Annotated in this window: 53 protein-coding genes and 1 pseudogene (1 of these 54 running past the window's edge); 13 read left to right on the plus strand and 41 right to left on the minus strand. The window is 72.6% G+C overall.

All coding sequences use genetic code 11. The features are described 5' to 3' along the window. The first annotated feature begins 14 nt into the window (after positions 1–14). Together ACGWYJ_RS20130 and ACGWYJ_RS20135 are read left to right on the plus strand one after the other, a co-directional pair. The gene (locus tag ACGWYJ_RS20130; RefSeq protein ID WP_285699868.1) at positions 15–842 is read left to right on the plus strand and encodes a carbohydrate ABC transporter permease; all 828 of its coding nucleotides are present in this window, start codon (positions 15–17) and stop codon (positions 840–842) included. Then, entirely contained in the window at positions 839–4,489 is a 3,651-nt protein-coding gene (locus tag ACGWYJ_RS20135) for a glycosyl hydrolase (RefSeq protein ID WP_395107659.1), read from the plus strand. The genes ACGWYJ_RS20130 and ACGWYJ_RS20135 overlap by 4 nt, the downstream gene beginning before the upstream one ends. On the opposite strand, the gene ACGWYJ_RS20140 is transcribed toward ACGWYJ_RS20135, so the two are convergent. The 5 genes from ACGWYJ_RS20140 to ACGWYJ_RS20160 form a co-directional block, all read right to left on the minus strand. Beyond that, positions 4,482–5,324 (minus strand): sulfotransferase family protein, encoded by an 843-nt coding sequence (locus ACGWYJ_RS20140; protein ID WP_395107660.1) that lies wholly within the window; start codon positions 5,322–5,324, stop codon positions 4,482–4,484. The genes ACGWYJ_RS20135 and ACGWYJ_RS20140 overlap by 8 nt on opposite strands. 105 nt (positions 5,325–5,429) lie before the next feature. Beyond that, positions 5,430–6,329: a polysaccharide pyruvyl transferase family protein gene (locus ACGWYJ_RS20145; protein ID WP_395107662.1), complete on the minus strand. Its 900-nt coding sequence runs from the start codon at positions 6,327–6,329 to the stop codon at positions 5,430–5,432. Between the two features lie 75 nt (positions 6,330–6,404). Continuing rightward, positions 6,405–8,081 carry a sigma-54-dependent Fis family transcriptional regulator gene (locus tag ACGWYJ_RS20150; protein ID WP_395107663.1) on the minus strand — a complete coding sequence of 559 codons (1,677 nt, stop codon included), beginning with the start codon at positions 8,079–8,081 and terminating at the stop codon, positions 6,405–6,407. 109 nt (positions 8,082–8,190) lie between these two features. Further along, on the minus strand, positions 8,191–9,960 hold the full coding sequence (locus tag ACGWYJ_RS20155) for a CocE/NonD family hydrolase (protein ID WP_395107665.1): 1,770 nt from the start codon (positions 9,958–9,960) through the stop codon (positions 8,191–8,193). An 18-nt stretch (positions 9,961–9,978) separates the two neighbouring features. Beyond that, positions 9,979–11,049, minus strand: coding sequence for an LLM class flavin-dependent oxidoreductase (locus tag ACGWYJ_RS20160; RefSeq protein ID WP_395107666.1), 1,071 nt, complete (start codon positions 11,047–11,049; stop codon positions 9,979–9,981). A 185-nt stretch (positions 11,050–11,234) separates the two neighbouring features. Here ACGWYJ_RS20160 and ACGWYJ_RS20165 point away from each other — a divergent pair, with 185 nt between their 5' ends. Continuing rightward, positions 11,235–11,606 (plus strand): hypothetical protein, encoded by a 372-nt coding sequence (locus ACGWYJ_RS20165; protein ID WP_395107667.1) that lies wholly within the window; start codon positions 11,235–11,237, stop codon positions 11,604–11,606. On the opposite strand, the gene ACGWYJ_RS20170 is transcribed toward ACGWYJ_RS20165, so the two are convergent. Then, positions 11,584–12,234, minus strand: a complete 651-nt coding sequence (locus ACGWYJ_RS20170) for a TetR family transcriptional regulator (RefSeq protein WP_395107669.1) — start codon at positions 12,232–12,234, stop codon at positions 11,584–11,586. The two genes, ACGWYJ_RS20165 and ACGWYJ_RS20170, sit on opposite strands and share 23 nt — an antisense overlap. A 115-nt stretch (positions 12,235–12,349) precedes the next feature. Here ACGWYJ_RS20170 and ACGWYJ_RS20175 point away from each other — a divergent pair. Next, positions 12,350–13,603: pseudogene (locus ACGWYJ_RS20175) on the plus strand (MFS transporter); the annotation flags it as partial. Positions 13,604–13,816: 213 nt separating this feature from the next. Here the strand turns inward: ACGWYJ_RS20175 and ACGWYJ_RS20180 are convergent. The 12 genes from ACGWYJ_RS20180 to ACGWYJ_RS20235 form a co-directional block, all read right to left on the minus strand. Continuing rightward, positions 13,817–14,923 carry a winged helix DNA-binding domain-containing protein gene (locus tag ACGWYJ_RS20180; RefSeq protein ID WP_395107770.1) on the minus strand — a complete coding sequence of 369 codons (1,107 nt, stop codon included), beginning with the start codon at positions 14,921–14,923 and terminating at the stop codon, positions 13,817–13,819. Positions 14,924–14,969: 46 nt separating this feature from the next. Beyond that, a complete protein-coding gene (locus ACGWYJ_RS20185; RefSeq protein WP_395107670.1) occupies positions 14,970–15,890 on the minus strand; it encodes a DUF5996 family protein in 921 nt (306 codons plus the stop codon). Between the two features lie 66 nt (positions 15,891–15,956). Beyond that, positions 15,957–16,601: a hypothetical protein gene (locus ACGWYJ_RS20190; RefSeq protein ID WP_395107672.1), complete on the minus strand. Its 645-nt coding sequence runs from the start codon at positions 16,599–16,601 to the stop codon at positions 15,957–15,959. Positions 16,602–16,705: 104 nt separating this feature from the next. Continuing rightward, the gene (locus ACGWYJ_RS20195) at positions 16,706–17,812 is read right to left on the minus strand and encodes a sodium:calcium antiporter (protein WP_395107673.1); all 1,107 of its coding nucleotides are present in this window, start codon (positions 17,810–17,812) and stop codon (positions 16,706–16,708) included. Beyond that, a complete protein-coding gene (pqqE, locus tag ACGWYJ_RS20200; protein WP_395107676.1) occupies positions 17,809–18,885 on the minus strand; it encodes a pyrroloquinoline quinone biosynthesis protein PqqE in 1,077 nt (358 codons plus the stop codon). The genes ACGWYJ_RS20195 and pqqE overlap by 4 nt, the downstream gene beginning before the upstream one ends. Continuing rightward, a complete protein-coding gene (pqqD, locus tag ACGWYJ_RS20205; RefSeq protein WP_395107678.1) occupies positions 18,878–19,171 on the minus strand; it encodes a pyrroloquinoline quinone biosynthesis peptide chaperone PqqD in 294 nt (97 codons plus the stop codon). Before pqqD ends, pqqE begins: the two co-directional genes overlap by 8 nt. Beyond that, positions 19,164–19,856, minus strand: coding sequence for a pyrroloquinoline-quinone synthase PqqC (gene pqqC / locus ACGWYJ_RS20210; RefSeq protein WP_395107679.1), 693 nt, complete (start codon positions 19,854–19,856; stop codon positions 19,164–19,166). The genes pqqD and pqqC overlap by 8 nt, the downstream gene beginning before the upstream one ends. 8 nt (positions 19,857–19,864) lie before the next feature. Next, the gene (gene pqqB, locus ACGWYJ_RS20215; RefSeq protein ID WP_395107772.1) at positions 19,865–20,800 is read right to left on the minus strand and encodes a pyrroloquinoline quinone biosynthesis protein PqqB; all 936 of its coding nucleotides are present in this window, start codon (positions 20,798–20,800) and stop codon (positions 19,865–19,867) included. 45 nt (positions 20,801–20,845) lie between these two features. Continuing rightward, complete coding sequence (gene pqqA / locus ACGWYJ_RS20220) at positions 20,846–20,983, minus strand: pyrroloquinoline quinone precursor peptide PqqA (protein ID WP_395107681.1); 138 nt, start codon at positions 20,981–20,983, stop codon at positions 20,846–20,848. 59 nt (positions 20,984–21,042) lie between these two features. After that, positions 21,043–22,728 carry a PQQ-dependent dehydrogenase, methanol/ethanol family gene (locus ACGWYJ_RS20225; RefSeq protein ID WP_395107683.1) on the minus strand — a complete coding sequence of 562 codons (1,686 nt, stop codon included), beginning with the start codon at positions 22,726–22,728 and terminating at the stop codon, positions 21,043–21,045. A 13-nt stretch (positions 22,729–22,741) separates the two neighbouring features. Beyond that, positions 22,742–23,206, minus strand: coding sequence for an MSMEG_3727 family PQQ-associated protein (locus ACGWYJ_RS20230; protein ID WP_395107685.1), 465 nt, complete (start codon positions 23,204–23,206; stop codon positions 22,742–22,744). Between the two features lie 103 nt (positions 23,207–23,309). After that, positions 23,310–24,479: a glutathione-independent formaldehyde dehydrogenase gene (locus ACGWYJ_RS20235; protein WP_395107686.1), complete on the minus strand. Its 1,170-nt coding sequence runs from the start codon at positions 24,477–24,479 to the stop codon at positions 23,310–23,312. A 173-nt stretch (positions 24,480–24,652) separates the two neighbouring features. Here ACGWYJ_RS20235 and ACGWYJ_RS20240 point away from each other — a divergent pair, with 173 nt between their 5' ends. Beyond that, positions 24,653–26,098, plus strand: coding sequence for a LytTR family transcriptional regulator DNA-binding domain-containing protein (locus ACGWYJ_RS20240; RefSeq protein ID WP_395107687.1), 1,446 nt, complete (start codon positions 24,653–24,655; stop codon positions 26,096–26,098). A gap of 10 nt (positions 26,099–26,108) precedes the next feature. Here ACGWYJ_RS20240 and ACGWYJ_RS20245 read toward each other — a convergent pair whose 3' ends face one another. The 3 genes from ACGWYJ_RS20245 to ACGWYJ_RS20255 all read right to left on the minus strand — a co-directional run bounded on the left by ACGWYJ_RS20245 (position 26,109) and on the right by ACGWYJ_RS20255 (position 28,801). Continuing rightward, a complete protein-coding gene (locus ACGWYJ_RS20245; protein ID WP_395107688.1) occupies positions 26,109–27,047 on the minus strand; it encodes an alpha/beta hydrolase family protein in 939 nt (312 codons plus the stop codon). Continuing rightward, positions 27,044–27,664 (minus strand): carboxymuconolactone decarboxylase family protein, encoded by a 621-nt coding sequence (locus tag ACGWYJ_RS20250; RefSeq protein WP_395107690.1) that lies wholly within the window; start codon positions 27,662–27,664, stop codon positions 27,044–27,046. The genes ACGWYJ_RS20245 and ACGWYJ_RS20250 overlap by 4 nt, the downstream gene beginning before the upstream one ends. 138 nt (positions 27,665–27,802) lie before the next feature. Then, positions 27,803–28,801, minus strand: a complete 999-nt coding sequence (locus ACGWYJ_RS20255) for a helix-turn-helix transcriptional regulator (protein WP_395107693.1) — start codon at positions 28,799–28,801, stop codon at positions 27,803–27,805. Positions 28,802–28,899: 98 nt separating this feature from the next. Between ACGWYJ_RS20255 and ACGWYJ_RS20260 the strand changes: the two genes are divergently transcribed. Further along, positions 28,900–29,433, plus strand: a complete 534-nt coding sequence (locus ACGWYJ_RS20260) for a DinB family protein (RefSeq protein WP_395107694.1) — start codon at positions 28,900–28,902, stop codon at positions 29,431–29,433. Between the two features lie 19 nt (positions 29,434–29,452). Here the strand turns inward: ACGWYJ_RS20260 and ACGWYJ_RS20265 are convergent, their stop codons facing one another. Further along, a complete protein-coding gene (locus tag ACGWYJ_RS20265; protein WP_395107695.1) occupies positions 29,453–30,280 on the minus strand; it encodes a mycofactocin-coupled SDR family oxidoreductase in 828 nt (275 codons plus the stop codon). Positions 30,281–30,383: 103 nt separating this feature from the next. After that, a complete protein-coding gene (locus tag ACGWYJ_RS20270; protein ID WP_395107696.1) occupies positions 30,384–31,457 on the minus strand; it encodes an SLC13 family permease in 1,074 nt (357 codons plus the stop codon). Between the two features lie 178 nt (positions 31,458–31,635). Here ACGWYJ_RS20270 and ACGWYJ_RS20275 point away from each other — a divergent pair, with 178 nt between their 5' ends. After that, positions 31,636–32,709, plus strand: coding sequence for a tartrate dehydrogenase (locus ACGWYJ_RS20275; RefSeq protein ID WP_395107697.1), 1,074 nt, complete (start codon positions 31,636–31,638; stop codon positions 32,707–32,709). A 12-nt stretch (positions 32,710–32,721) separates the two neighbouring features. On the opposite strand, the gene ACGWYJ_RS20280 is transcribed toward ACGWYJ_RS20275, so the two are convergent. Further along, positions 32,722–33,438, minus strand: a complete 717-nt coding sequence (locus ACGWYJ_RS20280) for an FkbM family methyltransferase (RefSeq protein ID WP_395107698.1) — start codon at positions 33,436–33,438, stop codon at positions 32,722–32,724. A 318-nt stretch (positions 33,439–33,756) separates the two neighbouring features. Here ACGWYJ_RS20280 and ACGWYJ_RS20285 point away from each other — a divergent pair, with 318 nt between their 5' ends. Further along, the gene (locus ACGWYJ_RS20285; protein ID WP_395107700.1) at positions 33,757–34,644 is read left to right on the plus strand and encodes a phytanoyl-CoA dioxygenase family protein; all 888 of its coding nucleotides are present in this window, start codon (positions 33,757–33,759) and stop codon (positions 34,642–34,644) included. An 87-nt stretch (positions 34,645–34,731) separates the two neighbouring features. Here the strand turns inward: ACGWYJ_RS20285 and ACGWYJ_RS20290 are convergent, their stop codons facing one another. Together ACGWYJ_RS20290 and ACGWYJ_RS20295 are read right to left on the minus strand one after the other, a co-directional pair. Next, positions 34,732–35,382, minus strand: coding sequence for an HNH endonuclease family protein (locus tag ACGWYJ_RS20290; protein WP_395107701.1), 651 nt, complete (start codon positions 35,380–35,382; stop codon positions 34,732–34,734). A 186-nt stretch (positions 35,383–35,568) separates the two neighbouring features. After that, positions 35,569–36,321: a hypothetical protein gene (locus tag ACGWYJ_RS20295; RefSeq protein WP_395107702.1), complete on the minus strand. Its 753-nt coding sequence runs from the start codon at positions 36,319–36,321 to the stop codon at positions 35,569–35,571. 84 nt (positions 36,322–36,405) lie between these two features. Here ACGWYJ_RS20295 and ACGWYJ_RS20300 point away from each other — a divergent pair, with 84 nt between their 5' ends. Then, positions 36,406–36,702: a hypothetical protein gene (locus tag ACGWYJ_RS20300; protein ID WP_395107705.1), complete on the plus strand. Its 297-nt coding sequence runs from the start codon at positions 36,406–36,408 to the stop codon at positions 36,700–36,702. A 2-nt stretch (positions 36,703–36,704) separates the two neighbouring features. Here the strand turns inward: ACGWYJ_RS20300 and ACGWYJ_RS20305 are convergent, their stop codons facing one another. After that, positions 36,705–37,088, minus strand: coding sequence for a winged helix-turn-helix transcriptional regulator (locus tag ACGWYJ_RS20305; RefSeq protein WP_395107706.1), 384 nt, complete (start codon positions 37,086–37,088; stop codon positions 36,705–36,707). A gap of 95 nt (positions 37,089–37,183) precedes the next feature. On the opposite strand from ACGWYJ_RS20305, the gene ACGWYJ_RS20310 reads away from it, so the two are divergent. After that, positions 37,184–38,080 (plus strand): LLM class flavin-dependent oxidoreductase, encoded by an 897-nt coding sequence (locus ACGWYJ_RS20310; protein ID WP_395107707.1) that lies wholly within the window; start codon positions 37,184–37,186, stop codon positions 38,078–38,080. 2 nt (positions 38,081–38,082) lie between these two features. After that, positions 38,083–40,323, plus strand: coding sequence for an LLM class flavin-dependent oxidoreductase (locus ACGWYJ_RS20315; protein WP_395107708.1), 2,241 nt, complete (start codon positions 38,083–38,085; stop codon positions 40,321–40,323). Between the two features lie 45 nt (positions 40,324–40,368). Here ACGWYJ_RS20315 and ACGWYJ_RS20320 read toward each other — a convergent pair whose 3' ends face one another. From ACGWYJ_RS20320 to ACGWYJ_RS20370, 11 genes are all read right to left on the minus strand, one after another. Continuing rightward, entirely contained in the window at positions 40,369–40,599 is a 231-nt protein-coding gene (locus ACGWYJ_RS20320) for a hypothetical protein (protein WP_395107710.1), read from the minus strand. Positions 40,600–40,613: 14 nt separating this feature from the next. Continuing rightward, positions 40,614–41,657 (minus strand): hypothetical protein, encoded by a 1,044-nt coding sequence (locus ACGWYJ_RS20325; protein WP_395107711.1) that lies wholly within the window; start codon positions 41,655–41,657, stop codon positions 40,614–40,616. An 82-nt stretch (positions 41,658–41,739) separates the two neighbouring features. Then, a complete protein-coding gene (locus tag ACGWYJ_RS20330; protein WP_395107713.1) occupies positions 41,740–42,672 on the minus strand; it encodes a phosphotriesterase in 933 nt (310 codons plus the stop codon). Then, positions 42,669–43,628 carry a hypothetical protein gene (locus ACGWYJ_RS20335; protein WP_395107714.1) on the minus strand — a complete coding sequence of 320 codons (960 nt, stop codon included), beginning with the start codon at positions 43,626–43,628 and terminating at the stop codon, positions 42,669–42,671. Before ACGWYJ_RS20335 ends, ACGWYJ_RS20330 begins: the two co-directional genes overlap by 4 nt. 24 nt (positions 43,629–43,652) lie before the next feature. Then, positions 43,653–44,603 (minus strand): NAD(P)-dependent oxidoreductase, encoded by a 951-nt coding sequence (locus ACGWYJ_RS20340; RefSeq protein ID WP_395107715.1) that lies wholly within the window; start codon positions 44,601–44,603, stop codon positions 43,653–43,655. Beyond that, the gene (xylB, locus tag ACGWYJ_RS20345; protein WP_395107716.1) at positions 44,600–46,090 is read right to left on the minus strand and encodes a xylulokinase; all 1,491 of its coding nucleotides are present in this window, start codon (positions 46,088–46,090) and stop codon (positions 44,600–44,602) included. Before xylB ends, ACGWYJ_RS20340 begins: the two co-directional genes overlap by 4 nt. Continuing rightward, positions 46,087–47,160: an ABC transporter permease gene (locus tag ACGWYJ_RS20350; protein WP_395107717.1), complete on the minus strand. Its 1,074-nt coding sequence runs from the start codon at positions 47,158–47,160 to the stop codon at positions 46,087–46,089. The genes xylB and ACGWYJ_RS20350 overlap by 4 nt, the downstream gene beginning before the upstream one ends. Further along, entirely contained in the window at positions 47,157–48,755 is a 1,599-nt protein-coding gene (locus ACGWYJ_RS20355) for a sugar ABC transporter ATP-binding protein (RefSeq protein ID WP_395107718.1), read from the minus strand. The genes ACGWYJ_RS20350 and ACGWYJ_RS20355 overlap by 4 nt, the downstream gene beginning before the upstream one ends. Next, the gene (locus ACGWYJ_RS20360) at positions 48,752–49,789 is read right to left on the minus strand and encodes an ABC transporter substrate-binding protein (RefSeq protein WP_395107719.1); all 1,038 of its coding nucleotides are present in this window, start codon (positions 49,787–49,789) and stop codon (positions 48,752–48,754) included. Before ACGWYJ_RS20360 ends, ACGWYJ_RS20355 begins: the two co-directional genes overlap by 4 nt. A 48-nt stretch (positions 49,790–49,837) precedes the next feature. Continuing rightward, a complete protein-coding gene (locus tag ACGWYJ_RS20365) occupies positions 49,838–50,416 on the minus strand; it encodes a glucose-6-phosphate isomerase family protein (RefSeq protein WP_395107720.1) in 579 nt (192 codons plus the stop codon). A gap of 139 nt (positions 50,417–50,555) precedes the next feature. Further along, positions 50,556–51,344, minus strand: coding sequence for a GntR family transcriptional regulator (locus ACGWYJ_RS20370; protein WP_395107721.1), 789 nt, complete (start codon positions 51,342–51,344; stop codon positions 50,556–50,558). Between the two features lie 173 nt (positions 51,345–51,517). Between ACGWYJ_RS20370 and ACGWYJ_RS20375 the strand changes: the two genes are divergently transcribed. Beyond that, on the plus strand, positions 51,518–51,832 hold the full coding sequence (locus ACGWYJ_RS20375) for a PGPGW domain-containing protein (protein WP_395107722.1): 315 nt from the start codon (positions 51,518–51,520) through the stop codon (positions 51,830–51,832). A 21-nt stretch (positions 51,833–51,853) separates the two neighbouring features. Here the strand turns inward: ACGWYJ_RS20375 and ACGWYJ_RS20380 are convergent, their stop codons facing one another. Then, a complete protein-coding gene (locus tag ACGWYJ_RS20380) occupies positions 51,854–52,660 on the minus strand; it encodes a transporter substrate-binding domain-containing protein (RefSeq protein ID WP_395107723.1) in 807 nt (268 codons plus the stop codon). Positions 52,661–52,753: 93 nt separating this feature from the next. Then, entirely contained in the window at positions 52,754–53,626 is an 873-nt protein-coding gene (locus ACGWYJ_RS20385; RefSeq protein WP_395107724.1) for a lytic polysaccharide monooxygenase, read from the minus strand. Positions 53,627–53,744: 118 nt separating this feature from the next. Here ACGWYJ_RS20385 and ACGWYJ_RS20390 point away from each other — a divergent pair, with 118 nt between their 5' ends. Then, positions 53,745–54,101, plus strand: a complete 357-nt coding sequence (locus tag ACGWYJ_RS20390) for an MmcQ/YjbR family DNA-binding protein (RefSeq protein WP_395107725.1) — start codon at positions 53,745–53,747, stop codon at positions 54,099–54,101. Positions 54,102–54,294: 193 nt separating this feature from the next. On the opposite strand, the gene ACGWYJ_RS20395 is transcribed toward ACGWYJ_RS20390, so the two are convergent. After that, positions 54,295–55,070 carry the 3' portion of a glycosyltransferase gene (locus ACGWYJ_RS20395; protein WP_395107726.1) on the minus strand. The gene runs 358 nt beyond the window's last position, so the window shows 776 of its 1,134 coding nt (coding positions 359–1,134); the start codon falls outside the window, past its right edge; its stop codon occupies positions 54,295–54,297.

Consider the following 55,070-nt stretch of genomic DNA (forward strand, 5'->3'; position numbering starts at 1 on the left):
GAAGGAGGGGCGGTATGAGCTTCCGGTACGGGCTTCGGACGTTCGGGCTGGAGCTGGTGATGATCGCGGTGGCCGTCGCCTTCCTGTTCCCGGTGTACGCGCTGGTCACGCTGTCGTTCAAGAACCCTCGGCAGGTGGCCGAGTCGCCGCTGGCGCCGCCGACCAGCCCCGTGCTGGAGAACTACTCGCGGGCCTGGACACGCGCCGAGCTGGGCCCGGCGCTCTTCAACAGCACCGTGGTCACCGTGGCGAGCCTGATCGCGCTGATCGCCATCGGGTCGTTCGCGGCCTACTTCCTGGCCCGCCGCGCGACCCGGCTGGGGTACGGGCTGTACGTGCTGTTCCTGCTGGGCATCGTGCTGCCGTTCCAGCTCGGGATGATCCCGCTGTTCAAGATGGTGGACGCGGCGGGGCTGCTCGGCACCTTCCAGGGAATGATCATCTTCTATACCGGGATCCAGCTACCCTTCACGATCTTCCTGTACACGGGGTTCATCCGGGCGCTGCCCTCCGACTACGCCAACGCCGCGCTGATCGACGGCGCCGGGCACTTCCAGGCGTTCACCCGGGTGGTGTTCCCGCTGCTGCGGCCCATCACCGGCACCGTGCTGATCCTCAACGCGGTGTTCGTCTGGAACGACTTCTTCACGCCGCTGCTGTACCTGGGCGGCTCGACGCGGGAGACGGTGCCGGTGCGGGTGTACGCCTTCGTCGGCCAGTACGTGTCCGACAACGGGCTGGTCTTCGCCGGCCTGGTCCTGGCCGCCCTGCCGATCCTGGTGGTGTTCCTGCTGCTCCAGCGGTACGTCATCAAGGGCTTCGCCAGCGGGCTGAAGGGATGATCCCGCCGCGGCTGCGGGAGGTGCTGGAGACGCCGCCCCGCGCGTACTCGCCCGCGCCGATCTGGTGGTGGAGCGGCGAGCGGCTGGACCGCCGCCGCCTGCGGGACCAGCTCGAACGGTTCGCCGACGGCGGCGTCCACAACCTGGTGATCATGAACCTGGCCCCGTCCGGCCCCATGTTCGGGTCGGACGCCGACGAGCCCGCCTTCTTCTCCGACGCCTGGTGGGAGCTGCTGGACGGGGTGTGCGAGGACGCCGCCGGGCTCGGCGTGTCCCTGTGGTTCTACGACCAGCTCGGCTTCTCCGGCGCCGACCTCCAGGCCAGGCTCGTCCGGGACGTTCCGGAGTTCGCCGGGCGCTGGCTGGAGCGGGACGGCTCGACCGTCACGCGCGGCTTCGACTACCTGTCGGCGGAGGCGTGCGCGGCCCTGCTCGACCGCGTCCACGGCGAGTTCGAGCGGCGGCTGGGGCACCGGCTCGGCACCGTGATCGTCGGTTCCTTCCAGGACGAGCTGCCCGCGCTCCCGACCTGGACCGAGGGGTTCGCCGAGGAGTTCGCGCGGCGCCGCGGCTACGACCTGGTCCCCCACCTGGCGTCGCTGTGGAAGGACGACGAGGCGCGGGCGGTCCGCCGCGACTACCACCTGACCCGGGCCGAGCTGGCGGAGGAGGCGTTCTTCCGCCCGCTGGCCGAGTGGCACGCGCGGCACGGGCTGCTGCACGGCTGCGACCAGCAGGATCCGGCGCGCGCCGGGCGTCCGGTGGACGGGGTGCGGCTGTACGCCGACTACGCGCGGACGCACCGCTGGTTCGGCGCGCCCGGCTCGGACCACCATGGCGACGCGAAGATCCACTCGTCCCTGGCCCACCTCTACGGCAGGGACCGCGTCTGGATCGAGGCGTTCCACTCCAGCGGGTGGGGAGGGACGCTGGAGGAGACCTTCGACTGGCTGTTGCCGTGGCTGCGCGCAGGGGCCACCCTCTACAACCCGCACGCGGTCTACTACTCGACCAAGGCGGGCTGGTGGGAGTGGGCGCCACCGTCAACGGACTGGCGGCAGCCGTACTGGGCGCATCACCGCGTCTTCGCCGAAGCGGTCACCCGGCTGTGCGCGGCCCTGTCCCTGGGCCGCCACGTGTGCGACGTGGCCGTGCTGTTCCCGACCGCGACCGCGCAGGCCGGTACCCGGCTCGACGGTGTGGACGGGGCCGCCGCCCTGGCGCAGGAGACCTACCGGGCGCTGGTGGGCGACATGGCCTGGTTCGCCATGGTGCCCGGCGTCCTCGACCGGCTCGGGGTGGACGCCGACATCCTCGACGACGACTCCGTTCGGCGGGCCGTGGTGGCGGAGGGACGGCTGACCGTCGCGGACGAGTCGTACGGCACCGTCCTGCTGCCGGCCTGCACCGTCCTCGAAGGGGAGACGGCCCGGCGGCTGATCTCCCTGGCCGAGCGGGGCGGCCGGGTCATCGCGGTCGGCCCGTGCCCGCTCCACGGCGTCGGCGACCCGGAGGCGGGCGAGGCCGTGGCGAGGCTCGCGGAACTGGTGGAATCCGTCCCGGACGTGGACTCCCTCGGCCCTCTGCTGCGAGCCTCGCGCCGGGTGGAGGCGCCCGTGCCCGCGCTGGTCCGCGAGGTGGACGGCGCGACGGTGGTGTTCCTGAGCGCGGCCGAGTCCATGGCCAGCCGCGTGTCGGTCGGCCGCCCGGACGAGCGCGGCGCCGACCTGGGCTGGCTGGATGTGACCTACGACTTCGACCCGGACCGCTACCACCGCGACATGCGGGTCCGCGTCCACGGCGTCACGGGCCCGGCCTTGCTGGCGAGCCCCTTCGGCGGGCCGCCGCGCCCACTGCCGACGACCCCTGGACCGTCCTCGGCCGAGGTGGTCGTCCCGTTCGACGACGGTCCCGCCGCGCTCCTGATCTTCCCGGGCGGAGGGTCCGCGGAGCCGGAAGCGCTCCCGTCCCCGCCCCGGACGGCCCAGCTCGACCTGGGCTCCACCTGGGACATGGAGCTGGTCCCGACCCTCGACAACACCTGGGGCGACTTCGCCCGGCCGCTGGGCGCCATGCCGGTCCTGAAACGCTGGCAAGTCGAGCACAGGGCAGGGGACGGCCCGTGGCGGCCCGCTCTGGCGACCTTCGGGCCGCATGGGGTCTGGCGCCGGGACGACGATCCGCGGTGGCGGTCTGTGGTGTACTCCGACAGCCGGGGCATCCACAAGGACCCGGTTCACCGCGCCACGCTCGGTCCCAAGGGCCACGTGCCCGAGGAGTTCCTGGATTTCGGCGAGGTCGGGGCCGGGCGGCGCGTCGTCCTCCGCACGAGGACGACCGTGCCCGCGCGGGGCGGTTTCCTGGTCGTCGGTGCCGCCGCCGCGAAGGAGATCCTCGTCGACGGAGATCCCGTGCCTGTCGACGACCACGGCTATCTGGCCGTGACCAGGGCGGTCCTCCCCGCGGGTGAGCACGTCCTGGAGGTGCGGCTGGTGCCGGACGCCGACGTGCGGCTGCGCGGCCATCTGTCGGTCGTGACCGACCCCGCCCGGTGCCTTCGTCCCGAATGGATCACCGTTGGGGGCGGCCCCCGGCCCGGCGCGCGGGTGGCCTTCACCACCGAGCTGCGCGGCCCCGGTCCGCTCCAGGTGACCTCGGCGGCGCCGTGCCGGATCCTGGTGGACGGGGTGGAGATCGGCCGTCAGGGCGGTTTCGACCCCTACGCCGAGAAGGAGGCTCCCCGCGTCGGCCGCTACGAGGTGTCAGGGAGCCGGCTCACCGTCGTCCTCACCGAGAACGCGACCCCGCCCGCGGTCCTGGTGGACGGCGCGGCGGTCTCCGACGTCACCTGGCGGGCGGCCCGCGACGACGTCCCGGTGCCGGTCGTTCCGCGACGGGCGCAGCACGGCGACCCGGCGGCCCTGCACCTCCACCGGCGCCCGCACCCCTTGCCCGGCGCGCGCCGGCTGGAGGGCGACGATGGCGAAGGCGTCGTTCTCCCCGTGCCTTTCGCCGTTCCCGACGCCCGGCCCCGCACGGAATCGTTCCGCTTCTCCGTGCCGCCCGGCGCGACGCGGATGCGGTTCACCGCGCGCGGCGAGGTCACGGGCGTCTACCTGGACGGCCTCCCCCTCGGCACCACCGGCCCCGACATCGAGCTTCCCGGCGGCCACCGGTCGGCACGACGGACCGCGGAGCTGCACGTCAGGACCCGTCCCGAGGATCAGGCGGGCGCGGCGCTGGCGGGTCCGGTCGAGTTCACCATCGGGCCGGGGACGATCGGACTCGGCGACTGGGAGGAGCAGGGCCTCGCCGGTTACAGCGGCGGCGTCCGCTACAAGCGCGCCCTGGACCTGGCGGAGACCCCGGCGAGGGCCGAGCTCGACCTGGGCCGGGTCCGCGGCACCGCCGAGGTGACGGTGAACGGGAACCCGGCGGGCGTCCGGATCTGCTCGCCCTATGTCGTCGACCTGGGCACGTCGCTCCGCGCGGGCCGGAACGAGATCGAGATCGTCGTCTACGGCACCCTCGCGCCCTACCTGGACGAGACCAGCCCGACCCCTTTCGTCTTCGCGGGCCAGCGGACCACCGGGCTGCTCGGCCCGGTGACCCTCAGGATCCCCGAGGCCAAGCCTCTGATCAGCTGATATAGCCCCAGATCTTGCTGATGTCGCGCAGGGGCTCGGGAACGTCCTCGTCCTTGGGAAGGGGACGCGCCTTCTGGACCCGGCCCGACTTGATGTTGGTGCTCCAGTCGCCGAACACCGGCTTGAGCGGGCCGTGGTCCTTGCCGCCGTAGTCGAGCATCTCCGGCTCCCAGGGGACGTCGAGAAACTCGCACAGCCGGCGGGTCTCCTTCTCCGGCTCGGCGGTCAGGTCCTCGTACCGGATCGTGAGCCCGTCCAGGGCGCGGCGCGCCTCTTCCACACCGGAGGTGTAGTCGAGGACCTCCTGGACCACCTCGTCGTACCGGGCGCCGTCCCGCCTGGCCATGACCGACTCCACGACGGCGGCGGGGTGGCGCAGCAGGAACACGAACCGCGCCCGCGGCCAGGCCGACGCGATCCGGTGCCAGATCAGCGCGTTGGCCGGGGTCTTGTCCACGATGATCCGCTTGCCGCTCCTCACCAGCTCGTGGTGCAGGACCCGGTCCCACAGGAGGTGCTCGATCTCGTTGATCTCCAGGCCGAGCGCCTCCATGATCGCGTCGGTGTAGTCCTTGCTGGGCCTGACCTTCAGCGTGCGCAGGTGCAGCTCGTGCGGCGCCCGGATCTGGGAGTGGCTGTTGAGCAGGACCCGCAGCAGGGTCGATCCGGACCGCTGGGACGACAGCACGAACACCGGGGACTCCACCAGCCGCGCGGCCGACAGGTCCGGCAGCGGGGCCCTGACCGGGGGCTTCACCCCCGGTGGCCGGAACGCCTCAACCAGATGCGCGCCCCTGCGCCGGAGCGCCCTCTTCACCTCTGTGCCGCGCTGCATCTCCCGCATCCTTAGAACGCCTCGTGTGGTCACGAGACCCTACGCAAGAACCAAGATCGGGACCGCTTTGTTGACGCGATTATCAGTGAAGTTTCGGTCAGAACGTCAGCGGAGGCGGTCGAGCGCCCTGGCGAGCTCTTCGAGCAACGACGGTTCCCGGGGCGCCTTCCCGGACGGAGCGTTCCCGCCCTCCGGGGATAGGCACCAGTCCCACCAGCGGTTCAGCTCGGCCCGGTCGAGGTACGGCGGCGCGTCGTCCCGTCCCGTGGTGACGATCGCGGGCCAGTCCCACGCCCGCGCCTGCGCGGTGACCTTCGCCCCGCCGCCGATCGGGTCGACCGCCAGCGCCGGAAGGCCGTTCTTCAGGGCCAGGACCAGACCGTGCAGGCGGGTCGTGACCACCAGGTCGAGTCGCCGGAGGACGGCCTCCAGTTCCACGGGCTCGGTGGCGTGCCGCCAGTCCCGCGAATCCAGCCGGGTGTCCAGCGGCACCCGCGCGCACTCACGGGACGTCAGCCAGCCGGCCAGCTCCCGCTCGATCCGGTCGTGCCGTCCACGGGCGCCGTACTCCCCCTGCCCCGGGCTCAGCACGACGCCCACGACCGGCGGGAGGCTCGCGGCCGGGACGTAGGCGGCCAGGTCCCGGCGCGGCGGACGTCCCGGGGCGTCGCGCGGCAGGATCACGTCGAAGCCCCGGGCGGCGGGCTCGTCGGGATCGACGACCGAGACGCCCACGGCGATGCGGCGGCACCGCGCGTACCGCTCGTGCAGGTACCGCACCTGCTCGCCGTGCACGGGGCCGCAGGCGAACACCAGATGCGTGTAGCCGGAGGGTTCGGCCCGTTCCAGCGTGAGGCCATCGGGACGCAGCACCGGGCTCCACGCCACGTCGCATTCCGCGCCGGACGCCCGCAACGTCCGGTACACCGCCTCCATGGCCAGGACGTCTCCCGCCGTCGCCTCGCCGTGGACGAAGCTCGGCCACCCTGTCAGCAGAACCCGCATCCCGACGCGGTACCCCGCGCCGGAGACCTCGAACTCAGGAGGCGGCGGAGCCCGGTCAGCGCGCTCACGGTGTCCTCACCCCTGCGGCGGCTTGATGCCGAAGCGTTTGAGCTTGCGGTAGATGGTCGCCCGCGAGATGCCGAGGTCGCGGGCGGCGGCCTCGCGGTCCCAGGACGCGTCGCGGAGCGCGGTCAGCAGGGCGTGCCGTTCCGCCCGTTCCAGCTTGGTCAGCCGCCGGGCGCGTCCGGGGGGCGCGTGGTCGCCGGGAAGGTCCTCCACGGTGATGTCGCAGGACAGCGAGCGCGTCAGGGCCGTGGCCACCACCTGCCGGAGCTGGCGGAGGTTGCCCGGCCACCGGCTCTCGGACAGGGCGGCGAGCGCGTCGGGCGTGCAGCGCGGACGGGGCGGTCCGGGACGCAGCTCGGCGATGATCTCGTTGACCAGCGCGGGCAGGTCGCTCATCCGCTCGCGCAGCGGCGGCACGTCCAGGACGACGGGGAACCGCTCGAAGAGGGCGCGCAGGCCGTCGCCGGGCTCCCGTTCCGAGGCGGTGGCGACGAAGCGGGCCCGCGCGGACTCCAGCCGCGCCGCCACGGGCGCCGCGCGTTCCGGTGGCAGCGCGTCGAGGTGCCGCAGGACGACCGTGCCCTCGTCCAGCGCCGGGGGGAGCGGGTCCACGGCGGCATCGACGACCGTGAGCGGCCCGGTTTCGTGCAGGCGGCGGGACAGGACGGTCTTCCCCGTGCCGCGTTCGCCTCTGAGCAGCACGGGCAGCCGTGTGGCGCGTGCCCGTTCCACCTGGTCGAGCAGGCGCTGCCACGGCGACGGCGGGTGGGCCGCGGTCACGGGGGTCAGGCTCACCACGGCCGCGGAGCCGGACAGCGGGCGGCAGCGCGCGGACACCACCAGGCCGGAGCCGAGCCGCAGCCTGGACGTGCGTTCCCGTCCCGAGGCGGAGACCTCGCGGGCCCACCGCTTCAGCGGCTCGTAGTCCGCGCCGTCCAGCAGGGTGAGGGCGGCCGGGTTGGCGATGAACAGCTCCTCGCCGAGCCCGGCGACCGGCTGCGGCGACCGCTTCGACGCTCGCGCGACCATCTCCAGCAACGCCCGCTCGCCGGGCGAGGCACCGGCCCGCAGCCGCGCCTCGATCTCCCGGGCCAGCTCCGTGACGAGCGGCAGGAGCAGCCCGTTCGTGGACTCGTACCGGCAGTTGATGTTGAGCAGGCCGACCAGCCGCCCCGTCGCCGGGTCGCGCACCGGCGCGCCCGCGGTGGTCGCCTCGCTCTCGTACGCGCGGAAGTGCTCGCTGCCCGCGACGATGAACGGCCGCCGCTGCTCGACCGCGGTGCCGAGCCCGTTGGTGCCGACCACGTCCTCGGCGAACCAGGCCCCAGGGAACACCCCACGCGCCTCCAACTGCGGCACCAGCGACGGATCCCCCACCACGTGCCGGACCAGCCGGCACTCGCCGTCGGCCAGGAACGCCCACACCCGCGACCCGGCGATCTCCGCTTCGAGGCGGTCCATCACGGGACGCGCCGCCCGCACCAGCCGGTCGGGCGGGACGGCGGCCTCGTCCCGGGGCAGGTCGGTCGCCGCCGCGTCCACCCCGCTGAGCAGCGACCGCCGCCACGACAGGACGATCTCGCGCCGGACACCGCAGTCCTCCGGCGGCAGCAGGTCCGGATCCCCCGCAGCCAGGAACCGCTCCTTGATCGCCAGCGTCCGCCGCCACGCCTCGCGACCGCGCATGGGAACCATGGTTTCCGGAGGCACCGGCCCACCTCCCGAGCGGAGATCTCCCGTCCCCCTCAGCATCCTTGGCCGCGCCCCCGGCGTCAGCGTTCCTTCCGCCAGGCGGTCAGCCGCCGGCGGTGCGGGCGACGCCGGCCGCTCGCGGGATCACCGGGAGGGTGATATGGGACGGGCGGGCGCCGTCGTGGAACACGGTCTGGTGCTGGACGACGAAGTCCTCCTCGGTGGCGGTCGCGGACGGCGCGCCGTTGCCCGGGTTGCGGTCGAACTGCGGAAAGCTCGCACCGGCGATGTCCACGCGCAGGCGATGCCCGGCCTTGAACACCTGGCTGGTGGCGATCAGGTCGATGGTGTACTCGTGCGCCTCTCCGGGCGTGATGGGGCTCGGGCGCCCCGTGCCGTCGCGGTAGCGGGCGCGCACGATCCCGTCGGCGACGATCAGCGCGCGCCCGTCCGGCCACACGTCCACGAGCTTCGCGGTGAAGTCGGTGTCGGCGGCGGACGTGGCCGCGTACAGCGTCACCGTCACCGGCCCCGTGACCTCCAGGTCCTCGGTCAGCTCGGCGCTGGTGAACGACAGCACGTCCGGGCGTGCCTCGACCGCGCGCTGGTCGCGCGGCCCCGCCGCCCACTCCACGCCGCCGGGGCCGCCGGCGAGGAACGTGGCGCCGCCGACGGTCGGCGTGGGGTCGGCCGGGTCGTAGGTGAAGCGGGACGGCTCGGACTCCTCGGGCCTCTCCGGAGACAGGGCGCCGCCGGCGTGCAGGTACCAGGGTGTCCATTCGGTACGGGCGAGGGGCCATTCGTCCTCGTCCCGCCAGACGTTGTCGCCCATCACGAACAGCCTCACCCGCGGGCCTCGCGGCTCCTGCGGGTCGTCCCGGACGGTGCGGCGCAGGAAGTCGAGCTGCGCCTGCTCCAGCCGGGCGCCCTGGTCCGAGGCGGCCGATCCGAAATGCAGCTCCCCGACGGTCCCGCTGCGGTCGGCGTGCGTCCAGGGGCCGACGATGAGCCGCTGCCCACGCCGGGCCTGTTCGGTCGCCGCGTCCCGGGTCAACGTCATGAAGTTGTCCAGCGTCCCGCCGAGGAACAGGTCGAACCAGCCGCCGACGTGCAGGACCGGGGCGGCGACCCGGTGCCGGGTGGCCTTGTAGCTCAGCCCGGACCAGTAGTCCCCGGCCTGCTCGTGCTCCACCCAGTCGCGCCAGCTCGGCAGGACCCCGCTGACCGCCGGGGTGTCCCGCAGCGGCAGGTGCCGGTATCCGGACGCCGGATCGGCCATGAGCCGCATCAGCGCCGCCATCTCACCGGAGACGTCCTGCCCGGCGGCGGCGCGGTAGCCCAGCGTCTGCGCGGTCTTGAGCATGTGCCAGCCGAGGAGCTGGCCGAGCGCGAACGCCCCCTGCCGGTAGGCCAGCCCCCAGTGGTAGTCCGCCGGGGTCACGATCGTCACGAGGCCGCGCAGCGCCTCGGTCACCGCGGGCGTCGCCGAGGCCGCCGCGGCGAGCTGGACCATGCCCAGGTAGGATGGCCCGAACATGCCCACCGCGCCGGTGGACCACGGCTGGCGCGCGCACCATTCGATCGTGTCCGCCCCGTCCTCGGCCTCGTCCGCGAACGGCGAGAACTCGCCGTCGGACGTGCCGGTGCCACGGCAGTGCTGCGCCACCACGGCGAACCCGGCGTCGACGGCGGGCAGGATCGGCACCGGACGCAGCATCGGCTCGCCGTAGGGGGTGCGGATCAGCAGCACCGGGAACGGGCCGCCCTCGGCGGGACGGTAGATGTCGGCGCGCAGCAGCGTCCCGTCCCGCATCTCGATCGGCGCGTTGTGCTCCACCCGCAGCGGGACGGCGGGCACGTTCAGCTTGGCCACCTGTGCCTCCTCCCGGTCTCAGGGACGCAGCTCGCGCGCCGCCGGCAGGACTTCCCGGGCGAACAGCTCCAGGCTCTTCTCCGCCTGGTCGTACGGCATGCCGCCGAAGCTGGGCAGCACGACGAGCTGGAAGTCGCCCAGCGCGTCCCGGATCTCACGAAGCCGCGCCATGATCTGGTCGGGCGTCCCGACCAGCGCGCACTCGGCGTAGTCGGCGGCGGACTTCTCCAGCCCCGCCTCCCGCATGACCTTGGCCGTCTCGGCGTAACGCTGATAGCCCTCGATGTCGGCGAAGTGCTCCCCCGCCATCTCGTAGTGCCGGACGTTGGAGAAGAAGAACGTGCCGATGTACTCCCTGGCCCGCTCCTTGGCGACGGCGGCGTCCTCGTGGCAGTACATGTTGACGTTGACCGAGATCGGCGGAGGCTCGGTGCCCTGCGCGGCCCGGAACCGCTCCCGGTAGGAGTCGAACACCGGCATCAGGTCGGGGATCGGCCGCGTCACGATCGTCATCAGCGCGGCCCCGAGGTCGACGCACGACGTGATCGAGTCGGGCGACCCGGCCACGCAGTACACCCGTCCCTTGAACGACTCGCGCGGGCTCGGCCGCAGCCGGGCGCGGGGCTGCGGATAGTACGGGCCGTCGCCCTCGATGTACCCGGTCTCCAGCGCCTCAAGGATCATCGCGGCGGCCTCGTCGAACCGCCCGCGCGCCTCCGACATGGGGATCCGGAACGGGGCGTACTCGGTGCGGGACAGCCCGCGTCCCATCCCGAACAGCGCCCGCCCGCCGGACACGATGTCCAGCATGATCATCTTCTCGGCCACGCGCAGCGGGTCGTTCCACGGCAGGATCACCGCGCCCGTCCCCAGCCTCAGCCGTTCCGTCCGCCCCGCCACATGCGCCAGCAGCAGCACGTTGTCCGGGCACATCGCGTAGTCGTCGAAGTGGTGCTCGACGGCCCACAGGCTGTCGTACCCCAGCCGGTCCGCCAGCTCGGCGAGCCCCAGCTCGCCCTGGAACATCTCCTCGTCGGTCAGCTTCTCGTGCAGGTTGCCGAATCCCAGATTGACACCGACGTGCAACACGGGGCCGCTCCCTCACCTCCCGGGCCACGACCCGGGGCGAAATCCGCTTCTCGCCCGGATGCTAGGAGCGCCACCCCCCGCACGCCGTCTCAATCCTGAGACGACGCCGAAGCGGCCCGGCGGGCTTGCCCTTGACGCGTGCGTCAGGGGTTAGCGTCGCACCCCCGATCTTGAGGAGGGACGACATGACCCGCACCAGCCGTGAAGTGCGGCTCGTCGCACTGCCCGACGGCCTGCCCCGTCCAGAGCACTTCGCCATCGTGGAGACCCCGCTGCCCGTCCCAGGGCCCGGGCAAGTCCTCCTGCGCAACCGCCACTTCCAGGTGTTTCCCTCGTTGCGGACGCTCATCGGAGGGGGCGTCCCGGGCGCGCCCCTGCCGCCCCTGCATCCCGGTGACACCCTGTTCGGCGCCGCGATCGGCGAGGTGCGTCCAGGACCGCATCACCGCGCTGGACCGGGAGATCGCCCACCTGGTCACCCTGAGGAACCGCCTGGCGGCCGCGATCACCCCCCGAAACCAGGCCGGTTGACCATCAGCTGTCGCCGGGGCGGGTGAGGAACCGGGCCAGTTGTTCGGTGTAGCGCTCGACCACCTCGGGTGAGGTGGCGTCCGCGCCGAAGAGGCCGCGGGCCAGTTGCGGGTAGACCGCCAGGGCGTTGGCGGCGCTCATGGCGATGAGCACGAGGGCGGCCGGGTCGAGGCGGTCGTCCAGTTCGCCGCTCCGCTGGCGCTCGCGTATGGCCTCCACCTCGTGCTGGAGGCGCGCGTTACGTTCGCGGGCCTCCTCCTCGTCGTCGTCCTGTCCGGTGTCGGCGAGACCGGCCCAGGCGAGGAGGCGCCCGCCGCCGCGCGGATCGACGCTCGCCCGTACGTAGCGCTTGGTCATCTCGGCGAAGGGCAGGTCGTCGGGGAACGCCTCGGCCTCGTACGCCCGCCACCGCCGCCCGAGCTCGCGGTACAGGCCCTCCTTGCCGTCGAAGTAGTACGCGATGAGCTGCACGTTCACGCCCGCCCTGCGGGCGATCTCGGCCACCCTGGCGCCGGCGAAGCCCTTGGCGGAGAACTCCTCGATCGCCGCGTCGAGGATGCGCGCCTTGGTCCGCTCGGGGTCGCGCCGGCGCTCGTGCGGCGCCGGTGCCCGACGCCTGCCGGCCCCCTTGCCCGCTCGACGCTCCGTGGTCATGAACGCATTCTGCCACACGTCCATCGAACTTAATCACGCGAACGTTTGACAAAGACACATCTTCAAGTGACACTCCTCGATGGACATATGACTCCGTCCCGATGGAGGCGACGAGATGACCAGGGACGTGCAGACGCGACCACCGGCCGGGCATCGCTGGGCGTCGCTGATCCTGCTGCTGACCGCGGTGTTCATGGACATGGTCGACAACCAGATCGTGACCATCGCGCTCCCGACCATCCAGCGCGACCTGCACGCCTCGCCCTCGGCGTTGCAGTGGACGGCCACCGGTTACACGCTGGCGTTCGCCCTGATCCTGATCACCGGTGGCCGGCTCGGCGACCGCTTCGGCCACCGCGCCCTGTTCGTCGCGGGCACGGCGGGCTTCGGCGCCGCCTCGCTCGCCGCGGGCGCCGCGCCGGACGTCCCGGTGCTGCTGGCGGCCCGGGTGGCGCAGGGCGTGTTCGCCGGGCTGATGGTGCCGCAGGTGCTGTCGTTCATCCGCACCGAGTTCCCGGAGCCGGAGCAGCCCAAGGCGATGGGCCTGTTCGGCATGACCTTCCCGCTCGGCGGGCTGGCCGGTCCGCTGCTGGGCGGCCTGCTCACCGAGGCCGACCTGTTCGGCTGGCACTGGCGGACGATCTTCCTCGTCAACGTGCCGATCGCCGTGGCCGCCGCCGTGGGCGCCGCCCTGGTCATGCCCGCGCCCCGCCGGCACGTGCGCGGCGGTGCCGACGCGGTCGGCGTCCTGGTGCTGGCGGCCGGGCTGCTCGCCGTCCTCTACCCGCTGGTCCAGGGACGCGAGCTGGGCTGGCCCGCCTGGACGTTCGCGCTGATGGCCGCCGCGCTCCCCCTGCTCGCGCTGTTCGCCGCGCAGCAGCGCGCACGGGAACGGCGCGGGCGCGAACCGCTGATCCCGCCCCGCCTGTTCCGCGCCCGTGCCATGCCGGTCGGCATCCTGGTCATGCTGATCTTCTACTGCGGGATGGGCGCGTTCTTCGTGCTGACGCTGCACCTACAGGACGGGCTGGGCTACTCGCCGCTGAAGACGGCCCTGACCATGCTTCCGGCGACCGTGGGGATCGTGGCGGGCAACGGTCTCGGCATGCCGCTCGTCCCCAGGCTGGGCCGGGTGCTGCCGATGGCGGGCCTGGCGCTGCTGCTGGCCGCGACCGCCGCGATGATCGTCGTGGTGACGCGGTACGGGACCGGCCTCGCCCCCTGGCAGGCGGCCGTCCCCATCCTTCTCTACGGCGCCGGCCTGGGCGTCGGCGCGTCCTCCCTGATGCAGATCACCCTGGCCGGGGCGGGCCAGGGCGACGCCGGGGCCGCCTCCGGCGTGGTGAACACCGTCGTGCAGCTCGGTGTGGCCGCGGGACCCGCCACCGTCGGCACCGCGTTCTTCGGCCGTCTGACCCCCGGGGCGACTTCGTCGGCGCCACGCAGACCGCCCTGCTCATCGGCCTGGCCCTGTTCGCCGCCGCCCTGCTGGCCTGCGTCCTGCTCCCCCGCCGGACCCCCGCGCCTCCGTCCGAGGTCACCGAGGGCACCGCCGGTGAGGTCGTCGGGACCCGATGACGGTTCAGAGCCGTTCCACGCGCACTTCGCGGTGGGCGATGCCGGCGTGGGTGAACGCGAGGAGGCGTTCGCCTTCCTCGTGGAGGCCGTCCGCGGGCGGGGCGAACGTACGGATCGTCAGGACGGCCGAGTCGCGGTCGCTCTCGATCGCCCACTCGCCGCCGGTGAAGCCGTCCACCAGCACCCAGCCGGGAACCGGGCGGCGGGTGGTGTAGTCCTGCGCCCGATGCTCCTCGGTGATCACCCGGGTGCGGTCGGCGTGCGAGAGGAGGAGGTTGTCGAAGTCGTACAGCAGCCGGGGCGGGGCTGGCACGTCCGCGCCGGGGCGCGGCGCGTCCGGCAGGTCGAACAGCTCCCGGCCGTCCTCTCCGGTGAAGGTGACCAGGCGGGGGCGGAGCCTGTCCACGACCTCGCCGAGCCGGGTGAGGCCCGCCCAGGTCTGCACGTCCTTGACGGTGGCGGGCCCGAACGCGGCCAGGTAACGCAGCACCAGGTCGTCCAGGGAGGCGTCCGCCGCCAGGGGCTCGCCGAGCCAGGACTCGGCCGTGGTGTGCGCGATCGGTCCGCTCCTGCCCCAGAGCCCGCGCGGCGGCACCTGTACCAGCGCCATCATGTTGCGGGCGATGTAGGCGAGGGACGCGGGCGGACGGTCGCCCCATCCGGCGCTCTCGCCGTGCTCGGCCAGCAGCGCGCCGAGGTCGTTGGACGTCCGGGGCGCCTCCTCCAGCAGCGGACGGGCGACGGCCACCACCTCGTCGGTGTCCAGGCCCTCGATCGGCTTGCCGTGGGTGTGGTTGGAGAAGAGCGTCCGGTCCATGACCGGCTGGATCAGCGGCCGCATCCACAGGCAGTCGCGGGCGCTGACGAGATGGATGGTCCCGCGCATCAGCGCGATCCGCACCAGCTCCCGCCCTTCCAGCAGCGCGGAGATCTGTTCCGGGCGCACGTCCGCCAGGCGGGCCGCGAGGCCGGCGTACCAGGAGTGCGGGGTCTGGGCCTGAAGCCCGGCCAGATGCTCGACGGCCTGGACGATCGGGAGGTCGGAACGGGCGAGCAATAATTGCCTGGCGAGCGTCGCCCGGTTCAGCTCGCGCCTCGTCATGAGCGCCATAGCCGGTCAGGCTAGCGTGGGAGGGCGCGCCGGCCCGCCGCTTCGCCTAGCCCATGCGGCCGGGATCGCCCTCCAGGGCGTCGCGGTCCCAGCCGCCGAGGTCGGCCGCCGCCTCGTAGGTGCTCTGAAGGAACTCCAGCAGCGTTCCCTCGGGGTCGGACGCGGTGCGCACGGCCTCGTACGGAAGCAGGAACTGCCCGAGCTCATCGTTGTAGAAGGCGTCGAACGGGCCGACGGGGCGGTCGGAGAAGCCTTCGGGTTCGGGGTAGGCGTAGGAGTAGAAGGCGCCCTCGTCGCCGCCTCCCGCCCAGAATCCGCAGCTACTGAGCTCGTGGGAGTAACCCTGGACCATCACCTTGCGGGGACAGTTGGGGATCTCACCGGAGTACTCGGGCGCGGGCCGTCCGGAGAACCGGGTGCAGGCGAGGTCCATGGCGCCCCAGAAGAGATGGACGGGGCTGACCTTGCCGATGAAGCGTGACCTGAACTCGCCCATGACCCGGGACGCCTGGAGCAACTGGCGCCAGAACAGCCGTACCGCATGGCCGTCGTAGGAGGCGTGCCGGTGGTCCTCGGGGAAGGGGATGGCCGGTTCCACCTCGTTCGGCCTGGCGTGGATGGGCGCCTTGACGCCGAGCGCGTCCAGGGCGCCCATCGTCCGGTCGTAGAAGTCGGCGACGGCCATGGGCTCCAGCGCGAAGCCCTCGACGGCGCCGCCGCTGTCGCGGATGACGAGGCGGTGGGAGACGAAGTCGAACTCGATGTCGAACGCCCCGCCCCGGTAGGGGATCGACGAGGTGGTCAGGCCGCGCGGCGTGACGTACAGCGCGACGTGCCACCAGTGGTTCACCGGAGGCGTGTGCAGCAGCCTGACCTTCCCGACGATCTGGGTCCACATGTGCAGCGTGTCCCGGCTCTCCGCCCAGTCCTCGACACGCAACCTGGGCCACGCCTTGTCCTCGCCCACGGCATCCCCCCTGCGGTGACTACACTGCGTGGTCCCCGAGGACGGAAGCGTGAAACGGGCCGGCGGTCAGGACGGCGAGCGGCCCGTCAGCCGCTCGATCAGGCGTTCGGCGGCGGGCCGGTCGAACCGCCCGGAGATCTGCACCTGACCGCCCGTGATGGCGCCGGTGACCACCGGGGCCGACACGACCACGTCGCCGACGACCATGGCGATCCGGTTCGCCGCGGTGCCGCTGTCCGCGGTCATGGCGCGTGTCGTCAGTTTGCCGAAGATCGCGGCGTCGGCCCGCGTCAGCGTGAGGGCGATGGCCCAATCGGGTCCCTGGGGTCCGGGCGGGACGAGCCGGATCTCCTCAAGGCGCCGCACCGTCATTCCGCCGGGTTCCAGCGTGAAGCACTCGGTGCCCGCGGTCTCCCGCAGCGTCCCGGCCGGGCACGGCGGGGGCTGGACCCGCGCCACCTGCTGGACGAGCAGGGGCTGGCGCAGGTCGACCGGGTCGGTCCCGGGATCGCCGCCGTCCCGGAGCAACTGGAAACCGACCACCGTGGCGCCCGCGATCAGGAGCACCAGTATCGCCGCCGCGACCAGCGCGGTGATCACCGGATTCCTGGGCGGAAGCGTCACCGGCGCGGGCCCCTTGACGGGCGGCGGCGGCCCGTACCCGGGCGGCGGCGTGTCGAAGGGCGACCCGGGTGACGGAGGATTGGCCATGGCACATCCCTGCGGTGAGAACGGGCGCCCGCAGCCGGCGGGGGCGCGAATCGCCGCTCCGATCCTAGAGCGCCGTTCTCGGATCCCGCATCTTCCCCATGGGGTCAGTCCACCTCGACGGGCGCGGTTCCGAAGGCCGTGAAGCTGACGATCCAGTAGGCGATGTAGAAGGCCAGCAGCACGAAGCCGTGCCACCGTTTCAGCTCGCCCGTGTGCAGCACGTACGCCGCGAAACCGGTGAGGACGACCAGGGCGGGCAGGTGCCAGGTGAGGACGTCGGGCGCTATCACCAGGCCGCCCGCCAGCACGATCACTCCGAGTTTGCCGGTGACGGAGAACACCACGCTTCCGATGACGTTCCCGACGCCGATCTCCGGGGCGCCTTTGCGGGCGGGTTCCACGGTGAGGAAGACGTCCTCGACGGTGAGGACGACCGTGGCGATCGTCGCGCCGAAGAGGGTGCCCTCCAGCCCGTAGGTCTCCAGGATGCCCTCGGTTCCCATGCCCGTGATCGCGGCGCCGGCGATCAGGCCCGCCAGGGCCAGGACCGCCAGGCACAGGCCCGCCCACCCCGAGTGCCTGCGCGCCTCGGCGAACGGGGCGGCCTCGGAGAAATGGCGTCCCGGATGGGTCTCCGGTGGTGTCCGCCCGGGATCGGCCGTCGCCGGGCGCGTGCCGGTGAGGGTGGCCGTCCCGCCGTCGCGGGGCCCTTCCCGGGACGCGCGGACGGCGACGTACGCCTCGTACAGTTCCGCGTCGCGGAAGATGGGCCTGTCCCCTCCGGACTCGCGGACCGCGACGTAGGCGAGGAAGGCCCCGAACAGCCCGAGCAACGCCAGCCCTTCGGCCACGCCCAGGGGCTCCAGCACCACGAACACGATCATCAGGAGCGGGGCGAGGGCGAAGACGAGCAGGTAGTCGCGCGGGATGGTCACCTTGGTGGGGGTGAGGATCGCGGCGAGCGCCAGCACGACCCCGGTCATCGAGATGGCGGTGCCGAGCACGATGCCCAGCGCGACGTCCTCGACCTCCTCCAGGTTCAGCGCGACGCCGAGGAACACGTCGTCGAACTCGATGCCGGTGAAGACGATGGCGAGCAGGAAGATGGAGACCTTGAGCCCGCTCGCGACGCCCACGAGGTAGCCGATCAGCTTCTCGGCGCTGTAGATCAGCAGCACCGCGCCCGCGGCGAAGACGAGGATCGAGGTCATCGCGGCACCTCCCGGGGCAGGAGCTCAAGGGGCGGCAGGGGGCGGTCGGCGTTGTTCACCGCGTCCTCCACGATCGCGTGGTCCGGAGACAGGTGGCAGGCGGGGTCGGTGCGGGACGCGTCGCCGGTGAGCTGGTACGCCTGGCAGCGGCAGCCACCGAAGTCCAGCTCGCGGCGGTCGCAGCTCCGGCAGGGCTCCGGCATCCAGTCCGTCCCGCGGAACCGCCGGAACATCGGTGACCGCTCCCAGATCCACGCCAGGCCGTGCTCGCGGACGTTCGCGCGGGGAAGCGGCAGGGTGTGCGCGGCCGGGCACGGCAGGACGTCGCCGTTGGGGATGACGGTGAGCTGCCGTCTGCCCCATCCGCCCATGCAGGGCTTGGGGTAGCGGGTGTAGTAGTCGGGGAGGACGTAGATGACCTCCATCCGTCCCTTCAGGCGTCGGCGGGCCGCGCGCACGACGGTCTCGGCGCGTTCGAGCTGGGAGGCGCTCGGCAGAAGGGCGTCCCGGTTCCGCCAGGCCCAGCCGTAGTACTGCGTGTTGGCCAGTTCGATGCGGTCGGCGCCCAGTTCCTCGGCCAGGTCGAGGACGCGGTCGATCCGGTCGATGTTGTGCCGGTGCAGGACGACGTTCAGCGTCAGCGGCCAGCCCAGCTTCTTCACCAGGCGCGCCGCCGCGAGCTTGCGGTGGAAGGACGGCAGGCCCGCGAGCCGGTCCGACGGTTCCGGGCGGTCGGCCTGGACGCTGATCTGGACGTGGTCGAGCCCCGCGGCCCGCAGCTCCTCGGCCCGCCGGAGCGACAGGCCGAGCGCGCTGGTGATGAGGTTGGTGTAGAGGCCCAGGTCCCGCGCCTCCCGGACGAGGTCCACCAGGTCGCGGCGCCGCAGCGGCTCGCCGCCGGACAGGTGCAGGTGCAGGACGCCCAGGTCCCGGGCCTCGGCCAGGACCCTCCGCCACTCGCCGGTCGCCAGCTCGTCCCGGTAGGCGCCCAGGTCGAGCGGGTTGGAGCAGTACGAGCAGCGCAGCGGGCAGTCGTAGGTGAGCTCCGCCAGCAGACCGAACGGCCTATCCATCCCCGTCCCCGATCTCCAGCCGGCGCGCGGCGACCAGCCGGGCGAGGAACTCCCGCACCTCCCCGTCGATCACCACCTGGTAGCGTCCGCGCAGCTCGGCCACGATCCCGGCGACGGTGCGGCGCCCGTCGCACAGGCCGAGGATCGCCGCGCCCGTCGCGTTCAGGACGGTGACCGCCTCCGGGGACAGCAGCAGGTGGCGTCCGCGCGCCGGGTCGAACTCCAGCCGCACGTGGGGCGCGAGGCGGGGACGGTCGGTGTCGCCGACGGCGCGCACGCTAACCATCCGGATAGGCCCGTTCGGTGGCGTCGAGCATGCTCCACAGGACGTCGCATTTGAACGCGAGCGCCGCCACCGCTGCCGACTGCTCGGCCGGTGTCCGGCAGTACTTCGTCACCACCTCCATGGCGTGCTCCGAATCCCGGGGGGCCTGGGTGAGGCGGGCCCGGAAATAGGCGAGGCCCGCGCGGTCGATCCATGGGTAATGGCGTTCGAAGGCGGCCAGCCGTTCGGCCATCAGGCCCGGGGCGAACAGTTCGGTGAGCGAGGACGCCACCGCCTCGACCCACGGCCGGGTACGGGCGAAGGTCACGTAGGCGTCGACGGCGAACCGGACGCCGGGGACGACGTGCCGCTCGTCCAGCAGCTCGTCCCGGTCCAGGCCGAGGGCCTCGCCGAGCCGCAGCCACGCCTCGATCCCGCCCTCGCCGTCCGCCGTCCCGTCGTGGTCCAGGACGCGCTGGATCCAGCGGCGGCGGACGTCGCGGTCGGGACAGTTGGCGATGATCGCGGCGTCCTTGCGGGGCAGGTTCAGCTGGTAGTAGAAGCGGTTGGCCGCCCAGCCCTGGATCTGGCGGCGGCTCAGCGCGCCCTCGTTCATCTTGCGGTGGAAGGGATGCCGGTCGTGGTAGCGCCGGGATTGCGCGCGCAGGGCGCCCACGAAGCCGTCGTTCGACGTTGTTACCACCATGGCTGCTCTCAGATCCGCAGTTCCATCCCGTCCACGGCCACCTCCATGCCGTGGCTCTCGACGGCCCGCCGTTCGGGCGAGTCCTCGATCAGGATCGGGTTGGTGTTGTTGATGTGGAGATAGAGGGTGCGCCGGGCGGCGGGCGGCGAGGACAGCCGGGCGAGGCTGCCGTCCGGCCCGCCGATGGGCATGTGCCCCATGTCCCGTGACGTCCTGGCGGCCAGGCCGAGCCGGATCAGCTCGTCGTCGCTCCAGCAGGTCCCGTCGACGAGCAGGCAGTCGCAGCCGTCCACCGCCTCCAGCACCCCGGGCGTCAGCTCCTGGACGCCCGGCAGGTAGACCACCGACCGGCCGTCCTCGCCGCTCAGCCGGTAGCCGACCACCCGTCCGGGCGCGTCATCGGGGCCGAACCGCGCCCGCTTCGTCGTCGGCACGTCGAAGGCCCGGTACGACAGCCCGTCGCACAGCGCGACATCGTCACCCGGCACGACCGGATGCCAGGTGACCGGGCAATAGGTCTCCAGCGTCCGGAGCAGCGAGTTCACGTCGTGCAGGGCCTCGTACACGGCCTCGGTGCAATGGAGCCGGAGCCCGCGTCCCTCTCGCAGCAGGAGCAGTCCCAGCGTGTGGTCCAGCTCCGCGTCGGTCAGCAGCACCGCCTCCAGCGGGACGGCCCGTCCAGCGGACGGCCGCAAGGCCGGGGAGCGTTCGATCTGGGCGTGCACATCGGGTGAGGCGTTGAGAAGGAACCACCGCCGGTGGTCGGGGCTCACCGCGATGGACGACTGGGTACGGGGCCGTGCGGGCCTGGAGCCGGTCCGTACCGCGGCGCACGGCGGGCAGGCGCAGTTCCACTGCGGGAATCCCCCGCCGGCCGCCGATCCGAGCACGCGCACCCACAACTCGATCACCTCTCCGCGCACCGGGCGGGCGGCGCCCGGCATCACCGCCGGACGCCTCCCGCCGCGCCTGGACCGCCAGGGGGCCGGCTAGTCGTCATCGAAGTCCAACACGCCGAAGTACGCGGTCACCTCGGCGGAGACACCGACCTCTTCGAAGGCGGGGGTCTCCCACTCGGACAGGTCGGGCCGGGGGGCGACGCTCTCGCGCTCCATACCTTTCACCATGCCTTTCACCTCCTCCCTCGTTGTCTCGGGGCCGTTCGGGCGTGGGTGTGCGGGCGTCGCTAGTCGGGCAGGGCGAACGCGAAGAGCGCGGCGCCGTGGGTCCCGGCGAGCATGCCGGGCGCGAAGCCCTCGATCCAGCCGCCCCAGCCGCTCGGCACCGCGATGTACTGCCGTCCGCCCACGCTGTAGGTGGACGGGCTGCCGTGGTGGCCGCTGCCGCACTGGAACTGCCACAGCAGCTCGCCGGTACGGGCGTTCAGCGCGTTGAACTCCCCGGTGGGCTCGCCCGCGAACACCAGGTCGCCCGCCGTGGCCAGCACCGACGCGCACATCGGCACCTCGTTGCGCCAGCGCCACACCTCCCGGCCGGTGGCCGGGTCGAAGGCGCTGATCGAACCCGCCATGCCCTCGGTGTCCACGGCGACGCCCGCGCCCCAGTACGGGATCCCCTCCTTGAACTCCCTGCGCCGCCGCGTCGCGGTCGCGCCGACGTCCTGCACAGGGACGTAGAAGAGCCCCGTCCGCGGGCTGTAGGCGTTGTGCGTCCACTCCTTGCCGCCGCCCGGCCCGGGGTAGAAGTGGACCGGCACGCCTTCCTCGTCGGGGTACTTGTGGACCTCGATCTGCCCCTTGGAGTCCACCGTCCCCCAGTCGATCCGGTCGACGAACGGGAACACCCTTTCCACCGCGCCGTTGGTGCGGTCGAGAATGTAGGCGTAACCGTTCTTATTAAAATGCCCCAGGAATTTGCGGCCGTCCATTTCGAAGAGGGTGTTCTCCGAAATGCTGTCGTAGTCCCACAGGTCGTGCGGATTGTGCTGGTAGTGCCAGACCAGTTCCCCGTTGTCGGGGTTCACCGCGATGCAGCTGTCGGTGTAGAGGTTGTCGCCCGGCCGCACGTCGCCGTCGAAGTCGGGCGCGGGGTTGCCGGTCCCGGTGTACAGCAGGTTGAGCTCCGGGTCGTAGGTGGGCGTGATCCACGGGTTGCCGCCGCCCCGCGCCCACTGCTCGCCGTCGGCCGGCCAGGTCTCGGAGCCGGGCTCGCCCGGCTCCGGGATCGTGTACGTGCGCCACCGGCGCTCGCCCGTCTCCAGGTCGAACGCGTCGAGATGCCCGCGCACACCGAACTCGCCGCCCGCGCTGCCGACGATGACCATGTCCTTGACGACCAGGGGGGCCAGCGTGGCGCTCTCGCCGGCCCGCACGTCGCCGTTGGTGCGGTCCCACACGACCTTGCCCGTCTCCGCGTCGAGCGCGATGACATGCGCGTTCGGCGTGACCATGTAGACCTTGCCGTGCGCCACCGCGACGCCGCGGTTGACGTTGCCGCAGCACAGGGAGGTGTCGAACGGCGTGGCGTGCTTGTACCGCCACAGCTCCTTGCCGGTCACCGCGTCCAGGGCCCAGCAGTAGCCGTCCCAGCCGGTGACGTACATGACGCCGTCCACCACGATCGGGGACGCCTCGAACGCGTACGTCGACCCACCCGCCTGCAACCCGGCGGACCCGCACTGGAACACCCAGGCGGGGGTGAGGCGCCGCACGTTGTCGACGTTGATCTGCTCCAGCGGCGAGTACCGCTTCCCGTCGTAGGCGCCGAAGTAGGTGAGCCAGTTCTGCGGCTCCGAGCGCGCGTGCAGCAGACGCTCGTAGCCGACGTTGGTCACGGCCGGCGGCGCGCTCCCGACCACCCCGCTCAGGGACGACCAGTCGACGGCCTTCCCCGCGTCCACATATTCCGCCATCAACTGCTCCTTTCTACGGTCGTGGCTGGGCCGGCCGGTCGAGTTTGGCGTCGTCGGGGACCTCGCCCATCACGACGATGGCGCCGGTGAGGCCGCGTCCCTCGTCGTTGCCGGTGGGCGAGCCGTACCAGTAGTAGCCGGGGCCGTCGAGCTTCAGGCTCGCCGTGCCGCGCGAATGGTTCACCAGCCAGATGAACTGATGGTCGCCATTGCTCGGGAAGAGCGCGCAATGGGTGTTCTTGTCGTCGTTGTAGATCTCGATGTCGAGGTCGCCCCCATGGGGGATGACGAGCACCGAGGGGTCGTAGACCAGCTGGTCCTCCCTGATCCGGATGGTGGCCTTCATCCGGCCGTCGGGGCCCTCCTCGGCCTTGCCGATGTTGCCGGTGGCCAGCACCCGGCCCAGCGCGGCCCCGTTCTGCCTGTCCAGCCCGATCTCGCTCACCAGCGCGGATCGCTCGTCCGTGGGGGTCGCCATCACTTCACCTCCCAGTCGAAGCTGCTTCAGCTCGCCGTCCATGGCCACGCACGTGGCCGGTAACACACGTCGTCATCGGTCGCGGGGTCGGTCGCGGGCGCCGTCAGAGGCCGGGTCCCAGGCCGCTGTCGGGCTTGAGGATGACCTTGGTGTAGCCCTCCACCCGCTGGTCGAATTTCTGGTACGCGATGGGCGCCTCCTGGAGAGGGAGTTGGTGGGAGACCACGAAGCCGGGGGCCGCCCGGCCCTCGCTGATGAGGTCGCGGAGCCGCCGGTTGTAACGCTTGACGTTCGCCTGCCCGGTGCCGACGCGCAGGCCCTTCTCGAACAGCCGCCCGACCGCGACGGCCAGCACGCCCCGCTTGGCGGCCTCGTCCACCCCGCCCGGGTCGGACGGCACGTACAGGCCGGGCACGCCCAGCGCGCCGGTCGCGCGGACGGTGTCGACGAGCTGGTTCAGCACGGCTGCGGGGTCCTCCCGGGCCTGGCCGTCCTCCCCGCCGACGAGGGCCTGGTAGCCGACGGCGTCGATGCCCTTGTCGGTGCCCTCGCCGCCGGTCTGGTCCCTGATCTGCTCGACGGGGTCCCCCGCGGAGAAGTCGACGGGGATCGCGCCGATCCCGCGCGCCTTGGCGAGCCGTTCCGGGACGCGGTCGACCACGAAGACGCGGGACGCGCCGCGCAGCAGCGCCGAGTAGGCGGCCATCAGCCCCACCGGTCCCGCCCCGTACACCGCCACCGTCTCGCCCGGCGACACGCCAGCCAGCTCGCAGCCGTGGTAGCCGGTGGGGAAGATGTCGGCGAGCAGCGCGTAGTCGGTCTCGTGGTCGGTGCCGGGCGGCAGCTTCAGGCAGTTGAAGTCGGCGAACGGGACGCGCAGGTACTCGGCCTGCCCGCCGGGGTACGGGCCCATCGCGACGTAGCCGTAGGCGCCGCCGGCGAAGCCCGACGGGTTGACGGTGAGGCAGAAGCCGGTGAACCCGGCGAGGCAGTTCTTGCAGAAGCCGCAGGCCACGTTGAACGGCATCACCACCCGGTCGCCCCGTTCCAGGGTGGTGACGCCGCTGCCCACCTCGTCGATGACGCCGAGGTTCTCGTGGCCGAGCACCAGTCCCGGCTCCGCGGCGGTCCGCCCCTCGTACATGTGCAGGTCCGACCCGCAGATGCAGGCCGAGGTGATCCGGACGATCACGTCGTTGGGCTGCTCGATCCGGGGGTCGGGCACCTCTTCGACGGCCACTTCGAAGGGCTTCCGGTACACCACGGCACGCATGCCCGCAACACCCCTTTTCTTCGCTTCCGTACCTTTTTCGCCCTTGGAGGGCCGTTACGTGGGAGCTAGCCTGGGCCTGAACCGGTGTGCACGGCGGCCCCGCGTCACGTGGTCGGTCCGTCCGAATGATCACGATCCTCGGACAGACCTCTCCACCACCCAAGGGAGCTGGGATGAACGGCGCGACAGACCCAACGAACGGCGGCTCCACCGCAACGAGCGGGATCGCCCTCGCGGGCGACAATCTCAAGATCACCACGGCGGCCTGGGAACGGTTCGCCGCCGGTGACGACAGCGTCCAGGGCGTCCGGCCGGAGATCCTGATGTCCTGGTACCGGTGCCGGGAGGAGTACGAGGTCGATCCCGGCCTGGAGAAGGCGCCCGCCGCGTCCGAGGACAGCTCCCACACCATCGACAACGACGTGGTGTTCGCCGAGCTCGGCGGCCTGGCCACCACCGCCGCCACCGAGGTGGACGGACTGGACGGCATCGTCACCGTGGCCGACCCCGACGGGCGCATCCTCGCCTCCTGGGGCAGCCGGCGGATCCTGCACCTGGCCGCCGACAGCAACCTGGCGCCCTGGTCCACCTGGTCGGAGTGGGCGACCGGCACCAACGGCATGGGCACCGCCCTGGAGAGCCACCGCCCGATCATGGTGCGCGGCCCCGAGCACTGGTGCCGCGGCTTCCACCCGTGGGTGTGCGCGGGCGTCGCCGTCCGGGACGTCGTGACCCAGGACCCGCTCGCCGTCCTCAACATCTCCTGCTGGAAGACCCCGCTGTCGGACGACGTCCTGCCCTGGCTGCGCAAGGTCGCCGCCGCCACCGAGGCCAAGCTGCGGCAGCGCGCCTACGACAGCGGCGCGATGCTGGCCGCCTCCATCACCGACGCCCGCGTCCCGCCCGGCACGCCCCTCACCGCGGTCGATCCCGCCGGGAAGGTCGTGCTCGCCAACAGCGAGGCCGCGGTCCTGCTGGGCACGCCCGCCGACACCCCCGCCTACGCGCCCGCGCACCGCTGGACGCCCCAGCTCCCCACGCTGCCCCGGCTGGCCCGCCGCGCCGTCGAGCGCGCCCGCCAGGACCCGCACTGGACGGGCGTCACCCAGGTCTTCGTGCCCTTCCTCGGCACTCCGATCTCGGTGGCCGTCCGCCCCGTCTTCGCCGCGACCCGGGTGATCGGGCTGCTGATGGCGTTCGGGTCCCCCGGCGACCAGCCGCCCTTCGGAGGCTCGTCCGGCGACCCCCTGCTCGGCTCACCGCCGCCTCCGCCCCGCTCGTTCCCCGCCCGGGTGGTGGCGCTCCGGGACGACCGGTGGGTCCTGCTCGACCCGCGCGAGATCCGCTACGCCGAGGCCGACCACAACAACGTCTGGCTGACCAGCGACCAGGGCAGGCTGCTCTCCGCCACCCGCGGCCTCGACCGGCTCGAACGGCAACTGGAGGACAAGGGCTTCCTGCGCGTCCACCGCCGCTTCCTGGTCAACCTGGGACGGATACGGGAGATCGAGCGCGGCTTCAAGGGCACGCTTCTCCTCTGCACGGACTCCCGCGCCCACGAGACCGTCCCCGTGGCGCGCCGCCACGCGCCCTACCTCCGCCAGGCGCTGGGCCTGTGAGGTAGTGCCCTTATGCGTCGCCCTCTTGGAGGTGGCGGCCGAGGAAGTCGATGACCCCCGTGATCGCGCGTTCCTGCACCGGGTCCACCGACGTGCCGTGCGGGAAGATGTAGCCGTGCAGGTCGTGGTCCCAGGAGACCCACTCGGCGGGTTTGCCCGACTCGGCCAGCAGGTCGTAGCTGACCCGGAAGATGCCTTGCAGGTGGTCGTCGTCCCGGCCCATCACGAGGATGGGGATCGTGATGGGCGCGATGCGCTCCAGGGCCAGCCGCTCGTTGACGCGCTTGCGCACGGCGGCCGGGGACCGCATCTGCATCTCCTCGATGTCGCGCATCGCGGTGTCGGGGTTGACGGTCACGGTGTGGTCGGTGCTCAGGTCGAGGAACTCGTGGTTGGCGGGTTCGCAGGCGACCCCGCACACGACGGCGTCCGGGAAGGCGGACGCGAGCTTGAACAGCATCTCCCCCGCGTGGCTGACGCCGACATGGGCGATCCGGGCCGCGTCGATGTCCGGCAGGGCGCGGACGTGCTGGAGGATCGCCAGCTCGTCCTCGAACTCCAGCGGCGAGCGGTTGAACAGGTCCATGCCCTGGCGGCGGTCGCGGACGAGCGGGCCGCCCCGGTGATAGCCCAGCTCGACCTCGGCGCGGTACCGGGCCCAGGCGCACGCGTACCCCGCCTCCAGCAGCCTTTCGGTGATGTACGCGTAGTTGTGGACGCGGTCACGCAGCCACTCCAGCCCGCCCCCGCCGTTCCCGTACGCGAGGAACACGAAGGGATGCGGGCCGGGGCCGGGCGGCGTCCGGAGAGCGTACGGGGTGTAGAGGCCGTCGAGCGTCTCGGCGAGGTAGTACCGCACCGGAACGGCGGAGCCCTCGACCCGCTCGACGGCGGCGGGCCGGCCCACCGGCCAGTGCGCCGGCCCGTCCGGAAGGTCGATGGCGGTCACGACCTCGCCCAGTAGTCCGGGCTGCTCTTGGTCTTCTCCTGCTCCTCGGGGGTGCGGAAGCCGGGTGCCAGCGACGCGTCGGTCCCCGCCAGGTACTGGTGGTGGTCGATGTCCAGGAGGCGCAGCCAGCTCTGCTGGCCGAAGGTCAGCGCCACGAAGCAGCCGAGCTCCACCAGTTCCGGCTCGGTGAAGTGCCGGTGCATGCGCTCCCAGAACTCGTCGTCGACGTCGAGCCGCCACGCGATCGCCTCGGTGTAGGCGAGCGCGGCCTTCTGCCGCTCGTCGTAGCGGTCGGACGACTCGAAGTTGAGGAGCTCGTCGTACTGCTGCTCCAGAAGACCCTGGGTGCTGGCCTGGATCGAGCGCTGGTTGCCGCAGAACTCGCACTTGACCGTGCGGGAGACGTAGACGCGGCAGAGCTCCTTGATGGCGTGGTCCACCACCCCCTTGCGGAAGATCGCCTCCCATGAGTCCGTGAACGCCCAGAACGCGTTGGGCGCGTGCGCCCGGACGGCGGAGCTCTCCGGACGCGGCGTGCCCTCACGCGCGCACCGGCGCATCTCCTCCCGCATCCGCTCGTCCATCGCCTCCAGCGGGACGTATCCGATCCGTGGCATGACTCACCTCTTCTGGAGCTCGTCCAGTGCCCTCAATGGATCCGATACTCACTATGAACCGCCGGAACGCACTCGTCCAGCAGCAATTTTGGCCGACTTACGGCGAGCAACTCTCAAAATGGATCCATCTTCCCGGGATCAGGGGTCCGTGCCGCGCGCGTCCCGCGTGGCCGGCGTGACCCGCGTGGCGGCGGTGAAGCGGCGCCCCCAGTCATGGACGTGGTCGAGCAGCTCGGGCGGGGACACCACCTGGAAGCCGGCGCCGACCACGCCGAGAGCGAAGGCGACCCAGTCCAGCGAGTCGGTGGCCAGCCGCACGCGGCAGCGCCCGGCGCCGGCCTCCTCCACCGTGGCCCACCGCCCGATCCGCGCGCTCACCGTCTCGGCGGGCGCGTCCACCAGCACCTCGACATCGTGAACCGACCACAGGTCCTCGATGCGGGCGCGGACGAACGCGGCGGCGTCCGGCGCGGGCGGCTCACGCGGCCGGAACCGGGCGCCGGTGCCGCGCGGCGACGAGAGCCGGTCGAGCCGGAAGCTGCGCCAGTCGTGCCGGTCCAGGTCGTAGCAGACCAGATACCAGCGGCGCCCGAGGGACACCACACGATGCGGTTCGACCTCCCGCTCGGTCTCGTGACCGTCCGCGGCGGTGTAGGAGAAGCGGAGCCGTTCGGAGTCCCGGCAGGCGAGCGCCACGCCGGTGAGGACGGACGGATCCACGTTCATCGGCGCCCCCGCGTCCCAGGCGGCCGGGACGGTCATCGCGGCCAGCGCCTCCACCCTGCGGCGCAGCCGGGACGGCATCACCTGCACCACCTTCGCCAGCGCCCGCACCGAGGCGTCTTCGAGTCCCCCGACCGTGCCCTGCGCGGCCGTCTGCAACCCGACGGCCAGGGCCACCGCCTCGTCGTCGTCCACCAGCAGCGGCGGCAGCGCCGCCCCCGCCGCCAGCTCGTAGCCGCCCTCCACGCCACGCCGTGCCCGCACGGGATACCCCAGCTCGCGCAGCCGGTCGATGTCCCGGCGCAGGGTGCGCTGCGAGACCCCGAGCCGTTCGGCCAGTTCGGGGCCCGGCCAGTAGCGCCGCTTCTGCAGCAACGCCAGCAGCCGCAAGGTCCGTGTGCCCGTGCTCGCCATGCGCCGAAGTCTGCCGCACATTGAGGCCGGAAACTGACCGCTATCCCTTTTAGCGTGCTCTCGACAACGAGCCGACCTGCAACGAAAGGGCACCTTCCATGACTTCGACCCAGGCCCCGTCCGTGACCGGTGAGCGCGCCGACCTGCTGGCGACGCTGGAGAAGCACCGCCATCTCCTGCGCTTCACCACCCGCGGCCTGGACGACGAACAGGCCGGCCGCCGCACCACCGTCAGCGAGCTGTGCCTCGGCGGCCTGATCAAGCACGTGGCGAAGGTCGAGGAGTACTGGGCCCGCTTCATCGTCGACGGCCCCTCACCGGAGGACGACTTCGACACCATGACCGAGGAGGACTGGGCGAGCCGCGCCGCCCAGTTCCGGATGCTCCCCGGCGAGACCCTGGCGGGCGTCCTGGAGGACTACGCGAAGGCCGCGCACCGCACCGACGAGGTGATCGCCGGGCTCCCCGACCTGGACCGCTCGCACCCGTTGCCGAACGCCCCGTGGAACCCGCCGGGCGAGCGCTGGTCCGCGCGCCGCGTCATCCTGCACCTCATCGCCGAGACCGCCCAGCACGCCGGGCACGCCGACATCCTCCGCGAGTCCCTGGACGGCGCCAGGTCCATGGGCTGAGGCTCCCGCCCCGAGGTCGTCAGAGGACTCCGCCGGCGTCGAGGACCTGGGTGGTCCCGGTGATGTACTTCGCCTCGTCGGACACCAGGAAGAGGACCAGGTCGGACACGTCCTCCGGCTCCAGGGCGCCGATCGGGAGGCGGTTGAGGGTACGGGCCGCCTCCTCGAAGTCGGCGCGGGTCGGGGCGTCCAGGTCGGGACGGAACACGCGGAACGTGGCCTCGTTCAGGATCATGTCCGTGGCGACCGCCGTCGGGTGGACGGTGTTGACCCTGATGCTGTGCGAAGCCAGCTCCTTGGCCAGGACCTTCATCAGCATGACCAGCCCGGCCTTGGCGGCCGAGTAGTGCGCGGTGTTCTCGTGGGCGTGGATCGCGGCGACCGAGCTGGTGATGACGACCGAGCCGCCGCGCCCGCCGGCGACGATGTGCCGGACGGACGCCTTCAGGGTCTTCCACACCCCGGTCAGATTGATGTCGATCATGTCCTGCCAGGTGTCGTCGCTCATCAGCAGCGTCGGCGCCGGGCTGGAGATGCCGGCGTTGGCCAGCACGATGTCGAGCCGCCCGAACAGGTCGACGCCCTCCTTGACGGCGGCGGCCAGGGCGTGCGAGTCCCGGACGTCGGCGTCGCGGGCCACGATCCGGCCGCCCGCGTCCTCGACCAGCCGGACGGTCTCCGCCAGGTCCTCGGCCGTGGCGAGCGGGTAGGGGACGGACTCGACCTTCGCCGTGGTGTCGGTCGCGATGATGGCGGCGCCCTCCCGCGCGAGCCGTAACGCGTGGCTGCGGCCCTGGCCCCGCGCCGCCCCGGTGATGAACGCGACCTTCCCGTCCAGCTTGCCCATGACCGTCTTCTCCCCTTCACCGCGGAACCGCCCTGAACGGAGGTTATGGCGGCGGCACCGGCCACGCACGCCCCTTCCGTACATCTGTGTCCCTGCTTGTGCGTCAGCCTCCTATTCCGGTGAGGGCCACCATCAGGGGCAGGCCCAGGATGATGAGGAGCGCGCCGATGACGTCGAACGTGAACCCGGACCGGATCATCGTCGTGATGGGGACGACGCCGGACCCGTAGGCGATCGCGTTCTGCGGCGTGGACACCGGCAGCATGAAGCCGAACGAGGCGGCGAACGTGGCGGCCAGGGCCGGGACGAACGGATCGACCTGGGCCGCGGCGGCGATCGGAATGATGATCGGCACCACCACGGCGGCCGACGCGGTGAGCAGGCCGCCGACGCCGGCGCCGTACGCGAGCATCAGCACCAGCGCGGCGCCGACGCGGAGACGCGCGGGGTCGAAGCCGGGGGCGACCATGCCGCGGTCCTGGAGCATCTTGGCGATGACGGTGAGCAGGCCGAGCGCGGTCGGCAGCAGCATCGCGACGGTCGTGGTGTTGGACACGAACGCCGACAGCAGGCAGGTGATCACGCCGAACGCGACGATCAGCCGGAACGTGGACCGGCCGACCCCCGGCAGCGACAGCACGAAGAACGCGAACCGCCGCGCCACGCCGTGCTTCAGCATCGCCTGGGCGAGGATGAACGCGCCGATGAACATGAAGATGGTGGGCGAGCCGAACGGCGAGAGCGCGTCGTCCGGCGGCACCACGCCGAACACCACGATCGCCGCGACGCCGATGAGCCCGCCGACCGGGATCGGCACCGGCTCGGTCACCCACAGGACGATCACGCCGAGCAGGATCCCCGCGAGGGTCTGCTGGGACGGCGCCATGTCCAGCGGCAGGGCGAGGAAGACGGCGGCCACCAGCGGCGCCAGCCACAGCCCCGTGGTGCGGCGCGCCCGTTCAAAACGTTCCTCGGCGGGCGAGAGCCGCTGCTCGCCGAGGCTGCGGTAGGTGGCCTGGCCCATGAGGGCCTTGGTGACGTCCGTCCGCCCGGAGGCGTCGACCAGGGTGGACGGGCCGGACGGGCCTTCGGCCCGGCCGGCGGGGGGCGGTTGGACGGGGTTGGGGGCGGTGGGGGCTACGCCGGGCTGTCGCGGCTCGGTCTCGTCGGATTTCATGGGAGCACTCCTCGGAGCCTGAACCCGCCTTCTGGCGGCGTCCTTCAGTTGTTATGGATCCCCCGTGTCCCAGGTCACATTCAAGGGGGAGTGCCCTGACCGAATCCAGACGCGTCGGCTACAGGACTCATAGGCGATGCCTATACGCGCCCGCGCACCCGTTGATCCAATCGTCGTCATGACGAGCGCACATCACCACATCGCCCTGATCCCCGGCGACGGCATCGGCCGGGAGGTCGTCCCGGCGGCGCGGCGGGTCCTGGACGCCGTGGGCGAGCGGCACGGCGTCACCCTCGCCTACACCGAGTTCGACTGGTCGTGCGAGCGGTACCTGAGCCAGGGCGCCATGATGCCCGAGGACGGCCTGGACCGGCTCCGCGAGCACGACGCGATCCTGCTGGGCGCGGTCGGCCACCCCGGCGTGCCCGACCACGTCTCGCTGTGGGGGCTGCTGATCCCGATCCGGCGCCGCTTCCACCAGTACGTCAACCTGCGTCCCATCCGCGTGTTCGAGGGTGTGCGGAGCCCGCTGCGCGGCGCCCGCCCGGGAGGCGAGGACGGCGGCGTGGACTTCGTGGTGGTCCGGGAGAACGTGGAGGGCGAGTACAGCGAGATCGGCGGGCGGATCTACCGCGGCACCCCCGAGGAGGCCGCCGTCCAGGAGTCGGTGTTCACGCGCGCCGGGGTCACCCGCATCCTCGACTACGCCTTCGACCTGGCCGGGCGGCGGCGCGGGCGGCTGACGTCGGCGACCAAGTCCAACGGGATCGTGCACACCATGCCGTTCTGGGACGAGCTGGTCGCCGAGCGCGCCGCCGCCCATCCCGGCGTGACCTGGGACCAGGAGCACATCGACGCCCTGGCCGCCAAGTTCGTGCTGCGGCCCGAGCGGTTCGATGTGGTCGTCGCGTCCAACCTGTTCGGTGACATCCTCAGCGACCTGGCGGCGGCGGTCGCGGGGAGCATCGGCATCGCGCCGTCGGCCAACCTCAACCCCGAGCGCCGGTTCCCGTCCATGTTCGAGCCGGTGCACGGCTCGGCACCGGACATCGCGGGACAGGGCATCGCGAATCCGCTGGGGACGGTCTGGTCGGCCGCCATGATGCTCGACCACCTGGGCCACCCGGAGGCCGCGGACGCCGTCACCGGCGCGATCACGACGGTCCTGGCCGAGAGCGACGTCCGCACCCCCGACCTGGGCGGCACGGCCACCACCGCCGAGTTCACCGATCGGCTCGTCGCGGCCCTGTGAACGCCGGGCCGGTCAGGCGGTGAACAGGACGAGGTTCACATAGCGCGGCCCCGGGCGCACCACCCGGCTCAGCAGGCCCCGCGTCGCCTGCGCCGCGGTCTCCCTCTGCCGGGCGATCAGGTCGTCGATGTCGAGAGGCGTCCACCGCCCGTCGACGAGCACCCGGCCCTTGTACCCCCAGCCCTCCAGCAGCGCGACGACGGGCCTGACGGGCCGGCGGTGCTCCTCCAGCTCGACGAGGATCGCCGGCCGGTCCCGCTCGATCGTCGCCCGCGCGCCGTGCAGGGCGGGCAGCTCGTGGCCCTCGATGTCCATCTTGATGAAACGGACGTCGCTCAGCCCCAGGCTGTCGATGGTCACCTTCGGGACCCGGACGGGACGGCCGATGCGCCGTTCCACCGAGGCGACGCCCACCAGCACCGACGACGGGACCCACAGCTCCGCCTGCCCGCACTCGTCCGACGCGGCGGCATGGACGATCTCGCAGCGGGGGAAGGCGCGCCGCAGCAGCCGCACCAGTTCCGGGGCGGCCTCCAGCGTCACCACCCGGTCGGCCGAGCGCGCGAGCCTGGCGGTCCAGGGCCCGAACCATCCGCCCACGTCGACGGCCGTCCCGCCGGGGGTCACGAACTCTTCGGCCCGCGCCAGCTCCGGTTCGATCCGCGGGTAGACGGCCCGGACCGCGACGCCGATCATCCGCGGCGGGACGGCGCGCGCCACACGGTGCACGACGCGAGGTGGCGGGCCGCTCCGGGGCGCGGATTCCTGAGCCTGCACCGTCCTCGCCTCCGAACCGCCTCGACCGGAACACCGAACCGCCGACGTCGGAGGCAGGAAGGGAGCGGATGCCCTCGCTGGATGGCCTCATGCCCATACGTCGCTGAACGATCCGGAGGCTAGCCAGGCCGGAGCCCGGCGGCAATATCACCCGGCACAACGAATGCGTCACGGAAACACCCCGCTCACGGCGTCCCCCGCCGGCCGTGGCCGGTGGCGGTCTTGATCCGGCGACGCGGACCACGGATTCTTGAGGCGGAGGTGACCGCCGTGGGTTCCGGCTACCGGGTGCTCAGCGACGAGCAGGTGGAGCATTTCCTCGCCAACGGCTACGTCGTCGTCCGCGGCTGCTTCTCGGCCGACGACGCCGAGGAGTTCACCAGCACCCTGTGGACGCGGCTCGGCTACGACCCCGACGACAGGACGACCTGGGCGGAGCCCTCGGTCCACATGCCGGACCACCGGGAGATGGACATCAGGCGGTTCGCGCCCAAGGCATGGCTGGCGGTCTGCGACCTCCTCGGCGGCGAGGAACGCATCGCGCAGCCCTACAACTGGACGGACGGCTTCATCGTCAACTTCGGCGAGGGCGCCGACCGCCCCTGGTCACCGGCCTCGCCCGACTCACCCGGATGGCACAAGGACGGCGACTTCTTCCGGCACTTCCTCGACTCGCCCGAACAAGGACTGCTCACGCTCGTGCTGTGGTCGGACGTCCGGCACCAGGGCGGGGCCACGTTCGTCGCGGCGGACTCGGTCGGTCCCGTCGCCCGCTACCTCGCCGAGCACCCCGAGGGCGTCCACCCCGAGGACTTCCCCTACCGGGAGCTGATCGGCCAATGCTCGCGGTTCGTGGAGGCGACCGGGCGGCTCGGGGACGTGTACCTGATGCACCCGTACGTCCTGCACGCGCGGGCGCAGAACGTGCTGCGCCTGCCGCGCGTCATCACCAACCCGCCGGTCACGCTGGCCGAGCCGATGCGGTTCGACCGGCCCGACCCCCGCGACTTCTCCCCCGTCGAACGGGCCGTGCTGCGCGCCCTCGGCACCGACCGGTACGCGTTCCACCCGACGCGGCCCCGCGAGCGGATCGTCCCGGAACGGGTCCGCCGCCACGAGCGGATGAGAGCCGAGGAACGGGCGCGCCTGACCGGCTGACCCGGCGGCACGCCCGACCCCGGCACGGCCCTGATCCGGGCGTCCCCGTCCTGGGGGCAAGACGCCGGTCATGGCGGCCCGCGAACGTCAGCAGGTGCCGAGCATCGAGGTGAGCGCGCTCTTCTCCGCGCTGTCGACGGTGAGGCCGTAGAACCACTTCACCTGGATCCAGGCGCGAGCGTAGGCGCAGCGGAACGAGGCGCGCGGCGGCTGCCACTGCGCCGGGTCCTTGTCGCCCTTGGACTGGTTGACGTTGTCGGTGACCGCCCACAGCTCGGGGCCGCCCAGGTCGTTGGCGTACGACTCGCGGCGCGCGGTCGTCCAGCTCCACGCGCCGGACGCCCACGCCTCCGACAGCGGCACCATGTGGTCGATGTCCACGTCGGACGCCGATGACCAGGTGGCGCCGTCGTATGGGGAGAACCAGGTCCCGGACGTGGCCGCGCAGGAGGAGTCGGTGACCACGTTCGTGCCGTCCCGCTTGAGGACCTCTTCTCGGGTGTTGCACGCGCCGGACACGGTGCTCCAGTGCGGGAACAGGTCGCGGTCGTAGGAGTCGCCGTGCGACTCGGCGGCGACGGTCAGCTGGGCCAGGCGGGACGCCGCGGTGGCGGCGGACGGGATGTTCGGCGGGGTGGCGGACGCGGGCGCCGGCACGGCGCCGATCAGGGCGGTGCTGATCAGCATGCTGATCGAGACGGCGCCCAGGGCGCGGGCGAGCGGGAGCGGTCGTCGCATCGGGGAGTGCCCTTCTGCGGCCGTGCCCGGCCAGGGGTCGGATCCCCCGGTGAGAGCGGGCCCGGCGGCACTGCGACGGTGACATTTCGGTCAATTTCCATAAATATCACCACTTGCCTAAACGACTCCGCGCGCGTGGTCGGACACTGCCGGTCACCGCCCGCGCCCGGCCCGGGGAGACGTGGGTCAGCCGATGACGCCGCCGTCATGGCGGCCGCCGCCGTCCTCGCCGGACAGGTGGCGGGTGAACGCCTCCATGACGTCGTCCGGATGGACGGCCAGCCAGTCCGCCTGCACGAACACGTGCGCCCCGAACCGCTCCCGGAGCCGTCCGGCCGCGCCTCCCGAGGGCGCGTCCACCCCGGGGGCCAGCGTGATGCCGTAGAGGAGGCGACCTCCGGCCGGCAGCGGGTCGACGGACTCGACGTCGTCCCAGGCGACGTCGATCCGGTTGCCCGGCGCCCGGAGGTGGAGCCGGCCGGAGGTCATGGCCAGGTGGCACCGGAGCGTCAGGCGCCGTACGGCGAGCACCGCCATCGGCGCCATCACCAGGCTCCACACGCCCATCGCGAAGGCGAACCCGTACTCGCCGGCGGCCAGGCCCAGCACGATGCCCAGCAGGCCGCCGAGCGTCACCAGCAGCGTGAAGGCGGCCTGGGCGGCGAACCGCCACCGCGCGAACGGGATCACCAGGGCGCGGACCGGCCCATCGCCGAGCTCGATCTCCCGCTCCTCGGGCTTTCCGTTCCAGCGCGGCGGAGCCGCGAGCGGCGCGAACACCAGCAGCGCCGCCCCGAACAAGGCGAACGGCACCGGCCCGTAAAGCGGGCCACCGGCCAGCGCGAGCGCGCAGGCCCCGGCGATGGACACCAGCCCCACCAGGGCCGTGACCACGGCCTGCGCGGACGAGCCGGACCGGTTCACAGGAACACCTCTCATGGATCGGGCGATCCTCTCGAAGCGGTCATCCTGCCATGGCCGAAACATTCCCGCCGACCGGCGGGCACCGGGAGAATGGCGGTCATGCTCGACGCACAGCGCGCGGCCATCGCCGACGAACTGGAGATGCGCGGGTCACCGCTGTGCGACTGCGCCGGACACGGCCCGGCGGTCGGCCGGACGACCGGTGCCGCGATCGCCCATCACTGCTGGTGCGCCGCGGTGCGCGCGTCCGCCCTGGCGCGGCGCGCGGCGTCCGCCACCCGGCACGCCCGGGAGTGCGGCTGCTCGGACGCCGACCGGGAGGCCGCGCTGTTCTGGGAGGGCGAGTTCCAGGCCCGCCGCCCCGGCGGCCGGGCCCCCGGCCCCGGCGCCTGCTGACCTCAGTCGCCGGGTGGCAGATGCTCCTCGGCCCAGGACGAGATCTGCTCCAGGGCGGGCATGAGGGCCGCGCCGCGATCGGTGAGCGCGTAGGAGACGCCGACCGGCGGCCCCTCGGCGACGGTCCGCTCGATGAGGCCGGCCCTGCACAGGTCGGCGAGCCGGTCGGACAGCACGGAGTCGGAGATCCCGCCGATCGCCCGTGACAGCTCGCGGAAGCCCGCCGGCCCCTCGCGCAGGGAGCCGAGGACGACGGCGTTCCAGCGCTTCCCCAGGAACTCGAAGGCGCGGGCGAGCGCGGCGTCGGCGCGGACGCAGGCGTGGGCCACCGAGCCGCGCCCGGTGGCAGTGGCGTTGGCGGTGGTCCGTTTCGCAGTCCTTGCCATGCCTCTAGACTAGCGCGCACGATGTCACTAGGAATTTAGAAGTGACTAGCAATGTTGCAGGGTCTACGGGTCTGAGTGAAGGGAATAGAGGAGAGATGTCCGACTACGGGCACGAGCTGGAGTTCGGGGCCTTCATCACCCCGTCCAACGCGGAGCCGCGGCAGGTCGTGGAGCTGGTACGGACCGCCGAGGCCGCGGGCCTGGACCTGGCGACCTTCCAGGACCACCCCTACCAGCCGCGTTTCCTGGACACCTGGACGCTGCTGTCCTACGTGGCCGCGCGCACGGACCGGATCCGCCTGTCCGGCAACGTGCTGAACCTCCCGCTGCGCCCACCGGCGGTGCTGGCGCGGGCGGCGGCCAGCCTGGACCTGCTCAGCGGGGGCCGGTTCGAGCTGGGTCTGGGAGCAGGTGGTTTCTGGGACGCCATCGAGGCCATGGGCGGGCGGCGGCTCACCCCCGGGCAGGGCGTCGACGCGCTCAGCGAGGCGATCGACGTGATCCGGGGCGTGTGGGACGCCGGCAACAAGGAGCGCTTCCGGGTGGACGGCGAGTACTACCAGGTGAACGGGGCCAAGCGCGGCCCGGCACCGGCACACGACATCGGGATCTGGCTGGGCGCGTACAAGCCGCGCATGCTGCGGCTGACCGGCGCCAAGGCCGACGGCTGGCTGCCCAGCCTCGCCTACGTCCAGGGGCTGGACGAGCTGGCCGCCGACAACCGGATCATCGACGAGGCCGCCGAGGAGGCCGGGCGGTCACCGGCGGCGGTACGGCGGCTGATCAACGTCGGGGGCCGCTTCGGGCACGCCCGCGGCGACCGGCTGCTGGCCGGACCTCCCGCGCAGTGGGCCGAGCAGCTGACGGCGCTGACGCTGGAGTACGGGTTCGGCACCTACATCCTGGCCGGCGACGACCCCACCGCGCTCCAGATCTTCGGCCGCGAGGTCGCCCCCGCGGTGCGCGAGCTGGTCGCGGCCGAAAGGAAATGACCATGGACTACGGGCACCCCCTGCGGTTCGGGACGTTCCTGACACCTGCGAGCGACGACCCGCAGGCACCGGTCGAGCTGGCCGCGCTGAGCGAGGATCTGGGGTTCGACCTGGTCACCTTCCAGGACCACCCCTACCAGCCGCGTTTCCTGGACACCTGGACGCTGCTGTCCTACGTGGCCGCGCGCACCGAACGCATCCACCTGGCCGCCAACGTCCTGAACGTGCCGCTGCGCCCCGCGCCGGTGCTGGCACGCGCGGCGGCCAACCTCGACCTGCTGTCCGGCGGGCGCGTCGAGCTGGGCTTGGGCGCCGGCGCCGCCCCGTACCGGGACGCCGCGCAGGCCATGGGCGCCGAGCGGCTGACGCCCAGCGAGGCGGTGGACGCGCTGGAGGAGGCGATCGAGGTCATCCGGGGCCTGTGGGCGGGCGCCGACCGCTCCCCACTGCGCTACTCCGGCGACCACTACCGGCTGGACGGGGCCGAGCGCGGACCGGCGCCCGCGCACACCGTCCCGATCTGGATCGGCGCGCTGAAGCCCCGGATGCTGCGGCTCATCGGGCGGGCGGGCGACGGCTGGCTGCCGACCCTGCGGTTCCTGCCGCCAGGCGGGCTCGCCGAAGGAAACGCGATCATCGACTCGGCCGCCGAGGAGGCCGGCCGCGACCCGCGCGAGATCCGGCGGCTGCTGAACGTCGAGCCGTTCGACGGGCCGGGCGACCAGTGGGCCGCGCGGCTGCTCCCGCTCGCCGTGGACCACGGCGTCGGCACGTTCATCCTCATGTCGGACGACCCGGCGACGATGACGCGGTTCGCCCGCGAGGTCGTCCCGGCGCTGCGCGCGGCGGTGGACGCCGAACGCTCCGCCCGCGGCGTGCGCACCGGTACCGTCCCCAGCCTCTTCGTCCGCGAGCGGCGGCATCGCGGCATCGACTACGACGCGGTCCCCGCGTCCCTCAAGGACCTGGCGGTCGAGCCGGGGGACGCCGCGTACGCGAGGGTCCGCTCGAACTACCTGCGGGGCGGCTCACCCGGGCTCGTCCTGCGGCCCCGCACCCCGGCGGAGGTCGCCGACGCCCTCGCGTACGCGCGCACGCAGCCGGTGAAGCTGTCGATCCGCAGCGGCGGGCACGGCATCAGCGGACGGTCCACCAACCATGGCGGCATCATCATCGACGTGGGCGCGCTCAACGCCATCGAGGTCCTCGACAAGGACACCCGGCGCGTCCGCATCGGGCCGGGCGCGCGCTGGCGGGACGTCGCGGCGGCGCTCGCACCCCACGGCTGGGCGCTCACCTCGGGCGACTACGGCGGTGTCGGCGTCGGCGGGCTCGCCACGGCCGGCGGGATCGGCTGGCTCGTCCGCGAGCACGGCCTCACCCTAGACCACCTGCGCGCCGCCGAGCTGGTGCTGGCGGACGGGTCCCTCGTGCGGGCGAGCGAGACCGAGAACCCCGACCTGTTCTGGGCGGTGCGCGGCGCGGGCGCCAACTTCGGCGTCGTCACCTCCTTCGAGTTCGAGGTGGACGAGGTCGGTGACGTGGCCTTCGGGCAGTTCGTGTTCGACGCGTCCGACACCGCGGGCTTCCTGCGCGCCTGGGGCGCCGCGATGGAGGCCGCGCCGCGCGACACGACCACCTCGGTCATCATGGGGGCGCCGCGTCCCGGGATGCCGCCCATCGCCCAGGTGATGGGGGTGGTCGACAGCGACGACCCGGAGACGGTGGTCGAACGCCTCAAGCCCATCGCCGAGGCGGCGCCGCTGCTGGACTACTCCATCGAGATCAAGCCGTACGCGGCGGTGATGGACGCGCCGCCGTCCGCCCACGAGGCGCAGGGCGAACCGGTCACCCGCGCCGGGCTGGCCGAGCATCTCACGCCCGAGCTGGCGGAGGCGGCCGCGGCGCTGGTGCGCAGCGGGCAGGTGTACTTCTTCCAGATCCGTTCCATGGGAGGCGCCTCCGCCGACGTGCCGGCCGACGCCACCGCGTTCGCCGGACGGTCCGCCAACTTCCAGCTGAGCGCCTTCGGCGCGAACCGGCAACGGCTGAACCGCGCGTGGGAGGCGCTGAGCCCCCACATCTCCGGGACGTACCTCAGCTTCGAGACCGACACCCGTACGGAACGGCTGCTTGAGGCATGGCCCCCGGAGACGCTGCGGCGGCTGCGCGAGCTCAAGCGCCGCTACGACCCGGACAACGTCTTCCGGGACAACTTCAACATCCGCCCCGACGGCGACTGAGCCGTCCCGGGACCGCCGTCTCGCCGCCCGGCCGCCGGGGGACGATCAGTCGCCCTCGTCCTTCAGCCGGGCGGCGAGCCGGTGGTCGATCCGGATGTCGCGGTAGACGGTGCCCGGTTCCGTGCTGCCGGGCAGGTTGGTCCGTTCGGTACGGATCTCGGAGTCGCCGTCCGGGGACGTGTGGGTGTTCTCCTCGATCTCCGGCTTTTCGTGGACGACCAGCTCGTCGGCCCGCGCCGAGGCGCTGATCTCCACGTCGGGTTCCCGTTCGGGCATGGCGCGTCCCCTCCTCAGGCGATCCGCCGCATCGCTTCCGCGATACGGCCCGCCGCGTCCCATCCCGCCTGGACCGACTTCTTGGCCAGCGCACCGGCCAGCTCGCCCGCCGGAAGGTCCGTGGTGTCAGGCGGCTCCTGCCCGCCCCCGCCCTCGCCCCCCGCGGCGCCCTTGGCCGTGTCGGTGACGCCCTTGGCCGCCTCACCGGCGCCCTTGGTGGCCTCGCCCGCGCCCTTGGTCGCCTCACCGGCCCCCGAACCGACATCCTTGGCGGCCTCGCCCGCGCCCTTGGTGGCCTCACCGGCCCCCGAACCGACACCCTTGGCGGCCTCACCGGCACTCTTGGTGGCCTCACCGGCCCCCGCCCCGACGTCCTTGGCGGTTTCGCCCGCCCCCGCCCCGACGTCCTTGGTCGCCTCACCGGCGCCCGAGCCGACGTCCTTGGTGGCCTGTCCGGCGCCCTCCCCGACGTCCTTCGCGGCTTCTCCCGCGCCGGAGCCGACCTCCTTGGTCGCCTCACCGGCTCCGGAGCCCACGTCCTGGACGGCGCCTCCCGCGCCCTTGCCGACGTCCTCAACGGCCCCCTGGGCGCCCTTGCCCACGTCGCTGACCGCTCCACCGGCGCCCTTGCCGACCTCGCCCACCGCGCTGCCGGCGCCACGGGTGAGGTTGGTGAGGATCTCGGGGTTGTGGTCGATCGTCTCCAGCACCCGCCTGAGGATGTGCTCGACGTTGTCCAGGCGCACCTTGAGCAGCGCCTGCGCCTCCACGCCCCTGATCGTCAGCTTGACGCGGCCCAGGCCGACGTCCGCGCCGACGTTCAGGGTCAGCAGGTCGAGCACGCTCGCCTCCAGCGCCACCCGGGCGCGCAGGTTCTCCACCTCCAGGTCGATCTCGTCGACCTTGACGACCGGGACGTCCAGCAGGACGTCGGGGTCGGGGTGCGGCCGGTCGCCGTCGGGAGAGTCCTCGCGGCGGCTGGCGGTGGCGGCGGGACGCGCGGGTTCGGGGCGTCCGGCGCCGGGTGAACGGTCGTGTCCGGTGGGCGGCTGCTGCATATGTCGTCCGTACCGGCGAGGGCCCGGTACGAACCACGCTCGCGGGAACTCTTGCGCAGAAATGGACAGGCGTTGATCAGCCTTAAAGACTCCAGCCGAGGAGGCGGGCCGGGTTGCCGACGAGGATGCGGCGCACCAGATCCGCACCGCCCGCCTCTTCCACGCGCGGCACGAAGCGGCGCGGCAGGTACTCCAGGCCGGGCATTCCCCCGTACGCGCGGTAGCGGGTGCGGCGGGCGACGTCCCCGCCGAGCAGCAGCCGGTCGGCGCCGCCGCGCTCGGCGGTGCGCAGCAGGCAGTCCAGGACGGTCGAGTCGGGCCGGTTCCGGTGCCGTGCCATCCCGTCGTAGCCGAGGTAGGCGCCGGCCGCGCACAGCTCGGCGTGCAGGCCCGGGTCGGGGTTGCGGTCGGCGTGGGCCAGCACGACCCGGTGGGACGCGACGCCCAGCGCGTTCAGTTCCTCCAGGACCTCGAACGCGGCGCTGCCGTACTCCAGGTGGACCATGACCGGTGCGCCGGTGGCGCGGTGCGCCTCGGCCACCCCTTCGAGGACGCGGCGCTCGAACGGGCCGATGCGCCAGTAGCCGATGCCCGCCTTGAGCAGCCCGGCGGCGGGCGCGTCCGGACGCGGCGTGCCCAGGTCGCCGTCCGAGCGGACGCCCTCGGTCAGCTCGGCGACGAACAGCCGGGCGAGCGCGGCGGCGTCCAGGCGCAGCAGCGGGTGGTCGGCGGCGTAGTGCTCGACGCGGTGCGCGCCCGTCGTCAGCACGATGTTCAGGCCGGTGGACGCGGCGATGCGGGCGACGCCCGGGGCGTCCCGGCCGAGGCCGCACGGCGTGGCCTCGACCATCGCCTCGATCCCCGCCGCGCGCAGGCGCCCGGCCTCGGCGCCGCTGCGTTCCTCGTCGTCGAGCTCGTCCCCGGGGAGCAGCGGGCTCACCTGGAACAGGTGCTCGTGGTAGTCGGTGCGGCCGAGCCGGTCGCCGGCGATGTCGCCCAGAGCGGTGCGGATCATCGGACCTCGCCGGCGATCCGCGACAGCTCGTCCACGACCTCGGGGCCCATCGGGAGGTCGAACACCTCCGCGATCACCTGCGACCAGCCGTGGATGAAGTACCGCCAGCCGTCCACGACCGTGAGCCCGGCCGCCTCGCGCTGCGCCCGCGCGGCGTGCAGGAAGTCCAGCTCGCCACGGTAGTTGAGCTCCCAGACGAGCGCGCCCCGGGGGAAGGCCGCGTCCGGGCCGAGCGGCGATCCGGGACGGTCCTTGCCCAGCCCGCTGGCGTTCACCACCAGGCTGCCGGGGGGCAGGCCGTCGAGGAGGTGGTCGGCCCTGCCGTTCACCAGGTGCGTGGTGAGCTTCGTCCCGGTGCCGCCGCGGGCGAGGAGGTCCTCCAGCGCGCGCAGCCGTTCCCCGTCCACGTCCGTGCAGATGATCTCCTCGGGGGCGTCCGGGCGGCGCGCGAGGTACCAGGCGATCGCCGTCCCGGCGCCGCCCGCGCCCAGGCACAGCACCCGGCCGCCGGTCCGCGCGAAATGGCGGGGATCCAGGAACTCCTCCAGCGCGAGCCCGGCCGTGATCGGGTCCTTGGCGTGCCCGATGAGGCGGTCGCCGCGCTTGGAGATCGAGGAGATCTCCCCGGCCAGCGTCCCGAAGTCGTCGATCTCGTCGAACAGGTCGGCCGCCGCCCGATGGATCGCGATCTTGTGGGTGGTCACCAGCGCGCCGCGCCGCCGCGGGTCGTCCCGCATCCCGGCGACCAGCTCGCGGTAGGCGCGCGGCGGGGCGTCCAGCGGCACGTCGTGCCCGACGAGGCGCGCCCCGGGCAGCCCCAGCGCCCGCGCCCACGCGGGGAACACCTTCATGATCGAGGATCCTGCCGTGCTGACCCCCACGAACTCCATGATCTGGTCGTCTCGGCCGCTCGCCTCCGGGGCGCCTCCGGGCACCGCCTTCCCCCCTCGCTTCACTCGCTCGTTCCTCACTCGTCCCGCTCAGCGGGGTGCGACATGGTGCCCCTCGGCCCGGCCGCCCGACGCGGAGAGCCCTAGCGCGGAAAGCACGGCGTCCGTGGCGCCCTGGCCCATCCGGTCCACGGCCTCGACCGTGTGCGCGCCGATGTGCGGCGTGACCAGGACCCGGTCGGCGAGGTCGGGCGCCAGCAGCCCGCCGGGCCGCTCGTCCGCCAGGACGTCGGTGGCGTAGGCGCGCAGGCGGCCGCCCCGGAGCGCCGCCGCCACGGCGGCCTCGTCGACCAGGTCGGCGCGGGCCGTGTTGACCAGGATCGACCCGGGTTTGGCACGTGCCAGCCAGGCGGCGTCGATCAGCGTGGTCCCGCCGGGCGCGTGCAGGGTGACGGCGTCGCAGGTCCCGGCCAGCGTCTCCATGGTCACGAGCGGGACGTCCGCCTCCTCCACGTACGGGTCGTGGGCGAGCACGCGCGCGCCGAACCCCGAGAGGCGGCGCGCCACACCGCGCCCGATCCGCCCGAACCCGGCGACGCCCACGGTCAGCGCGCCCAGCTCCCGGCCGCGGCGCGGGCGCCACGTCCCCTCCCGCACGTCCCGCCCGGCGGGCACGATCTCGCGCAGCGCGGCGAGCAGCAGCGCGACGGCCAGGTCGGCGACCGCCTCGCTGTTGGCGCCCGGCGTGTTCGTCACCGTGACGCCGTGGCCGGCGGCGGCGTCCAGGTCCACGTTGTCGACGCCGACGCCGTACCGGGCGATGACGCGCAGGTGCGGGGCCGCCGCCAGGTGGTCGCGGGTGATGGGCGCGGTCCCGGCGATCCAGGCGACCGTCCCGGCCAGCACCGGGCGCAGCTCGTCCAGGTCGTGCGCGGTGGAGCCGCGCACCACCGTGAGCCCGGCGCCGGTCAGCCGGTCCTCGCAGCGCACCGTCCCGCCGCCGAACGAGCGGGACGTGACCAGCACGGTGCCGCCCGTCATGGGTTCTCCCGCTCGAACCACGGTTCCAGCCGCCGGTAGGCGTCCAGGAAGGAGGCGTGCCGCTCCCGGTACGCGGCGTGCCTGGCCGGGTCCGGCTCGAACTCGGCCGTGACCTCCGACAGGTCGCGGGCCACCTCGAACCCGGGCACCAGGCCCGCACCGACCGCACCGGTGATGGCCGCGCCGAGGCTGTTGGCCTCCTCCTCGACCGTGCGGCGGCGGACGGTGGCGCCCCACGCGTCGGCGAGGATCCGCAACCACAGGTCGCTGGCGGCCCCGCCGCCGATCGCGTCCACCCGGTCCACCGGATGCCCGGCCTCGCGGAACGCCAGCACGCAGGTGAGCAGGTTGAACGCGACGCCCTCCAGGACGGCGCGGGCCATCTCCGCCCGGCCGTGGTGGCGGGCCAGGCCGAGGAACACCCCGCGCGCGGCGGCGTTCCAGTACGGCGACCGCTCGCCGAGGAGGTGCGGCAGGAAGTACAGCCCGGTGGTGTCGGCGTCGGCGGCCTCTGCCGTCAGTTCCTCGAACCGCCGCTCCCCCGCCTCGGGACGCAGCACGTCCGCGGCCCATTCCAGGGACGCGCCGCCCGCCTGCATGGTCGCGGTCGGCACGTACCGCCCGGGGACGACATGGTCGAACGTCATCGTCCGCATCGCCGGGTCGTGCAGCGGCCCGGCCGCCGACAGCGAGATCCACGAGGACGAGCCCAGGTAGGCGTACGCGCCGTCGGAGGGATCGATGATGCCCGCGCCCAGCGCGGCGAGGGGCCCGTCCCCGCCGCCGAGCACGACGGGCGTGCCGGGACGCAGCCCGGTCTCGGCGGCGCGCTCGGCCGACAGCTCCCCCGCCACGGTGGTGGCGGGGACGATCTCCGGGAAGAGCGCGGGGTCGAGGTCCGCGGCCGACAGGACACGATCGGACCACGTCCCGGCCCGCTGGTCGTAGGCGTTGGTGCTGGACGCGTCCGAAGGGTCGGTGACCAACCGCCCGGTCAGCCAGTGGACGGCGTAGTCCTTGGCCAGGCACACGTGGGCGACGCGCGCGAACACGTCCGGCTCGTGGTCGCGCACCCACAGGATCTTCGCCAGCGAGTAGGTGGGGTGGACGCGGTGCCCGAGCAGCCGGTACGCGTCCCCCTCCCCCAGCGCCTCGTTCAGCCGGTCGGCCTGGCGCGTGCTGCGGTGGTCGGCCCAGATCAGCGCGGGCCGGACGGGACGGAAGGCGGCGTCGAGCAGCACCGCGCCCATCATCTGGCCGCTGAACGAGACGGCCCGTACCGCGTCCGGCGCGGTGCCGGTCTCGGCGAGCAGCCGCCGGGTGGCCGCGGCGACCGCCCGCACCCAGTCCGCCGGGTCCTGCTCGGCCACGCCCCCGGCGGCGAACCGGGTGCCGTACCGTTCGGTGACCGCCGCGACCAGCCGGCCGCCGTCCTCGTGCAGCGACGCCTTGTCGCCCGTCGTCCCGAGATCGTGCGCGATGATCATGCCGCTGCCGTGCCGTCCGTCGGGGCGGGCCGCCGCGCGATCCGCAGGTTCCGCAGGTGCTCGGTGGCGACCGCGGCGAGGATCAGCACGCCGGTGAAGATCTGCAGCCAGAACGGGTCGATGCCCAGCAGCGTCCCGCCGTTGTCCAGCAGGCCCACGACCAGCGCGCCGACCAGGGCGCCCAGCGCGGTGCCGCGCGCGCCGAACAGGCTGGCGCCGCCGATCACGCAGGCCGCGATCGCCTGCAGCTCGTACCCGGTGCCCGCGGTGGGCACGCCGTTGCCGAGCCTGGACGCCAGCAGCAGCCCGGCCAGCGCCGCCAGCGTCCCGCACAGCGTGTACGCGGTGATCTGGACGGCGCGCACCGGGACACCGGTGAGCCGCGCCGACTCGGCGTTCGAGCCGACCGCGTACAGGTACCGGCCCCAGACGGTGCGGCGCAGGAACAGCGCCACCACCACGGTGATGATGACCATCAGCCAGGTCAGGTTGGCGACGCCGAGCACGGTGCCGCCCGCCAGCTCGGAGAACCCGTCGGGCAGCGGCTGGATGGTGCGGCCGTCGGTGAGCAGCAGCGTCACGCCGCGCGCGATGCCCATCATGCCGAGCGTCACGATGAACGGCGGCAGCTTGACGACGGCGACCAGCACGCCGTTGATCAGCCCGGCGAGGGCCCCGGCGCCCAGCGCCAGCACGGCCGCCCCCACGATGCTGCCGGTGCCGGTGGTCTCGTACACCGTCTGCGCCGCGATCACCCCGGACAGCCCGACCACCGAGCCCACCGACAGGTCGATCCCCGCGGTGAGGATCACCAGCAGCTGCGCGACCCCGAGGATGGCGTAGATCGACACCTGGCGGCCCAGGTTGTCCAGGTTGGTACCGGTCAGGAACACGTCGGTGGACAGCGTCAGCGCGAAGCCCAGCACGAGCAGGATCGAGATGCCGCCGAATCCGCTGCCGAACAACTGGCCCAGGCCCAGGATCTCGGCGTCCTCGGGCTCGCGGCGGGGCGCGCGGCGGCCGCGCCCCGTGGCCTTGGTGTCCGGCGCGGGTGTCGTCGTTTCCGTCATGAGATCTCCTCGGCGATGCCGTTCCCGGCGCCGTTCTCGACCGGGTCGCGTCCGGCGGCGTGCGCGGCGGCGGCGCCCCGCGGGCTGGCCAGCGCGAGCACCCGCTCCTCCGTCGCCTCGGCGGCGCCCAGCTCGGCCACCAGCCGCCGCTCCCTGATCACCACCACCCGGTGGCAGAGCCCGAGCAGCTCGGGCAGATAGGACGACACGACCACGATGGCGAGCCCGGACGCCGCCAGCTCGGTGACGATCCGGTAGATGTCGGCCTTGGCGCCCACGTCCACGCCCTTGGTCGGCTCGTCCAGCAGCAGCACCCGCGCGCCCAGCGCGCGCCAGCGGGCGATCAGCACCTTCTGCTGGTTGCCGCCCGACAGCGACGACACCGGGTCGGTCCAGTCGCCGAAGCGCAGCCGCAGCCCCTCGGTGGACGCCTCCACATGGCGCCGCAGCCGCGAGCGCTGGACCAGGCCGCGGCGCCCGGCCGTGCGCCAGGACGCGATGGCGATGTTCTCCTCGATGCTCAGCCCCGGCAGCAGCCCGGACTCCTTGCGGTCCTCGGTGAGCAGCCCGATCCCGCGCCGCGCCGCCGCCCTGGTGGACCCGCGCGGCACGGGACGCCCGTCCAGCAGCACCTGGCCGCCGGTGACGGGATCGGCGCCGAAGATCGCGCGAAGCAGCCGGCTGCGTCCCGAGCCGAGCAGCCCGGCGATCCCGACGATCTCCCCCGCGCGGACCGACAGGTCCACGGGGCGCGGGAAGAGCGCCGGGCGCAGGCCGCGGACCTCCAGGCGGGGCGGTTCCTCGTCGCGGGCCCGCGCCTCGTCCCGCCCGGGGTAGAGGTCGGTGATGGTGCGGCCGACCATCGCGGCGATGAGCGAGTCCTCGTCGAAGTCGGCCATGGGGCCGCCGGTCACGCGGACGCCGTCGCGCAGCACCGTGACCGTGTCCCCGATCTCGAACATCTCCTCCAGGCGGTGCGTGATGTAGAGGACCGCCACGCCGTCCTCCCGGAGCGCCTTGATGCGGCGCAGCAGCGCCCCGGCCTCCTCGGCGGACAGCGCGGTGGTGGGCTCGTCGAAGATGACGACCCGCGTCCCGCGCGACAGGACGCGGGCGATCTCGACGAGCTGGCGCGTGGCGGTGGGCAGCTCCCCCACGGTGCGTCCCGGATCCAGGCCGCCGAGGCCGACGCCGTCCAGCATCGCCCGCACCGCCGCCCGCTGGCCGCGCCGGTCGACCACCCCGGCGCGGGACGGGAACGCGCCCATCACCAGGTTGTCCGCGACGGTCAGATCGGTGAGCAGGCTCAGCTCCTGGTAGACGACCCCGACACCGGACTCGCGCGCCTCGGCGGGCGTCACCGTGCGGCGCATGGCGCGGCCGCCGATGGTGTACTCCCCGGAGTCGCGCTGCACCGCGCCCGTCAGGATCTTGATGAGCGTGGACTTCCCGGCGCCGTTCTCGCCCGCCAGGCAGTGCACGGTGCCCGGGTACAGGTCCAGGTCGATGCCGCTGAGGGCCTGGACCTGGCCGTAGCTCTTGCCGACCCCGCGCAGCGTCAGGACCGGACTTCCCTTCGCGCCCGTCGCGGTCATCCGCCCTCGCCCTTGGTCTTCGGCGGGTTGAGCAGCGCGGCGAACTCGGGACGCCCGACGTTCGTGCGGTCGATCAGCACCGCGCCCGGGTCGAGGTTGACCGGCGGCAGCGTGCCGCGCACCGCCATCGCCGCCTCGACCACGCCCTGGTAGCCGAAGAAGAACGGGTTCTGGACCACGATCGCGCTCAGCGTCCCACTACGCACCGCGCTGACCTCGGCCGGGTCGGAGTCGAAGGCGACCGACACCACCCGGTCCGCCGCGTTCTTCTCCTGGATCGCGCGGGCCGCGCCGGTGCCCGAGGTGTTGTTGTCGGCGAAGATCCCCACGACGTCGGGGCGGCTGGTCAGCACGTCACCGACCTGCCCCACGGCCTTGTTCAGGTCGTTGTCGTTCACGAGGGTCTGGACGACCTCCGCGTCCGGGCAGTCCTTGGCCAGGCCCTCCTTGAAGCCGGTGAACCGGTCGATGAGCACCTGCACGCCCGACACCGAGCTCTCATGGACGATCTTGCCGTCGGGGTCGCCGCGGTCGGTGAGGAGCTTGCACAGCCGCTCGCCCGCCTGCTGCCCCGCCTTGATGTTGTCGGTGCCGATGAACCCCTCGGTCTGGGTGGTGATCCGGTTGTCCACGGTGATCACCTTGATGCCCTGCTTGCGGGCGCGGTCCACGACGCCGTTCAGCGCGGTGGACGAGTTGGCCGCCAGCACGATCGCGTCGGCGCCCCGGGAGATCGAGTTCTCCACCAGCTTGACCTGGCCGTCGATGTCGGTCTCGGAGGTGGGGCCGAACAGGCCGAGGTCCACGCCCTGGTCGGCGCCGGCCTTCTTCGCTCCGGCCAGCATCACCTGCCAGAACTCCGAGTCCGTGGCCTTGGTGATCACATCGATCTTGGTTCCGGCGACCCGGCTCTCGCCCGCGCCGCCGGCGTCCGTGCCGCCGAACGCGACCTTGCCGGCCGCCAGCCCGGCCGCGATCGCGACGACGGCGAGCACCGCCGCGACGCCGGGAGAGACATAGCGGATTCGCGTCATTTCGGCTCCTGAGAGGCTCCTGGAAGGGGGTGGGTGGGGTGGCCTCCGTCAGCCCGCTTGGGCGAAGGGGCGCAGGTCGGGACCGTCCGCACCGCGCATGATCCGGTAGCCCATGCCGTGCTCGCGGACCCACTCGTAGTCGTGTCCCGCGTCCCCCGGGTAGACGGCGAGGAAGCGGTACGGCTCGTCGCCGACGTTGACGCTGCGGTGCGCCCAGTCGGGCGGGATGTAGCCGATGGTCCCGGGCTCCATCGGGATCCACTCCGGCCGCTCCCCGTCGAAGAGCAGCAGCCCGCCCCGCCCGGAGAGGCCCAGGTAGATCTCGCCGCGCGGGCGGGTGTGGATGTGGCCCTTGGTCATGTGGTACTCGCCGCCCACCGTCCCGGGGTAGATGGTGGTGATGGACTGGGGCAGCTCGCCCTCCTCCTCGGGGACCGGGGACGAGGCGACCTCGTACACGACGCCGTCCTCGCGCAGGCCCTCCCGCCAGGCGTCGGTGTCGGCGAACAGTCCCTCAAGGTCGGACATCCGGCGGGTGAGCAGCGGCCCGGCGGGGGTCACCCGCCCGTCCCGCGGGTCGAAGGTGACGCGTGTCGGGTACGTCGGCAGCGTCGCGAACGAGGGCAATGCGATCTCTCCTCCGGTCTGATGGGGTAGGGCTACTGTCGTCCTGTAATGACAGGATGTCAAGTGCTGGGCCGAGGGGAGATCGACGAGATGGCGGAGCCCTGGTCAGAGGCCGGGGCGCCGAGGCCAGGGGCCGGGGTCAGGTGTCGTCGCGGAGGAGCATGTTGGGCGCCCCGGCCTCGCGTGTGTGGTGGCGGCGCAGGTTCACCTGGAACCTGCTGCGGTCACCACGGTGGTAGGCGAGGAAGAACTCGACCGGGCGTCCCCCGGCGTCCCAGGCGGTGCTGTGCAGGAGCAGGACGGGGTCGTGCGGCTGGAGCCCGAGCGCGTGCGCGATCGAGGGCGCCGCGGGGACGGCCTCCACCAGCCGCCGTCCATGGTCCAGCTCGACGCCGTACTTGCCCTCCAGCACGCCGTAGAGGGACTGCTCGGAGAAGTCCTCCTCCAGCAGTCCCGGCGCGATGTCCACGGGGAGGTAGGTGTGGGTGAGCACCCAGGGCTCGCCGCCGACGAAGCGCAGCCGCTCCAGATGGACGACGTCGTCGCCCTCGCGCAGCTCCAGGGCGTCCGCGACCTCGGCGGGCGCCGGGACGACCGAGAAGGCCAGGACGCGGCTGCGCAGGATCTCGCCGCGCGCCCGCACGTCCTCGTACAGCCCGGTCAGCGACTGGAACAGCCGCTCGTCGGTCTTGCGCGCGGCGGCGAACGTGCCCTGGCCCTTCCGGCGGACGACGCGGCCCTCGGCCTCCAGCTCGTCCAGCGCCTGCCTGACCACCGTCCGGGAGACGCCGTACTCCTCGCAGAGCGCCATCTCGCCGGGCAGCCGCTCCCCCGCGGCGATCTCCGATTCGAGCCGTCTCAGCAGGAGCTGCTTGAGCTGCGCGTAGTACGGCAGCGGCGATCGCCTGTCGATACGGCCCCCAACCATGGCGGCCAGTATCGCACGAATCTGTCATGTCAGGATGACAAGGGTCTTGATCTGCGGTCAGGCGCCCGGCGGCGGGCGCTTCCGTCCTCCACGCGGACCTGGGCGAACGTCGTCGATGTCCCGTTCGTCTCACCGGGAGAGGCGATCAGCGACATCGGCGAGAGGAAGTGCCCGTGACCACCACCGAACCACGCCCGGCGGCGACCGACACGGCCCGCATCGTACCCGTGGGCGGCGCCACGGCCCCGCGCCCGTCCCGGCTCCGCCTTCTGCGCAAGGCCGGGGTCGCGGTCGCGGGAACCGCGCTGATCGTCGCGGGACTGGCGATGATGGTGCTTCCCGGGCCGGGCATCGTGGCGCTGCTCGCCGGCCTGGGCCTGCTGGGGACCGAGTTCCCCGCCGCTCGCAGGCTCAGCGACCGCCTGAACGCCTACGCCCGCGCCGCCTGGCGCAAGGTCAGGCGTCCCAAGACGCCTGAGGAGCACTGAGCACCTGCCCGAGGGCCATCGCTAGTCGCAGCCCTCGAACTGGGGCACCTGCACGATCGAGGTGTCCAGCCCGGTGCCGCCGAACCATTTGGACACGAACCTGCGCGCGGTGCCGTCCTGGTACATCTGCGTGATGGCCCGGTTGAGCGCCACGCAGCCGTCCGGGTCGCCCTGGCGGATACCGATCCCGGTGTTCTGCTCGCTGATCCGCACGTTCACCAGCCGGGTGATCCGGTCGTGCCTGCGGACCAGGCCCGCCAGGATCACGTCGTTGGTCGTGATCGCGTCCACCGCCTTGGACCTGATCAGGCTCATGCACTGGTCGTAGTCCTTGGCCGCGACGAGCCGCGCGCTCATCCCGTGCAGCGCCAGCAGCCGCCGCGTCGGATCGGCGCCCTCGACCGCGCAGAACCTGCGTCCCCGCAGGTCGCGCACCTCCTTCACGTCGGTCTCCTCGGCCCGCACCATGACGTCCTGGTAGGAGGTGTAGTACGGGCCCGCGAAGGCGATCCGCGTCTTGCGCTCCTGTGTCACCGACAGGGTGGCCAGGACGAGGTCGGCCTTCCGGTCACGGAGGAAGGGAATGCGGTCGGCGGCGAGGACGGGGACGAACCTGACGTCCTTCCCGAGTTTGCCCGCGACGTAGCGGGCGACGTCGATGTCGAAGCCCTCGAACGTCCCGTCCGGGCGCCGCAGGCCGAGCGACGGCAGGTCCGGCCGCACGCCGACGACCAGGGTGTCCTTGTCCAGGATCGATTCCCCGGCGGGGTCCCCGCAGGCGGCGGTCAGCAGCCCCGCCGCAAGGACGACCGCCATGAGCAGACGCATGCCGCCTCCAGCAGAACCACCCGTACCGAACCCACCCGCGGCAACTGCGCGGCCTCCGGATTATCCGGCGCCACGGCCTCCCCCACAAGCCCGTCAGAGTTCGCGGCGCCTGCGGAGCAGCACGATCGTGGCGCCCGCCGCGGCGAGCAGCAGGGCTCCCTCGCCCGCGGCCATCATCGTCGTGTCGCGCGTCCCGGCCACGTTCCGCGTCCGGGGCTGCTCGGGTGCGGTCTCGGCCTGCGGAGCATCCTGTGTGGTGGGTGCCGTCCGGGACGCCGCCGCGCTCGGCTTCCCACTCGCCTTGGGGACGGGCTTCGCCTTGCTCTTGGGCTCGGCGAACACCACATCGGAGCACGAGTAGTAGGTGTCGGGCGTATCGGAGGTCTGCCAGATCGTGTAGACGAGGTGCCGGCCCGACTTGCCCTTGGGAAGCCGTCCCGTGAACACGTACGAGCCTCCACGGCGCGGCGGGTCCTGCACCGTGAGGAAGGGCTTGGGCTCCAGCGCCGACCAGGTCAGCTTCCGCGTGGGACGGTAGCCGTCACGGGTGACGTACATCCGCAGGCCGCCGCGATGCGGAATGGTCACCCGGTAGCGGAAGGTGTGCCGGGCACCGCTGGTCAGCCTGGTGGCGGGCCAGTCCGATCGCGGCAGGTCCAGTCCGCGGAACCGCGCGATGCCCGCACTGCACAGTTCGCCGTCCGGGATCAGCTTCCGGTCGCGCCCGCGCACACCGGGGACCCGTACGTTGTCGAAGTCGGCCAGCGCCGCCGCCCCGCTCACCGACGCCGCCGCCCGGCACGCCCTCGACCGCGCCTTCGCGCCGCCCTCCGGCGAGCAGGCCGCCGCCCGGCTCGGCGGGCTCGACATCGCCCCATGCGTCCCCGCCACCGCCGTCGCCGCCGGAGCGGCGGCCACCACGACCAGCACGAGCCCGGCCACGACGGCCGGCAGGCGAACGGTCACGCGAAGCTCCCTCATATCGCAGGCCCCACACCGGTACGCACCACGCGCCCACGGGGTTCACCCCGCCCTCACCGGCCCCGTAAGCTGCCAAGACTGGTTCACCGGGAGGTCAGTACACATGAGCGGCGAGGCGATGAGCCGGCTGCGGGACATCTGCCTGTCCCTGCCTGAGGCGACCGAGAAGCCCTTCGGAGGCCACACGGCCCCGTCCTTTCGCGTGCGCGACAAGCTCTTCGTGATGACCAGCGAGGACGGCTCGTACATGACGTTCAAGGCGGGCCCCGGCGTGCAGGAGGCGCTGGTGGCGGAGGATCCCGACCGGTTCTTCGTCCCCGCGTACGTGGGCGGCAAGGGCTGGGTGGGCGCCCGCCTCGACGCCGACCACGACTGGGACGAGCTCGCCGAGCTCATCGAGGACAGCTACCGCCTGATCGCCCCCAAACGCCTCTCCGCACAGCTCGACGAGAGGAAATGACCAGGCCGGACTTTCCGGAAGGCGACTGGATGATCACGCTTCTCGGCTCGCGATGACGGGCCGCGCACCAGGGTGATCACGCGTCGCGCGGGCGGTGTCGCTGCGGAAGACACGTTTCCGCGCCAAGCAACTAGGCGTCGCCTTCTGCGAGGCCACCGAGATCTACAGCGGCTTCGAGGGCAATCTGAACTGATCAGCGGACGAGCGTCCGGCCCTTCCAGGTGGTGCGTCCGGTGTGGTGGCGGAGGGCGGAGTCGACCGTCATGGCCGTGTACAGGAGCGCCACCAAGGGCAGGGCCGGGGCTCGCAGGGCCGAGAGGCCGTAGAAGCGGAGCATCGGCGTGTAGGTCAGGCTCATCAGGGCCCAGGCCGTCGCCCCCGCGGCAAGCGTCACGGTCGCGGCGGCCCCTTGCGCCAGCGCCCCGATCACGGTGGCCAGTGGTGGGACCGCGTACACGAGGAGCAGGCCGAGCACCGTGCCCGCCAGCAGGACGGGCGAGTAGCGGAGCTGGTCGTAGGCGCTGCGGGCGACCATGTCCCACAGGTCGGCGAGGCGCGGATAGGGACGGCGCGACACCACGTCGCGGCTCAGGTCCAGGCGGCACCGCCCACCGCCGCGCCGCTTGATCAGGCGCCCCATCGCCACGTCGTCGATGACGGCGCCGCGGATGGCTTCGAGGCCACCGGCGCGTTCCAGGACGCTTCTCCGTACGAGCATGCAACCCCCGGCCGCGGCGGCGGTCCTGCCGTCCTCGACCAGGCGGAACGGGTAGAGCTTCGCGAAGAAGTAGACGAACGCGGGGACGAGCAGGCGTTCCCAGGCCGTGCCCGTGTTGAGCGTGGCCATCTGCGACACCAGGTCGCGTCCCTCGGAGGCGGCGCGCACCAGCGCGGTGAGGGTTCCGGGAGCGTAGGCGATGTCCGCGTCGGTGAAGAGGAAGAACTCGGGTTCGCCCGCCGCCCGCACGC

The sequence above is a fragment of the Actinomadura sp. SCN-SB genome, assembly GCF_043906805.1.
Classification (GTDB): Bacteria; Actinomycetota; Actinomycetes; order Streptosporangiales; family Streptosporangiaceae; genus Spirillospora.

Excerpts from the sequence above, each read along its gene's own strand:
- pqqA (WP_395107681.1), bottom strand. The coding sequence starts at position 20,983 with ATGGTGAAAGGTATGGAGCGCGAGAGCGTCGCCCCCCGGCCCGACCTG.
- ACGWYJ_RS20325 (WP_395107711.1), bottom strand. The coding sequence starts at position 41,657 with ATGCAGCAGCCGCCCACCGGACACGACCGTTCACCCGGCGCCGGACGC.
- ACGWYJ_RS20195 (WP_395107673.1), bottom strand. The coding sequence starts at position 17,812 with ATGACCTCGATCCTCGTCTTCGCCGCGGGCGCGGTGCTGCTGATCTAC.
- xylB (WP_395107716.1), bottom strand. The coding sequence starts at position 46,090 with ATGATCATCGCGCACGATCTCGGGACGACGGGCGACAAGGCGTCGCTG.
- ACGWYJ_RS20360 (WP_395107719.1), bottom strand. The coding sequence starts at position 49,789 with ATGACGCGAATCCGCTATGTCTCTCCCGGCGTCGCGGCGGTGCTCGCC.
- ACGWYJ_RS20170 (WP_395107669.1), bottom strand. The coding sequence starts at position 12,234 with ATGACCACGGAGCGTCGAGCGGGCAAGGGGGCCGGCAGGCGTCGGGCA.
- ACGWYJ_RS20260 (WP_395107694.1), top strand. The coding sequence starts at position 28,900 with ATGACTTCGACCCAGGCCCCGTCCGTGACCGGTGAGCGCGCCGACCTG.
- ACGWYJ_RS20380 (WP_395107723.1), bottom strand. The coding sequence starts at position 52,660 with ATGCGTCTGCTCATGGCGGTCGTCCTTGCGGCGGGGCTGCTGACCGCC.
- ACGWYJ_RS20135 (WP_395107659.1), top strand. The coding sequence starts at position 839 with ATGATCCCGCCGCGGCTGCGGGAGGTGCTGGAGACGCCGCCCCGCGCG.
- ACGWYJ_RS20390 (WP_395107725.1), top strand. The coding sequence starts at position 53,745 with ATGAGCGGCGAGGCGATGAGCCGGCTGCGGGACATCTGCCTGTCCCTG.
- ACGWYJ_RS20305 (WP_395107706.1), bottom strand. The coding sequence starts at position 37,088 with ATGGCAAGGACTGCGAAACGGACCACCGCCAACGCCACTGCCACCGGG.
- ACGWYJ_RS20315 (WP_395107708.1), top strand. The coding sequence starts at position 38,083 with ATGGACTACGGGCACCCCCTGCGGTTCGGGACGTTCCTGACACCTGCG.
- ACGWYJ_RS20330 (WP_395107713.1), bottom strand. The coding sequence starts at position 42,672 with ATGATCCGCACCGCTCTGGGCGACATCGCCGGCGACCGGCTCGGCCGC.
- ACGWYJ_RS20165 (WP_395107667.1), top strand. The coding sequence starts at position 11,235 with ATGACCCGCACCAGCCGTGAAGTGCGGCTCGTCGCACTGCCCGACGGC.
- ACGWYJ_RS20275 (WP_395107697.1), top strand. The coding sequence starts at position 31,636 with ATGACGAGCGCACATCACCACATCGCCCTGATCCCCGGCGACGGCATC.
- ACGWYJ_RS20225 (WP_395107683.1), bottom strand. The coding sequence starts at position 22,728 with ATGGCGGAATATGTGGACGCGGGGAAGGCCGTCGACTGGTCGTCCCTG.
- ACGWYJ_RS20350 (WP_395107717.1), bottom strand. The coding sequence starts at position 47,160 with ATGACGGAAACGACGACACCCGCGCCGGACACCAAGGCCACGGGGCGC.
- ACGWYJ_RS20145 (WP_395107662.1), bottom strand. The coding sequence starts at position 6,329 with ATGCGGGTTCTGCTGACAGGGTGGCCGAGCTTCGTCCACGGCGAGGCG.
- ACGWYJ_RS20300 (WP_395107705.1), top strand. The coding sequence starts at position 36,406 with ATGCTCGACGCACAGCGCGCGGCCATCGCCGACGAACTGGAGATGCGC.
- pqqC (WP_395107679.1), bottom strand. The coding sequence starts at position 19,856 with ATGGTGGTAACAACGTCGAACGACGGCTTCGTGGGCGCCCTGCGCGCG.
- ACGWYJ_RS20370 (WP_395107721.1), bottom strand. The coding sequence starts at position 51,344 with ATGGTTGGGGGCCGTATCGACAGGCGATCGCCGCTGCCGTACTACGCG.
- ACGWYJ_RS20310 (WP_395107707.1), top strand. The coding sequence starts at position 37,184 with ATGTCCGACTACGGGCACGAGCTGGAGTTCGGGGCCTTCATCACCCCG.
- ACGWYJ_RS20240 (WP_395107687.1), top strand. The coding sequence starts at position 24,653 with ATGAACGGCGCGACAGACCCAACGAACGGCGGCTCCACCGCAACGAGC.
- pqqE (WP_395107676.1), bottom strand. The coding sequence starts at position 18,885 with ATGGATAGGCCGTTCGGTCTGCTGGCGGAGCTCACCTACGACTGCCCG.
- ACGWYJ_RS20230 (WP_395107685.1), bottom strand. The coding sequence starts at position 23,206 with ATGGCGACCCCCACGGACGAGCGATCCGCGCTGGTGAGCGAGATCGGG.
- ACGWYJ_RS20190 (WP_395107672.1), bottom strand. The coding sequence starts at position 16,601 with ATGGCCAATCCTCCGTCACCCGGGTCGCCCTTCGACACGCCGCCGCCC.
- ACGWYJ_RS20250 (WP_395107690.1), bottom strand. The coding sequence starts at position 27,664 with ATGCCACGGATCGGATACGTCCCGCTGGAGGCGATGGACGAGCGGATG.
- ACGWYJ_RS20320 (WP_395107710.1), bottom strand. The coding sequence starts at position 40,599 with ATGCCCGAACGGGAACCCGACGTGGAGATCAGCGCCTCGGCGCGGGCC.
- ACGWYJ_RS20265 (WP_395107695.1), bottom strand. The coding sequence starts at position 30,280 with ATGGGCAAGCTGGACGGGAAGGTCGCGTTCATCACCGGGGCGGCGCGG.
- ACGWYJ_RS20180 (WP_395107770.1), bottom strand. The coding sequence starts at position 14,923 with ATGGCGCTCATGACGAGGCGCGAGCTGAACCGGGCGACGCTCGCCAGG.
- ACGWYJ_RS20130 (WP_285699868.1), top strand. The coding sequence starts at position 15 with ATGAGCTTCCGGTACGGGCTTCGGACGTTCGGGCTGGAGCTGGTGATG.
- ACGWYJ_RS20255 (WP_395107693.1), bottom strand. The coding sequence starts at position 28,801 with ATGGCGAGCACGGGCACACGGACCTTGCGGCTGCTGGCGTTGCTGCAG.
- ACGWYJ_RS20235 (WP_395107686.1), bottom strand. The coding sequence starts at position 24,479 with ATGCGTGCCGTGGTGTACCGGAAGCCCTTCGAAGTGGCCGTCGAAGAG.
- ACGWYJ_RS20295 (WP_395107702.1), bottom strand. The coding sequence starts at position 36,321 with ATGAGAGGTGTTCCTGTGAACCGGTCCGGCTCGTCCGCGCAGGCCGTG.
- ACGWYJ_RS20340 (WP_395107715.1), bottom strand. The coding sequence starts at position 44,603 with ATGACGGGCGGCACCGTGCTGGTCACGTCCCGCTCGTTCGGCGGCGGG.
- ACGWYJ_RS20140 (WP_395107660.1), bottom strand. The coding sequence starts at position 5,324 with ATGCAGCGCGGCACAGAGGTGAAGAGGGCGCTCCGGCGCAGGGGCGCG.
- ACGWYJ_RS20270 (WP_395107696.1), bottom strand. The coding sequence starts at position 31,457 with ATGAAATCCGACGAGACCGAGCCGCGACAGCCCGGCGTAGCCCCCACC.
- pqqB (WP_395107772.1), bottom strand. The coding sequence starts at position 20,800 with ATGCCGGGCGCCGCCCGCCCGGTGCGCGGAGAGGTGATCGAGTTGTGG.
- ACGWYJ_RS20355 (WP_395107718.1), bottom strand. The coding sequence starts at position 48,755 with ATGACCGCGACGGGCGCGAAGGGAAGTCCGGTCCTGACGCTGCGCGGG.
- pqqD (WP_395107678.1), bottom strand. The coding sequence starts at position 19,171 with ATGGTTAGCGTGCGCGCCGTCGGCGACACCGACCGTCCCCGCCTCGCG.
- ACGWYJ_RS20290 (WP_395107701.1), bottom strand. The coding sequence starts at position 35,382 with ATGCGACGACCGCTCCCGCTCGCCCGCGCCCTGGGCGCCGTCTCGATC.
- ACGWYJ_RS20150 (WP_395107663.1), bottom strand. The coding sequence starts at position 8,081 with ATGCGCGGTCGCGAGGCGTGGCGGCGGACGCTGGCGATCAAGGAGCGG.